Below are 56,721 nucleotides of genomic sequence, written 5' to 3'. Positions count from 1 at the left end.
ACCCATCGCCATCGTAATCGCCATACCCGCCACGCACTGGTGCGCCGTACCCGTCATAGGCATCGACATAACCGTCATCGCCAACGATGCGGCGGCCCGAGGTGACCTGCCGGCAACGGCGATCACGCCCCGTCCAACCCTCATCAAACACCGGGTCCACCCGAATCACCCGCGCCTGGTCGTAGTAACTCGTCGCGCCATCCGGCACGCGGTCGTCGTAGCGGCCATCGCTGCTGGCAGTCACGGCACTTCGACCGTCACCGGTCTGAGCTGCAGCGCATGTGGCGACAGACAACAGGGCAACAGCCAGCAGGGACATCATCGGGCGGTTCATATAAAACTCCGTTGCGAGGGAGTGGAAAACACGCACGCAACACCCTGCCGCGCTCCACTTGACGTCCACCTGAATACTGAAAGTGCCGTTCAATCTCGCGTCAGCCTGGGCAACTGACAACGCCATGCTGCAGCGCACGAACCGCTGCTGCCGTCCTGCGCTATGGTGCATCCAGCCATGACCGCCCTGCGTGCGCGTGTGCGAGTGCCGCAGGCAGCCATGACGCCACGTTCATCCACGCATTCAACAGGAGGTTCGGGCTCATGTCGCATTCCACCCAGCACATCCGAAACGTGGCCCTGGCAGGCCACCCGGGCACCGGCAAAACCACCCTGTTCGAAGCCCTGCTGCATGCCGGTGGTGCCATTCAGGCGGCAGGCTCGGTCGAACGCGGCAATACCGTGTCCGACTTCGACCCCATCGAGAAAGCGCGTGGGCATTCCATTGATGCCGCACTGGCCAGCGTGGATCGCCCAGGGCTGCACTTGAACCTGATCGACACCCCCGGCTATCCGGATTTTCGCGGCCCGGCGCTGGGCGCACTGGCCGCGGCCGATACCGTGGCGGTGGTGGTGGACGCCACCAGCGGCGTCGCCTACGGCACCCGTCGGATGATGGAGTACGCCCGCCAGCGCGGCCTGTGCCGAATGCTGGTGATCAACAAGATCGATCAGGCAGGCCACGACCACGCCGCACTGCTGGCCGCGCTGCGCGAGGCGTTCGGCCCCGAGGTGCTCCCGCTGAATCTGCCCGCTGAGGGCGGCCGCACCGTGGTGGACTGCTTTTCGCCGCTCATCGAAGGCACCCCTGTGCAGAGCGACCTTGGTGCAGTCGCTGACTGGCATCAGAAGATTCTCGATCAGGTGGTGGAGATCAACGAGACGGTGATGGACCACTACCTGTCCCTCGGCGAAGGCGGGCTGTCCGGGCAGGAGCTGCACGACGCCTTCGAGCAGTGTCTGCGCGAAGGCCATCTGGTGCCGGTGTGCTTCCTCTCTGCGCGCACCGGTGTCGGCGTGCGCGAATGGCTGGACATCGCCGAACGCCTGCTGCCGCATCCGGGCGAGGTCAATCCGCCCCCATTCGTCAAAGGCCATGGCGCACAGGCCCAGCCGGTGCAGGCTCGCCCCGATCCCAACGCCCACGTCATCGCCGACGTGTTCAAGATCGTCAACGACCCGTTCGTCGGCAAGCTGGGCATCTTCCGGGTTTATCAGGGCACGGTGCGCAAGGACAGCGCGCTGTTCATCGACGACGGCAGAAAACCGTTCAAGGTCGCCCACCTGTTCCGCGTGCAGGGCAAGGAGCACATCGAAATCGCCCAGGCGCTACCGGGCGATATTGCTGCGGTGGCCAAGGTGGATGAGCTGCACTTCGACGCCGTGCTGCATGACTCGCACGACGAAGATCACATTCACCTTGCGCCGCTTGAGTTTCCGCAGCCGATGTTTGGGCTGGCGGTATTGCCTGCAAGCAAAGGCCAGGAACAGAAGCTGGCGCTTGCCCTGCACCGGCTGGCCGAGGAGGACCCGGCATTTCTGGTCGAACACAATGCCGAGACCAATGAGACAGTGATTCGCGGGCTGTCCGACCTGCACCTGCGAGTGATGCTGCAGCGGCTGCACGACCGCTATGGGCTTGAGGTGCAGACCCGGCCGCCGCGGATCGCCTACCGGGAAACCATCAGCCAGCCTGCCGAAGGCCATCATCGCCACAAGAAACAAACCGGCGGTGCCGGCCAGTTTGGCGAAGTGTTCCTGCGGATCGAACCACTACCGCGCGGCGCCGGCTTCGAGTTCGTCGATGAGGTCAAAGGCGGCACCATCCCCGGCCAGTTCATCCCAGCGGTGGAGAAAGGCGTGCGTCAGGTCCTGGCCAGCGGCGCGATCGCCGGCTACCCGATCCAGGACGTTCGGGTGATCGTGTACGACGGCAAGCACCACCCGGTGGACAGCAAGGAAGTGGCCTTCGTCACCGCCGGCAAACGCGCCTTCCTGGACGCCATCAGCAAAGCCCAGCCGCAGGTGCTGGAACCGATCGTGGAGCTGGAAGTCAGCGCACCCGAGCACTGCATGGGCGATATCAGTGGCGGCCTGGCTGGCAAGCGCGCCCGCATCCACGGCACTGACGCCCGCAGCGGCGAGATCGTGGTGCGGGCACAGGTGCCGCTCTCAGAGCTGGAGGGCTATGCCGCCGAGCTGAAATCGATCACCGGTGGCCGTGGCCGCTACACCCTGGACTTCAGCCACTACGAACCGGTCCCCGCGCAGGTGCAGCGCAAGCTGACCGAAGCCTACCGGCCCAGCCAGGAAGAGGATTGAAGGGCTGTCAGCGCTTGGGCTTGAGCATGGTCCCGGTGCAGTTGGGCGCACCGCAACGGCAGGCCCAGATCTTTTTCAACCTCGGCGTGTGACGCACCGGCAGGGTGATCCCGTAGTCATAGGTGAGTTCCTCGCCAGGCTCGATATCGCGTAGCGCCTCAATGAACACCCGCGACTTCTTCGGGTCGGCCTCGTCTTCGACCAGCACTGCTTCGCAGTTGGGCGCACAGCTGTGGTTGATCCAGCGCGCGGCATTGCCTTCGAAATTTGCGTCAATCACCCAGTCCTCGTTGAGGGTGAACAGGAAGGTATGCCCGCTTTCGATGTCGCCGCTGTCGCCCGCATCCACCTCTGCGTGGGTGCGGCGGCGGCCACGGTATTCCAGGATGCGCTCGCCTTTGCGGATGGGCCAGACGGCGAACACGCCGTTGCCGTGGATGGCGGAGCGCCGGACGCGGATCTTGCTTGGCATGGAGAACAAACGCAGTGGCAGACCGGCATTGTGCCTCATCCTTGCCTCTGCTTGCCGCTTGCCTGTGTCAACCGCACGCTGTCCCCGTGCGTTGCTCGGGCAACCCAACCCAGGATCGCCACCATGCGCACCCTCACCGCGATCGCCGCTGTCATCACCACCCTGATCCTGCTCCCCAGCCCCGACAGCATGGCCGCGCCGCAACAGCGCCTGCGCGAGCGCCTGATCCAACGCATGGAGCAGCGCGCCGGGCAGAACGACGAGGCCGGCCGCGCCGAGCGCGCAACCCCGCCGCCCGGTGCACAGGTGGAACGCGACATCGCCTACGGCCCCGACCGCAAGCAGCGCTATGACGTCTATCTCCCGGCCCGGGTCACGCCCGGCGCGCCGATCCTGGTGATGGTGCACGGCGGCGGCTGGCGCACCGGCGACAAGGCGCTTGCCCGGGTGGTCAACAACAAGGCGACCTGGTGGCTGGCACGCGGTGGCGTGTTCGTTTCGGTGAACAACCGTCTGGTGCCGGATGCCGATCCGCTGGAGCAGGCGCGGGACGTGGCGGCAGCGGTGGCGTCGATCCAGCAGCACGCCCGGCAATGGCAGGCGAACCCGGCCAAGACGCTGCTGATGGGCCACTCGGCGGGCGCCCACCTGGTGGCCCTGCTGGGCAGCAACCCGGCCCTGTTGCGCCAGGCCGGCGCGCAGCCCCCGCTGGGCGTGGTCTCGCTGGACAGCGGCGCGCTGGACGTGCCGGCGGTGATGACGCAGAAACGGGTGCCGTCGCTGTACCGCGATGCGTTCGGCAGTGACCCCGCGTTCTGGGCGTCGGTCTCGCCGCAGCAGCAGTTGCAACGTGACGGCCTGCCGATGCTACTGGTGTGCTCCAGCACGCGCCGCATCCCGACCCCGCCCTGCGATGAAGCGCGCAAGCTCGCCGAACACGGGCGCACGCTGGGCGTGCCAATGCAGGTGCTGCCGGAAGCGCTTTCGCACGGCGAAATCAACGACCAGCTGGGCCTGCCGTCGGCCTATACCGACGCCGTCGCCAACTGGATCGATCAGCGGCTGCGCTGATCCCGCCTCACTGCCCGGCCAGCCGCTCCCGCGCGGCTGAACGCTGGAACACCGGGGCCGCGCGGCAAGCGCGGCCAAGCGCTTGGCCGGGACAGCGCGAAATCGTACAATTCCGGTACGTTTTCACGTCTTACCCGCCATGCTCCGGGTCACCAAGCTCACCGATTACGCCACCGTGGTTCTGACCGTGCTCGCGGCACGGCCAGACCTGGTGCTGAGCGCCTCCGAACTGGCCGAACAGGCCGGGCTGGAGGTGCCCACCGTGGCCAAGGTGCTCAAACCGCTGGCGCAGGCCGGGTTGGTGGCCAGCTTCCGCGGCGCCAACGGCGGCTATCGGCTGGCGCGACCGGCGACGGAGATCACCCTGATCGAGATCGTCGAAGCAATGGAAGGCCCGCTGGCGATGACCGAATGCAGCGTGCAGGACGGTCTGTGCGGCATCGAACACGCCTGCGGCATCCGCGCCAACTGGCGCCGGATCAACGATGTGGTCGCCGAGGCGCTGGCCAATGTCTCGCTGGCGCAGATGCTGCAGCCGCCCGCCCACACGCGCAGTCGCATCCCGGTGCGCCTGGCGCAGTCCTGAGGGATCCCCCATGAGCGAACCACACAACGCCGCCATCCACGCCCAGCTCGGGCGCAAGTATGAGGCTGGCTTCATCACCCCGATCGAAAGCGACACTCTGCCGCCAGGACTGAACGAGGACATCATCCGCGCACTGTCGGCCAAGAAAGAAGAGCCGGAATGGATGACCGAATGGCGGCTGATGGCCTACCGCCGTTTCCTCACCATGCGCCAGCCGGACTGGGCCAAGCTCAAGATCGGGCCGATCGACCTGCAAGCACTGTCCTACTACAGTGCCCCCAAGGGGCCCAAATACAAATCGCTGGACGAAGTCCCCAAGGAGTTGCTGGACACCTACGACAAACTGGGCGTGCCCTTGCATGAGCGCGCCCGGCTGGCCGGGGTGGCGGTGGACGCCGTGTTCGACTCGGTCAGCGTGGGCACCACCTTCCGCAAGGAACTGGCCGAGCGCGGCATCATTTTCTGCTCGATGAGCGAGGCCATCCGCGAGCATCCCGAGCTGGTTCGCCAATATCTGGGCAGCGTGGTGCCGGTGGGCGACAACTACTTTGCCGCCCTCAACTCGGCGGTGTTCTCCGATGGCAGTTTCGTCTACATCCCCAAGGGCGTGCGCTGCCCGATGGAGCTGTCCACCTATTTCCGCATCAATGCCGGTCACACCGGCCAGTTCGAGCGCACCCTGATCATTGCGGAAGCCGGCAGCTACGTTTCCTATCTGGAAGGCTGCACTGCGCCGATGCGCGATGAAAACCAGCTGCACGCGGCAGTGGTGGAGCTGGTGGCGCTGGACGATGCCGAGATCAAGTACAGCACCGTGCAGAACTGGTACCCCGGCGACGAGAACGGCGTCGGCGGCATCTACAACTTCGTCACCAAGCGTGCCGAATGCCGCGGCGCGCGCAGCAAGGTGACCTGGACCCAGGTAGAGACCGGTAGCGCGATCACCTGGAAATATCCATCCTGCGTGCTGACTGGCGACGATTCGGTGGGCGAGTTCCACTCGGTCGCACTGACCCACCACTATCAGCAAGCCGACACCGGCACCAAGATGATCCACATCGGCAAGCGGACGAAGTCGAAAATCGTCAGTAAAGGCATCAGCGCCGGGCATGGCCAGAACACCTACCGCGGGCTGGTGAAAGTGGCGGCCTCCGCCGAAGGTGCACGCAACCACACCCAGTGTGATTCCTTGCTGATCGGCAAGACCTGCGGCGCGCACACCTTCCCCTACATCGAGGTGAAGAACCCCACCGCCACCGTCGAGCACGAAGCCACCACCTCCAAGATCAGCGACGACCAACTGTTCTACTGCCGCAGCCGTGGCATCGGCGAAGAAGATGCGGTGTCGATGATCGTGGACGGCTTCTGCAAATCGGTGTTCCGTGAGCTGCCGATGGAGTTTGCGGTGGAGGCCAAGAAACTGCTGGACGTGTCGCTGGAAGGCGCGGTCGGCTGACGCCCTGCATGTGCGCGCCGACATTGGCCGCACGCCATCAACTGGATTGAAAAGACCATGCTGAAGATCGACAACCTACACGCCCGCGTCGCCGGCAAGGACATCCTCAAGGGCCTGTCGCTGGAGGTCAACCCTGGCGAAGTGCACGCCATCATGGGCCCCAACGGCGCTGGCAAATCCACGCTGGGCAACATCCTGGCCGGGCGCGACGGCTATGAAGTGACGGCCGGCAGCGTGACCTTCGAAGGTCGAAACCTGCTTGAACTGGAGCCGGAAGAACGCGCCGCCGCCGGTGTGTTCCTGGCCTTCCAGTACCCGGTGGAAATCCCCGGCGTCAACAACACGTACTTCCTGCGCGCTGCCCTCAATGCCCAGCGCAAGGCCCGCGGCGAGCCGGAACTGGATTCGATGCAGTTCCTCAAGAAAGTGCGTGAGAAGCTGGCGGTGCTGCATCTCAAAGACGAGCTGCTGCACCGCGGTGTCAACGAGGGCTTCAGTGGTGGCGAGAAGAAACGCAACGAAATCTTCCAGCTGGCGCTGCTGGAACCGAAGCTCGCAATCCTCGACGAAACCGACTCCGGCCTGGACATCGACGCGCTGAAATCGGTGGCCGACGGTGTCAACGCGCTGCGCTCCAACGACCGCGCCTTTCTGGTTATCACCCACTACCAGCGCCTGCTGGACTACATCAAGCCAGACGTGGTGCACGTGTTGGCCGATGGCCGCATCGTCGAAAGCGGTGGCCCGGAGCTGGCGTTGGAACTGGAAGCGCACGGCTACGACTGGATCCGGCAGCGGATCGGGCCGGAGGCGGCGTGATGAGCGCATTGCTCGACTCGCTGCACGCCTTCCCCTGTGACCCGCAGCAGCAGGAGGCACTGGACGCCATCCTCCGCGACGGGCTGCCGGCACGTGCGGAAGCGTGGAAATACACATCGCTGCGTGCCCTGGAACGGCGCCGCTTCGTGCCCGCCAGCGCCACTCGCATCGACCCGACCCTGCTGGCCGACATCCCGGCGCCGCGGATGGTGTTCGTCAATGGCCACTTCGATGCCACGTTGAGCGATCTGACCGGGCTGCCCGCCGGGCTTTCGGTGCAGCCACGCGCATCGCTGCGCGTCCGCGACGACACCGCAATCGCTGCCAGACCCGAAGATGACCAAACGCCTGTCTGGGAACCGTTTGCCCGGCTCAATGCCGTGCTGGCGCACGAAGGCGCGCTGATCCGCCTGGAGGCCGGCGTGCAGGTGGCCACCCCGCTGCATTTGGTCTGCGTCGGGGCTGCGCAAGATGGTGCAGAGGCGGCCTGGCACCTGCGTCATCGCATCGAACTGCAGCCCGGTGCGCAGCTGACACTAGTCGAACACGAACGCGCCGCCGGGGCCCACGCCCACCTCGGCAACAGCGTCCTGCTGGCCGACCTGGCCCAGGACGCCCGGCTCGTCCACCTGCGCGTGCAGCACGCCGCCACGCAAGCCACCCTGTTCGCCCACACCACAGCGACACTGGCGGACAGGGCTGCCTACACCCGCACCGATCTGGAACTGGGCGCGGCCCTGTCGCGCAATCTGCTGACGGTCCGCCTGGCCGGCGAAGAAGCCAGCCTCGACGCGCATGGAGTGCTGCTGGCCGATGGCCGCCGCCACGTCGATACCCGGTTGGGCATCGAACATATCGCCCGCAACACCCGCAGCCAGCTGGTCTGGCGCGGCCTGGCCGGGCAGCGCGGGCGCGCCGTGTTCCATGGCGGCATCCTCATCCATGCCGGCGCTGACGGCTCGGCGGCCGAGCTTGCCAACAAAAACCTGCTGCTATCGCCGGACGCGGAAATCGACACCCAGCCGGTGCTGGAAATCCATGCCGACGAAGTCAAGGCCGCGCACGGCGCCGCCGTCGGCCAGCTCGATCCGCAGGCGCTGTTCTACCTGCGCTCCCGCGGCCTGCCGCAGGCACAGGCGCGCACCTTGCTGACCGCCGCGTTCGCCCGCGACGTCCTGCGCCTGTTCCCTGACGAGGCCCTGCGCACACAGGCCGAGCAGGCGCTGGAACCGGCACTGGCACGTCTGGGAACCGCATGACGATCGACTGGACCAAAATTCGCGCTGACTTCCCGCTGCTGGCACGCCAAGTGCACGGCAAGCCGCTGATCTATCTGGACTCGGCCAACACCGCGCAGAAACCGGCGGCGGTGATCGCGGCGGTGGATGCGTTCTATCGGCAGCACAACGCCAACGTCAGCCGGGCGGTGCACCAGCTGGGCAGCGAAGCCACCGAGGCCTACGAGGGCGCGCGCCGCACACTGGCCGCCTTCCTACACGTGCGTGCCGACGAGCTGGTGCTGTGCAGCGGCACCACCTTCGCGCTCAACCTGGTGGCGTACTCCTGGGCGCTGCCGCGGCTGCAGCCGAGCGACGTCATCCTGGTCACGCGGATGGAGCACCACGCCAACATCGTGCCCTGGCAGCTGGTGGCGCAGCGCACCGGCGCGACGCTCCGCGTGGCCGAACTGCGGCCGGACGGCAGCCTGGACCTCGAGGCGCTGTGGGCCGCGATGACCCCGGACGTGAAGCTGCTGGCGGTGGCCCACGTCAGCAACGTCCTGGGCACCGTCAACCCGGTGGCGGCCATCTGCCGGGAAGCAGCGCGCCGCGGCATCGTCAGCGTGGTCGATGGCTCGCAGGCCGTTCCACACATGTCGGTGGACATCGCCGCGATCGGCTGCGACTTCTACGCGGCCACCGGCCACAAGCTGTGCGGGCCGACCGGCACCGGGCTGTTGTGGGCAAAGCGCGAACATCTGCAGGCGATGCCGCCATTCCTCGGCGGCGGCGAGATGATCAAGGAAGTGCGCTTCGACGGCACCGTGTTCAACGACCCGCCGCACAAGTTCGAGGCGGGCACGCCCAACATCGCCGGCTTTGTAGGGCTTGGAGCCGCCGTGGACTACCTGTCCGCGATCGGCATGGACGCCATCCAGCAACGCGAGGCCGAGCTGCTAGCGCACGCCACCGAAGCGCTGGCACAGATCGATGGCCTGCGCATCCACGGCACCGCGCCCGACAAGGCGGCGGTGATCAGCTTCTCGATCGACGGCATCCACTCGCACGACCTGGCCACGCTGCTTGATCTCGAAGGCGTAGCCGTGCGCTCGGGCCAGCACTGCGCGCATCCGCTGCTGCAGTGGTTAGGCGTGGGCACCACCTGCCGCGCATCGTTGGCGTTCTATAACACGCACGACGAAATCGATGCGTTCGTGGCGGCGCTGCACAAGGTCAAGCGCCTGCTGGCCTGACCGCCGCAGACATTGAACCGCCTCAGCGCAGCAGACGGAGACTGAACGGGTAGCGCCAACGCTGACCGTCCAGGGCCTTGACTGTGGCCATGATTCCGCACACCAGCCAGACCACCGCAGCAATCCCGGCCAACACCAGCAGCACAATCCCCACTGGCAGGGTAAGCACGGCGCCCAGACCAAGGGTGAGGACAGTGGCCCCAAGCAGCAGCAGGGCGGCCACCGCTAATCCTGCCGCGAACAGGAACAGGGTCAGGTTGAAGTTGAAGGCCTCGCGGGCATGTTCGGCCACGAAAGCCGATCTATCACGCATCAGCAGATAGACCACCAGCCCCGCGACCATCCCGGCAACCCCTGCCATCCAGCTGGTCAGAAAGGCCAGCAACAGCGCCCCCGCATGCGCGCTGGCGGCCCACCAGCGTTCGTCTTGGCGGACTTCGCCCGTCTGGGTCGGCTCCATCATCTCCATCTCAACGCTCCCATCCACAGACGTATGCATTACGTCGTTGCATGCATGATGACGGTATATGCAGCGGTGAATCAAATCAGACGACGCTGATCTTAGAGCGCACCGAGTCCGCAGATGCGCCAGGCGCACCCACTGCGGATCCGCAACAAACAAAACCCGCCGCTGCAGAGGCAACGACGGGTCAGGAATCGGCGCGCTGAGCCTTCAGGACAGCAGCCGCAACGCAAACGGATAGCGGTAGTTCTCGCCGCGGCTGGCCGCCATGCCGGCGATGATGCAGAACACCAGGTCGAGGATCCACACCAGCGGCGTCAGCAGCGCGCCAATCAGGATCACCGTCAGCACCATGCAGCCAATAAAGACAATGGCCATGGTGATCTGGAAGTTCAGCGCTTCCAGCGCCTGCGTGGTGAGCCAGCGCTTCTCCGGCTTGTCCTTGTTGGTCAGCCAGATGATCAGCGGCACGATGAACCCGAACAGGATGCCGGAGAGGTGGGTGAGCATGGCCAGGTTGCGATCGTCCTGACTGGCAGTGATGTCGTTCATTGGATTATTGCCCTGTGTGAGAAGCGGAGTTGGGTATCCCCATGAGCCCGAAACGCAAATCACCGGGCTTTCCGGTCACCCGGCCCGCACCAGGCCCGACATGGGTGCTACCGCGGCGCTATCCGGGAAGATCTGCCGGGCCAACACGTCCGGCGCCAGCCCCAGGTGACTGGCCAGCACACCCTTGAACAGGGCACGCAGGTCGGTGGTGGCGCGCAGGTCGCGGCCTTCGTTGAGCTGGGCGCGCGCAAGCCCCGGCCAGTCACCACCGACACGCCCACCCGCAACCGCCCCGCCCGCCAGGAATGCCACCCCGCCGGTGCCGTGATCGGTGCCGCCGGTGCCGTTGATGGCCGCCGTGCGGCCGAACTCGGTGACGATCGCCACCACCGTCCTGGGCCAGACCGGCTGGGCGCCGTCGTGAAACGCCTGCAGACCGGCATCCAGCTCAGCCAGCTTGCGATCCAGCACCGCCAACTGGCCGCTGTGGGTGTCCCAGCCGGTGTCCTCGACGAAACCGATGCGTGGGCCATGCGGGTCGGCCATGAAGCGGGCTGCCGCCGCCATCGCCTGCGGCAGGCGCAGACCGGCACCGCCGGGACTTGCACGCATGCCTGCCATATCAACGTCAATGGCGGCAAAGGTCGGTGCCAGGACCGGGTCGGCCGCATACAGCACCTGCAACTGCTGCCACAGAATCGGGTCGATCCGGTTGCCTAATGGCGGTGACCAGGTTTCGACCGGCGCTGGGCCGCGCATCGCCAGCGGCATCACCGCGGAAATCGAAACACCCCGGCCACCGGGCAGCGCCGCCACGCAGCGGTTGAGCCAGCCGGTGGTGCCGCCGCCACCGGTCGTACCATTCTCAACGCAGTCTTGCGCCTCGAAGTGCGAGCGCTGCCGGTACGGTGGCGCCACCGCCACGACGGGCAACAACTGCCCCCGGCCATACAGCGTGGCCAGGAAGCCAAGCTTGCCGTGCAACGCGAAATCGGCATTCAGTGGCCGCGCGGCCACCTGACCGGGGCTGGCTGCGAATGCGCCCCGCAATGCCGGGAATGCCGGGTCGCCCACTGGTTGCAGGGCATGCAGGCCATCCAGCCCTCCGCGCAGCAGCACCAGCAAAAACCGGGTGTCCTCGGCGCTGGTGGCGGCCAGAGCAAACTTCGGCAGTGCCGCCATGGCCAGCGCCGAGGCGCTCCATCCCAGAAACCCACGTCGATTGATCCGCATGGTCATGCCCTCCACTGAAACGCCGGGCTGGCCAGCAGCAACGCCACGCCCTGCTGGATGGATTCGGCCCGCCGCAATGCCGTGGCGGTCTGCCCGTCCAGGGCCTCCCCCAGCACCGCCTGACCGAGCGCCAGCGGGGTGATACCCGCTGGCTCTGACATCCGGTTGGCCAGCGCCTGGGCGGCCTGGACCCGCTTGAACAGGGCATCCGGCCCTCCCCAGTCGGCCGCCAGATCGCCAAACCCGGCCGGCGAGCGCGGCTGGAACACCGGTTGCCCAAGCTGCCCCTGCAAGCGCAGCGCCAGCCCCAGATCGTCGTCGGTGTGTAGTCCGCAGGCCCGCAGTGCGGCCAGGATGAAGTCGTCCGGGGTACGGAACTTGCGCGCCTGGGCCTGCCAGGCCGCCGGGTCTTCCAGCATCGTTCGGTACACGGTCGGCAGGTCGCCGCCGCTGTCCAACCAGGCCTTGCGCATACGCGCCACCAGCGCCGGCGGCGGAGTATCGGCGACGAAATGCCGGGCCAGTTTCAGGCTGACATGGCCAGCGGTGGCCGGATGCACCGCCAGGTCGTCGAGGATCGCAAGCCCTTGCTGCTCGCCCGCTTGCCGGTAGGTCTTGCCGAGCACCCGCCGCGCCCCCGGTTCATGCGCGGCAGCGCGGAACACGAACGCATCCCCTGCGCCGGGCGCCACGCTCCAGCCAGTGATCGCACGGGCAAACTCGGTGACATCCTGCTGGGTGTAGCCGGCGTCCACCCCGACGGTGTGCAGTTCCAGGATTTCCCGCGCCAGATTCTCGTTCAGCCCGCGCCGCCGCCCCGCTGCAGCACCCGCCATGCGCCGCCGCGCCCGCTGCGCTGCCGGCGAGTCATCGCCCACCGATTGCGCGTTGTCCAGATACAGCAGCATGCCGGGATGGCGCTCGACCGCACGTAGCAGATCGACAAAACGGCCGGTGACATGCGGACGGATCGCCTCGCGTTCCATCGGTGCGGCAAACAGCGCTGCCACCCGTTTATCCACGGAAATCGCGAAATGGTTGGACCAGAACCGCACCAGCCGTTCGCGGAACCCGTCCGCCGTGGTCACGGCCACCTGCTGGCGCAGCACCAGCTCGCGCAACACACCCTGACGCAGAAGGCGCGCCGCTTCCATGCGCGCTGCTTGCGCATCGCCGTCTGCGCCACGTTTCCGAACCTGCTGACGCAGCGTAAGCACCTGGCGGTACTGGCCCAGATAGTCGGCGCTGGACGGCAGGCCGGTCAGGGCCGCTGGAAGCGGCGTCGGGCGCAGCTGGGCCAACAGCCAGGCATGTGGATCGCGATCGATCTGCTCCAGATCGCCGGGCCTGGCGCCGACTCCAAACCGGTTGGCGGCACTGGTGGCCGACAGCATCGTCATGGCCTCACCTCTGGCTGCGGGGACGGCCTTGCAACGCACCACCGGCTGCTACGGTTGACAGCCGCGCCGGCAGGAATGACTCAGCGCCCGGCCACGGTCATCCGGCCTACCAAGATCGAGCCGGTGCGCACGTGCGAGCGCGGATCGACATCGCTGCCCACCGCCTCGATCGCGGCAAACATGTCCTTGAGGTTGCCGGCGATGGTGACTTCCTCCACCGGGTGCACGATCCGGCCTTGTTCGACCCAGAACCCGGCCGCACCGCGTGAGTAATCGCCGGTGATCGGGTTGACGCCCTGCCCCATCAGTTCGGTGACCAGCAGCCCGCGCGACAGACCGCCCACCAGCGCGGTCAGATCGCCCGCATTGGCGCGCACCTGCAGGTTGTGCACGCCACCGGCGTTGCCGGTGCTGGCCAGCCCAAGCTTGCGGGCGGCGTAACTGCCCAACACATAGCGCTGGACGATGCCGTCTTCGACCAGCATCGAACGGCGCGTGGCCACGCCCTCAGCATCGAAGCTGGCGGAACGGAACCCGCGCGGCAAAAACGGATCTTCCTCGATGGCAAACCACGCCGGAAACACCCGGGTGCCGACGCTATCGAGCAGGAAGCTGGCGCGCCGATACAAGGCGCCGCCGGAAATCGCACTGATGAAACTGCCGATCAGCGAGCGCGCCATCTCGGCAGAAAACAGCACCGGAACTTCCCCGGTCGGTAGCGGGCGTGGATCCAGGCGATCAAGCGCCCGCTGCGCTGCCTTGCGGCCGATCGCTTCCGGCGTTTCTAAATCCTCCGCCGCCAGCGCAACGCTGTACCAACCATCGCGCCGCATGGCCTCGCCACGCCCGGCGATCAGCACACAGCCCAGGTTGTAGGACGTGCAGCGCTCGCTACCGAGAAATCCATGCGAGTTGGCATACACGCTGAGTGATGCATTGGCATTCATCGAAGCGCCATCGGAGTTGTCGATGCGCGCATCCAGCGCCCGTCCGGCGGCCTCGCCGGCCAATGCCAGGTCGATGGCACGTGCGGCATCCAGCGGCGCCGGATGCCAGCGATCGAACTCGCGCAGGTCGGTCGCCATCAGTGCTGCATCGGCCAGCCCGGCGCAGGGGTCGGGCTCGGTGTGGCGGGCGATCGCGCAGGCCTGCGCCACCGTCGCCGCCAGACTGTCTTCGCGCAGATCGGCGGTGCTGGCACTGCCCTTGCGCTGCCCGAAATACACGGTGATGGCAAGGCCGCGATCGCGGGTGGCCTCCACCGTTTCCACCTCCCCCATGCGCACATTGACCGCAAGGCCAGTGTCTTCATGACAACTGACCTCGGCCTGGTCGGCGCCCGCAGCCCGGGCGCGGTCAAGCAACTGCCGGGCCGTCGCCGCCAGGGCCGCCAGCCGGGCATGACTGTCATCGGATACGGGGATCGAGGGATGCGTCTGGGTATTCATTCGAATGGCTTATCCTGTGCGAATGCGAGGACGTGACGAAACAACCGGTGAATACTTCAGCCCCAGCCGCAGCGCGCAACGTCGGGCGGCGCTGGACATACTGGCGCTGGGCGAGCAGCTGGCGGCGATGAGCGATGCGCAACTGGCGCGGCTGCCGGTGCCGGACACCCTGCTGCCGCACATCCACGACACCCGCCGCATCACCTCGCATATCGCACGCAAACGCCAGCTGGCTTATCTGGCCAAGCAGATGCGCAAGCTGGACGACACCGTGCTGGATGCGATCCGCGACGCCATGCACAAGGACGGTGAGACCGCCCGCCGCGAAGCCGCACTGCTGCATCGCGCCGAAGCCCTGCGCGAGGCGCTGCTGGGCGATGCGGGCGACGCCGCACTGACCGATCTGCTGGCCGCGTACCCGCAGGCCGACCGGCAGCAACTGCGTCAGCTGGTCCGCAATGCCCGCGAGGAACGGGCGAAGAACAAGCCGCCGCGCGCCTTCCGTGCGCTGTTCCGCAGCCTGCGTGCGCTGTTGGCGCAGGAGGGGACAGGCAGCGCTGATCCGGCCGATCAACCGGTCGAAGACGAAGGCGAGGACGACGAGGACACGCACGGCTGATCAGCCTGCCCGGGTTCCGCCCACGGTCAGCTCGGAAATCAGCAGCGACGGCTGGCCCACGCCGACCGGCACGCTCTGCCCGTCCTTGCCGCAGATCCCGACCCCATCATCCAGGGCCAAGTCATGGCCGATCATCGTCACCTTCTGCATGGTGTCGGGGCCGTTGCCGATCAGGGTGGCGCCCTTCACCGGCGCGGTGATGCGGCCGTCTTCGATCAGATATGCCTCGGTGGCGGAGAACACGTATTTGCCGCTGGTGATATCCACCTGACCGCCACCGAAGTTGACGGCATACAGGCCCTTTTTCACCGACCGGATCATCTCCTCCGGGTCGTGGCTGCCGGCACGCATGTAGGTGTTGGTCATGCGCGGCATCACCAGGTGTGCGAACGATTCACGCCGGCCGTTGCCGGTCGGCGCCATGCCCATCAGCCGCGCATTGAGCGTGTCCTGCATGTAGCCCACCAGAATGCCGTCCTCAATCAGGGTGGTGCAGGACGTCGGTGTGCCTTCGTCATCGATACTGAGCGACCCGCGCCTGCCGTCCAGGGTGCCGTCATCGACGATGGTGACGCCTTTTGCCGCCACCCGCTGACCGATGCGCCCGGCATAGGTGCTGGTGCCCTTGCGATTGAAGTCGCCTTCCAGACCGTGGCCGACCGCCTCGTGCAGCAGCACGCCCGGCCAGCCGTGCCCCAGCACCACCGGCATCGTGCCGGCCGGCGCATCAATGGCGTCGAGATTCACCAGCGCCTGCCGTAGCGCCTCGCGGGCGAATTTTTCCGGCTTGCCATCCGCGAGCAGCTCCGCATAGGAATAGCGTCCGCCGAATCCGGCATAGCCCGATTCGCGGCGGCCGTGCTGCTCGACGATCACCTGGATGTTCATCCGCACCAGCGGCCGCACGTCGCCGGCCAGCACGCCATCGCTGCGCGCCACCAGCACCGTATCGACACCGCCGGTCAGGCTTACCATCACCTGCCGCACGCGCGGATCCAGCGCCCGCAGCAGTGCATCCACCCGCCGCAGCGCCTCGACCTTGGCGGCGTTGTCCAGTGCATCGACCGGATCCAGTGCCGGATACAGGATGCGCGCCCCCTGCGCGGTCAAGGCCTGCGGCCGGGGCTTCCGCCCATCGCGGGCAATGGCGCGCGCCGTCTGCGCCGATGCCAGCAAGGCGGAAGGCTCCAATGCATCGGAATAGGCAAAGCCGGTCTTGTCGCCGGCGATCGCCCGCACCCCCACACCCTGCTCGATGCTGTGCGCACCGTCCTTGACGATGCCGTCTTCCATGCTCCAGCTCTCACGACGGCTGTGCTGGAAGTAGAAATCCCCGAAGTCGATCCCCGGCCCCAGCAGTGCGGCAAACGCGCGCTCCAGATCGGTGCTGTCCAGACCGGCGGGCGCCAGCAGGCGGGAATGGGCAAGGGCCAGTGCGTTATTCATGTCGGTACGTGGGCTGTCTCAGGGGCAGGTCAACATGGCCGGCGCGGGGGGCGCCGCGTTCATTATCGAGGTTCCGCCCACCAGGGATGAGCGGCCAGCGAAACACGTCCGTCTGCGCGCATGTTCGCGTCGCGCCCGGCCATGCGCCGGGCAGGACGTGTTCACACGCTGACGATGTGGGGACGATTGCGCCATCGTCAATCGCTGACGGTGGCCGGGGCGGGGCCGGGCTCGACGACGTCCTCGATCTTGGGGGCCTCCCAGGGGCCGGTGATGCGGTAATGCTTGGCGCCGATGTCGCGCATCGGCTTGTCGAGCACGGCATTGGCCACCGCCCCGACTGCCGCCCCGACCGGGCCGCCGGCCAGCGCCCCGACCGCGGTCAACAACCCGGCCGAGCGAGGCTGGACATCGACGCGCTGATCAAAGCGCTGATGGCGCAGATCGGTGTCACCGCGCACCAGGATATCCGCCGCCGGCCCACGGATCGCCAGATTGTCGGTGTGCAACATGCCCTGATCGACCCGGGCATTGCCCTGGATGCGATCGAAGGTGAACCCCTTACGGAAGAAATCGCTGAAGTCCAGCATCAGGCGCCGCCGCAGCTGACCGATGCCAAACAGGCCCAGCAACCGGCCAGCCCCCGGCTCCAGCTCGAGCAGACGCCCATCCTTCAGATCCAGCGTCAGACTGGCCTCCACGGTGCGCAGGTCGAGGTCTGCCGGGCCGCCCTGCCAGTTGGCGTTCAGCCCCAGCCGGCCATGCCCGCCGCCGATCTGCCCGGCAAACCCCAAGGCCGCCAGCAGCGTGCCGGCATCGTCGCTGTCGATCTCCATGTTCAGCCGGGTACGCTGCGCCGCACGCTGCCCCAGCCAACTGCCACTGGCGCGCACCCGCTGCGGACCGCCGGTGGTGGTGAACTCATCCAGACGCATCCCGCCCGTGACCGGGACGCTGCGGAACCGTGCCTTGCCAAACCGTGCCCCTCCGATCCGGAGATCGGCCACGTCCAGCGCCAACGGCGGGATGGCTGCCGGATCCAGCTGCGCCGCAGCCGGATCGGAAGGCACGTGCTCGCCACCTTCCGGCCATGTCCAGTACAGCCGGTCAAACTGGCCGGTGACCGCCGCTGTCTGCGCCTGCGGAACCCGCAGGGTGCCCTCCAACCCGTTGCCCTGCAGCTGCACGGTCAGGCCCTGGCCACCCGGCGTCAGTCGCAGCCGGGCATCGGCGAACCCAGCCCCGAGCAGCATGAGCCGGTCGGCCTGCACGTCCACACGAGGCAAGGGCACGCCATCGCTGCCGCGCCCAGCCCCGAGCACACCCAGCCAGCCCAGCGCATCCAGGGTCGGCATCGTCCCGTCGATCAGCACCCCGCTGGCAGGCGGGGGGCCCGCGGCATCGCCACCGAAGTGCAGGGACAGCCCGGTCTGGTCGCCCACACTGCGCCCGCGCAGGGCTAGCAGATCGCCCAGGCGGGCGCTGAACTGCTGACTACCAGACGCGAGGTTCACGTCGATGCGGGTGGGCAGGGCCTGCGCTGCCGGCTTGCGCAGCGGCGCAGGCAAGGCGAATGCGGTGCCGACCAGATTCGAGGCCAGTTGCAACTGGGCGCTGCCCGCCGGTGCCGGCGCACGTGGCAGCGCCAGACTCACCGTCCACGGCGCACTGCCCTGCAGCCAAGGCTTGAGCCAGGCCAGACGGTCGCCGGCGCGATCAAGCAGGCTGTCGATGTCCAGCGCTACCTGCAGTTGCGCCTCGAAAGCATGCGCCGGATCGCGCACATGCCCTGGCCCTGCGCGCACGGCCAGCACCCCGGGCGCGTCGGTCTGACGCAGCTGGATGGCATCGGCGGCAAAGCCGTTCTGATCGAACTGCAGCGGGCCACGCAACTGCTCGAAGGCCAGTGCGTACTGACGATCGCGCAGACGCACGCCGTCCAGATCGACGCGACCGGCGACCTGCACGCCCTGGCCGTCATGCGACAACGGGATGTTGAGCTGCAGCGTCGCCTGCGCCGGGCCGGCCAACTCCAGGCTGTCCATCGCCGCGGCATAGGTGGTGTGGAGCGGGCTTGCCCGCAGCAGACCCAGCCACTGGCGCGCATCCCCGCGACCTGCCGCCTGCACGTCCAGCACCGGCTGGTGGAAGCTGGGAATGCTGGCCTGCAGGGATGACACCGTAAGCCCAGCGAGCTGGGCCTTGCCATCCAGCCTGAAGCCATCGGCCACGAATGCCACCGCCGCATCGAGGTGCTCGGCGGCAGGCCAATCCGGACGAAACTTAACCACCCCGTCCTGCACCTGGGTCTCCACCCGGAACACCCCGGCACCGGCCAGGCCCGGCGCGTCGCGAAACGGCCAGTCGTCCAGATCGCCCGCCACCACCGCCCGCGTCGCGTGCAGGGTGCCGCCCCGCAAGGCGGCATCCAGCCAGTCCACAGTGGCGCGCGGCATCAGGTAGTGGATCCAGAACCCGCGTGCCTGGGTCACAGGCACGTCGCCGATGTCGGCGGCCAGATCCAGGTGCGGACGGCTGCCGTCACGCTGGAACCCGATCCCGCCGCGTACCTGCACCTGTACCGGCCCGATCTCAAGCGCCAGCCCCGGCGTCTGCACTACCCAACCGGCCGAGTCACGCCAGGCCACGGCCTCGCCACGCAGCCGGAGCGGATGCGCAACCCCGAATCCCGCCGGCCAGTCGAACACCGCCTGCGCCGCCGGATCGAACGCGAACACCACCCCGTCTTCGATGGCAGTGAGACGACCGGCCACACCACGCAGCCCGGGCGCATGACCGACCGGATCGAACTGAAGGCCTGACACCCGCATCGCCACGTGCAGCCGGTCATCGCCGACGCTGGTCAGCGTCACGTCATCCAGCGCCGCATCCGGACGCGCCTGATGCAGCCAGTCACGCAGCCGCGGCGGCACGATATCGCTGAGGGTGGCCAGTTGCAGCCAGGGGGCCAACTGCAGATGCCGGGCCCGCACCGCCCAGTGCCGGCCACCGGCCATCGCCAGTCCGTCCATCGCTGGCGTTGCCGCCCCCAGACGCAGCCGGTAGGCCCGTGCCCGCCAGTCGCGCAGGGTGCCGGCCCATTCGGCATCCAGCACCAGCGGCCCCAGCGTCAGGCGCGGTGCTGGCTGACCCGGTGCCCACGGCGTACCGGCCAGCACCACACTGTCGAGCTCGGTGATCGCCCGCACCCCCACGATCCGAAACCCGCGCAGGGTGGCCCAGACCTGCGCCTGGCCACGCCCCGCCTGCGGGGTGATGCCCGCCAGCGACACCCGCGCCGGGAACTCGGCCAGATCGAGCCGACGGCTGCCGGCGTACAAACGCCCGTCGCCGCTGCCGCGATCAAGCGTACCGGCGACATCCAGGGCCTGCCCGCCGGTACGCAGCCAGGCACGCGCCCCGGCCTCCACCCGGGTGCCATTGACGCGCAGGCGCAGGTCGATGCGCGGCACCTGCACATCCAGATGCAGGTCGGGCGCCAGCACCTGCAGACGCGCCTGCGCCAGCTGCAACTCACCCAGGCGCGACAACGTCTCGAGTGGATCGGCCCCGGTCTGCTGCCCCGGCAGGCCACGCACCTGCCACTGCCCGTCAGCGCCGCGCAGCAGGGTGAGAGCGAGCCCGCGCAGCCGCAGCTCGGTCAGCGAATGGCCCGGCAACCAGCCGGTGTAAGGCGCCACCAGCAGTTCGGCATCGCCCACGGCAAGCGCTTGCGCGCCCGCACCGATCCGCAGCCCATCTAGTTGCAGCAGCGGCCCGCGCCGAGTCCAGGCCGTCTTAAGGCGGTCGAACGCCACCGGGCGACCCGCCCGCTGGCTGAGCCAGGCAGCGACCTGCGCCGGATGCGCCTGCAAGACCGGGAGTAACTGGCTGACGACCGTGACCAGCAACGCCACCATCACCAAGGCCAGCGCCAGCGCGTACCACAGGCCGCGACGCAGCAGGCGCAAGCGGTGGCGCCACGGCATCTCCATGTCAACGCTCCTTTGCAAGGCCGAAACAACGCCCTCCTGGCGTTGTCAGCCCACGCCGGGCCTGACACCTATCTGGGCTGCAGGCGGCCTTGCCCGACCGCCGTGCTGGCGGCTCAAAGCAGCACCACATCGAACTGCTCCTGCAGGTACTGGCTATCGGCCTGGAAACGGATCGACTTGCCGATGAACTCCTCCAGCTCGGCCACCGCGTTGGATTCTTCCTCGGTGATCCGCGCCACCACCTTGGGCGAGGCGATCACCAGCAGCCGTGCCGCCTCGAACTGCCGCACCGCACGCACGATCTCGCGGAAGATTTCGTAGGTCACGGTTTCGGCGGTCTTGACCATGCCGCGTCCGCCGCACTCATGGCAGGGCTCGCACAGTTGCCGCTCCAGCGAGTCCACCGTGCGCTTGCGGGTCATCTCCACCAGACCCAGTGGCGAGAAGTCGTACACCGTGGTCTTGGCGTGGTCCTTGGTCAGCGACTTCTCCAGCGTGCGCAGCACCTGCCGGCGGTGCTCGGGGTCCTGCATGTCGATGAAGTCGATGATGATGATCCCGCCCAGATTGCGCAGGCGCAGCTGGCGCGCCACCGCCTGCGCCGCCTCCAAATTGGTGCGGAAGACGGTTTCTTCGAGATTGCGCTGCCCCAGGAAGCTGCCGGTGTTGACGTCCACCGTGGTCATCGCCTCGGTCTGGTCGATGACCAGATAGCCGCCGGATTTCAGCGGCACTTCCTTCTCCAGCGCACGCTGGATTTCATCTTCCACGCCGTACATGTCGAAGATCGGGCGGGCGCCGGTGTAGTGCTCGATCTTGTCGGCCAGCGCCGGCATGTAGCGCGCCGCGAACTCGCGCAGGCGGTCGCAGGTCTCGCGTGAGTCCACCCGCACGCGCTCGACATCACGCCGGATCAGGTCACGCACCGCACGCAGCGGCAGGCTCAGGTCCTCGTACAGGCAGCTGCCCACGGTCGCACTGGGGGCACGGCTTTCGACCTGCTCCCAGACCCGGCTGAGATAGGCAATGTCCTCGGCCAGGGCCTCGGCCGGCTGCCCCTCGGCATTGGTGCGAACGATGTAGCCGTAGCCGGGGCCACCGGCCGTCAGGGTCTGCATCAACCCTTTCAAGCGCGCACGCTCGACGTCATCCTCGATGCGGGCGGAAATGCCGATCACCTTCGAACGCGGCAGCAGCACCAGGTAGCGCGAGGGAATACTGATCTGGGTGGTGAGCCGCGCGCCTTTGCTGCCGATCGGATCCTTGACCACCTGCACGACGATCTCGGCACCATCGCGCAGCAGCTCGGTGACCGGCACCTGCACCTGTGGCAGCGCCAGCGCTGGCGTCTCGCCGTCCGCCGCATCCAGCGGTGCGCTGCGAAAAATATCGTTGGCGTGCAGGAACGCGGCGCGATCCAGGCCAATGTCCACGAACGCCGCCTGCATGCCGGGCATCACCCGCTGTACCTTGCCCTTGTAAATGTTGCCGACCACGCCGCGCTGACTGCCGCGCTCGATGTGCAGCTCCTGCAGCATGCCGTTTTCGACCACCGCCACGCGGGTTTCGCGCGGGGTGACGTTGACCAGCAGCTCTTCGCTCATACCGGCACCCCGAACTCGCGCAGCAAGCGTGCGGTTTCCCGCAGCGGCAGCCCCATCACGCCGGAGTAGCTCCCCTCCAGACGCGCCACATAGGCCTCGAAACGACCCTGGATGGCATACCCACCGGCCTTGCCCTGCCATTCGCCGGTCGCCAGGTAGCGGGCGATATCGGCGTCCTCCAGCGGATCCACGCTGACCCGGGTCGCCACCGCCGCCTGCGCCTCGCGCCCGGCCGAGGCCAGACATACCACGGTCAGCACTTCGTGGGTGCGGCCGGACAGGGCACGCAACATCGCCGCGGCCTCGGCGGCATCGGCAGGCTTGCCAAACACCCGGCCGTCCAGGATCACCTCGGTGTCCGCACCCAGCACCACCGCGCCGGGGCTGGCCAGCACCTTCAGCAACCCGGCACCGGCCTTTTCGCGCGCCACCCGGTGCACGTAATCGGCGGCCGGCTCGCCCGGCGCCTGGTGCTCGGGCACGTCAAGATCAAGCAAACCGAAGCGCACCCCGAGACGGGACAGCAGGTCGGCACGGCGAGGGGAACGCGAGGCGAGATACAGCATGGCCGAAGTCTAACCCGCAGCCGTCGCCTGCCAGCAGAGGCCATCCCGGAGTACGTCTGCCGGCTCACCCGGCGTTCACCCCGCAGTGGTACATGATGAGGGCGTCGTGTTCATCCCCATAGGTCATGTCCATGCTGCTGCGCACCGTTCTCCTCGCCCTGAGCCTGAGCACCCCGGTCCTTTCCGCCGCCGCCCAGACGCCGCCCGCCCCGACCCCGACTGCAAACACCACCGTGCTGTCCGTAGCCGCCACCGGCGAGGTCAGCCGCCGTCCCGATCTGGCCCTGCTCTCGGCCGGCGTGATCACCCAGGCTGCCGACGCCAACACCGCCATGCGCGACAACGCCGTGCGCATGGACAAGGTCATGACGGCGTTGCGTGCCGCCGGGATCGAGGGCCGCGATGTGCAAACCAGCGGGATCACGCTCAATCCCCAGTACCGCTACGGGGACAACCAGCCCCCGACCATCATCGGCTATCAGGCCAGCAACACGGTCAATGTGAAGGTGCGCGATCTGGCCCGGCTGGGCCGCGTGCTGGATACGCTGGTGGCGCAGGGTGCCAACCAGATCAATGGCCCCAGCTTCACCATCGAAAAGCCGGAAGCGGCCATGGCGGATGCACGGCGGGTGGCCGTACAAAAGGCGCAGGCCATGGCCCGCACCTATGCCGATGCCTTGGGCTTGAAGGTGCTGCGGGTGGTCAGCCTGAATGAAGGTGGCAGCAACCTGCCGCGCCCACTCCCCGGCATGGCCAAGCTGGCGTCCATGCCAGCAATGGCTGAGGCGGATACCGCTGTCGCGCCCGGCGAAAACACGGTCTCGGTCACGCTCGAAGCGGTGTTCGAGCTGGGCCACTGACACCTACGCCGTTGCTTCAGCGCACCTGCCAGCGTGGCGGCTCCGGCCAGTCGGGCGGTTGACTGCCTTCCAGCACGCGCCGCAGATCGCGCCGGTCGATCTGCGGTGCCAACGCATGCAGCAGCGCCAGCGCGTACTCGCGCAGGACACGATCGCGCGGCACCACCGCCCAGGTGATGCACTCCGGCAACTCCAGCGGAGCCGGCACGACCTGCAGATCAGCGTCTTCGCGGCCGGACACCGCCATTTCCGCCAGCAGGCCCACGCCCAGGCCGGTGCGGACATAGGCTTTGATGAGGTTGGCATCGCGCGCCGTCATGGCGATCTTGGGCGACACCCCGGCGGCGGCGAATGCCCGCTGCAGCGACGACTCCGGATGCGTCGAGGACTCGTATGAAATCAGCGGATACATCGCCAACTCGGCCAGCGCCGGTGGCGTAGTGCGCTGCGCCAGCGGGTGCGCCTTAGGCACCAACAGCACCCGTCGCCAGCGGTACAACGGCACCGCCACCCCCTGCGTTGCCGGCGGCGGGCCGGCGGTGCTGAGCAACCCAAAATCCGCCTCATCCAGCCGCGCCAGCACTTCCGCATCGCCAGCGGCAAACAGATCGACGCTGACCTGCGGGTATTGCCGGGTCAGCCCGGCAATCGCCGGCGGCAGCACATAGCGCGCCTGGGTGTGGGTGGTGGCCAGCAGCAACCGGCCGCGCTGCTCGCCGCGCTCGTTGGCGGCAAAGCTGCGGATATTGGCGACCTCGGCCAGGATCCGCCGCGCGCTCTCGATCACCCGCGCGCCCGCCGGCGAGACACCCTCCAGGCTGCGGCCCCGACGCCGGAAAATCTGGAAACCCAGCTCGTCTTCCAGCTGCTTGAGCTGCTTCGACAGCCCCGGCTGCGAGGCGTGCACGCGCTCGGCGGCCTGGGTGATATTGAAGCCGGCATCGGCAATGGCCACCAGATAGCGCAACTGGGTCAGGGTCATGACGACAGACTCTTGAATATCGCCGCATCCGGATGATGCGATTTGATTATAACCATGCCGCAAGCCTTATCTGGCAATGCTCATGCCTTCAGGGCATAAGAAAACAGCAAACTCGCACTTCCCTGTTCACAGGTGCCGGTCTAGCGTGGACGCCCCCCATGCGCGCCTCCGTGCGCACCCAGACCCCCCCATGGCGCTCTACGACAGCATTCTCGACACCATCGGCAACACCCCCATCGTGCGGCTGCACCGGCTGCCGCCCCGGCACGTCCACCTGTACGTGAAGGTGGAGGCGTTCAATCCAGGCGGCTCGGTCAAAGACCGCCTGGCGCTTGGGATCATCCTCGATGCCGAACGGCGCGGGCTGCTGAAACCGGGCGACACCATCGTCGAGGCCACGTCCGGCAACACTGGCGTGGCGTTGGCGATGATCGCCGCCGCCCGTGGCTACAAGTTCGTCGCGGTGATGACCGAGACTTTCTCGGTGGAGCGCCGCAAGCTGATGCGCGCCTATGGCGCCAAGGTCATCCTGACGCCAGCCGCCGAACGCGGCAGCGGCATGGTGCGCAAGGCCCGCGAACTGGCCGAACGCCATGGCTGGTTTCTGGCCAGCCAGTTCGCCAACCCGGCCAACCCGGCCTTCCACCGCAGCACCACCGCCGCCGAGATTCTGCGCGACTTTGCCGGCAAGCGGCTGGATTGGTTCGTCAGCGGCTGGGGCACTGGCGGCACCCTGACCGGCGTCGGCCAGATGCTCAAGCTGGCCCGCCCCGACGTACGCATCGCCGCCACGGAACCGGCCGGCGCCGCCCTGCTCAAGGGCGATACCTGGCAGCCGCATAAGATCCAGGGCTGGACGCCGGATTTCGTGCCCGACGTGCTCGACCGCAGCGTGGCGGACGCCCTGCATACCGTCAGCGACGAGCAGGCGATCGCCACCGCACGCCGGCTGGCGGCTGAAGAAGGCCTCTTCGTTGGCATCTCCGCCGGTGGCACGCTGGCCACCGCCCTTGCGATTGCCGACACCGCCCCGGCAGGCAGCGTGCTGCTGGCCATGCTGCCGGACACCGGCGAGCGCTATTTGAGCACCGCGCTGCTGGCGGATGTGCCGGAAGGCAGCGACGACGACTGGCTGGCCTCGTTGGGCTAAGCGTCACCGCCCCGCCGCGTCAGCTGCGCCCGTACACGTCCTCGTAACGCACGATGTCGTCTTCGCCAAGGTAGTCGCCGGATTGCACCTCGATCAGCTCCAGCGGCTCGTGGCCCGGGTTTTCCAGCCGGTGCTTGGCGCCGATCGGGATGTAGGTGCTCTGGTTGGGATAGAGATCGAACACGTCGTTGTCGCGGGTCACGCGGGCAATGCCGCGCACCACCACCCAGTGTTCGGCGCGGCGGGCGTGCGATTGCAGTGACAACCGGGCGCCGGGTTTCACCTTGATGCGCTTGACCTGAAAGCCGTCGCCCATGTCCACCGAGTCATAGCTGCCCCACGGGCGATGCACTTCCCGGTGCAGCACCGCTTGGGTGCGGGCATCGGCCTTCAGCCGCGCCACCACGTCCTTGACCTGCTGCACCTTGTCTTTGCGCGCCACCAGCACGGCGTCGTCGGTTTCCACCACCACCAGATCTTCGACGCCCACCAGCGCCACCAGCCGGCGCGCATAGGCATAGCTGTTGCGGCTGTCGATGGCGATCACATCGCCGTGATGGGCATTGCCATCGGTGTCCTGCTCGCTGACCTCCCACAGCGCCGCCCACGAGCCGACATCGTTCCAACCGATCTCCACCGGCAGCACGCCTGCGGCGTCGGTCTTTTCCATCACCGCGTAGTCGATCGAATCCGACGGACAGGCCGCAAACGCCGCCTTGTCCAGGCGGATGAAATCACCATCGCGGCTGGCCGCGGCAAACGCGGCACGAACAGTGGCAACGATGTCCGGGCGGAAGCGCTGCAGTTCGTCCAGATAGCGCGAGGCACGCAGCAGGAACATGCCGCTGTTCCAGTAATAGCCACCCGCCTGAAGATAGGCTTGGGCTGTTGCCGCATCGGGTTTCTCGACAAACCTCACGACCGGGCGCACCCCATCGCCGGGAGCGGCCTGGATGTACCCGAAGCCGGTTTCGGCCGCCGTCGGCACGATCCCGAACGTCACCAGCATGCCGTCGGCAGCGGCCGGCATGGCGGCGCGCACGGCCGTCTGGAAGGCGGCCTCGTCGCGCACCACGTGATCGGACGGCAGCACCAGCAACAGCGGGTCCTCGCCGTTGGCCATGGCCTGCAGCGCCGCCGCCGCGATCGCCGGGGCCGTGTTGCGGCCGACCGGTTCCAGCAGGATCGCCGGGGTCGGGGCGCCGATCTGGCGCAACTGCTCGGCCACCAGAAAGCGGTGGTCCTCGCCCGCGACCACGATCGGGGCGGCATCGGTCAACGCCGCCACCCGTTGCCAGGTGGCCTGCAGCATGGTGGCGTCGCCCACGAGCGGCAGGAACTGCTTGGGATAGGCCTCGCGCGACAGCGGCCACAGACGGGTGCCGGAACCCCCGGACAACAGGACGGGCTGTAATATCGCCACCGCTTAAGCCTCGCTTGCACTGCGCAATGACCGGCGCGCAGTTTACCCTGTGGCGATGACCGATCCTTTCGTCAACGACCGCAGCCAGCAGCGGCTGCACTGGGTCCGTGCCGTCCTCGGCACTCCCGATCTGCTGCTTGAACCCGCCTCCAGCGATGCCGGTTTCCGCAGCTATTGGCGCACGGCGGGGATCACCCCTTCGTACATCCTGATGGATTCGCCGCCGGGTCAGGACGACGTCCGACCCTGGCTGCGCGTGCGCGACATGCTGGAGACCGGCGGCGTGCGCGTGCCACAGGTGCTGGCACGCGATATCGACGCCGGCTTCCTGCTGCTGGAAGACCTGGGTGGGCCGACCGTGGCGCAGGTGATCGATGCTGACACCGCCGACACCCATATGGCAGGGGCCATCGCGCAGCTGGTGCGGCTGCAGTCGATGGCCCTGCCTGCCGACATGCCGGTGTTCGGCGAAGCCCTGCTGCAGCGGGATGCCGGCCTGTTTGAAGACTGGTTCGTGCGCCGTCACCTCGGCATCGCACTGGGCTGTGACGACGCCGAACGCCTGCAACTGGCCCAGCGCCGGTTGATGGACGCCATGCTGGCGCAGCCGCGCGTCCCCACCCACCGCGACTTCATGCTGCGCAACCTGATGCCAGTGGCGGACGGGCCGGCCGTGCTGGATTTCCAGGATCTGGTGCTGGGGCCCATCGCCTACGACCCGGTCAGCCTGCTGCGCGATGCCTTTCTCAGCTGGCCCGAGCCGCGCGTTGAACGTTGGCTGCGCGACTACCATGCCCGCGCCGTAGCCGCCGGCCTGCCAGTGCCCGCGCTCGACCTGTTCCTGCGCGATGCCGACTGGTGCGGCGTGCAGCGGCATCTGAAAATCTTGGGCATCTTCGCCCGCCTGCACCATCGCGACGGCAAACCACGCTACCTGCAGGATGCTCCGCGCTTCTTCGCCTACCTCGATGCGGTGGTGCCGAAATACCGCGAACTCGACCCGCTGCGCGAGCTGCTGGAGCGCACCCTCAAACCCGCCTTTGCCAGGGTGACAACATGAAGGCGCTCATCTTCGCCGCCGGACTGGGCGAGCGGATGCGTCCGCTGACCCTGCATACCCCCAAGCCGCTGCTGCCGGTCGGCGGCAAACCGTTGATCGAGTGGCATTTGGAAAAACTGGCGGCGCTGGGCATCACCGACGTGGTGATCAACACCGCCTGGCTGGCGGCGCAGTTCCCGGCCCGGCTGGGTGACGGCGCCCGCTGGGGCCTGCGTATCCGCTACGCCCACGAAGGCGACACGCCACTGGATACCGGCGGCGGCATGCTGCACGCCCGCCCGCTGCTGGGCGAGGCGCCGTTTTTGCTGGTCAATGGCGACGTCTGGACGGATTACGACTTCGCCCGCCTGCCGCACGCACCGCGCGGGCTGGCGCATCTGGTGCTGGTCGATCCCCCACCGCAGGCGCCGCAGGGAGATTTTGCACTGGCGGCAGACGGCAGCGTGCAGGCCGAGGGCAGCCGCAGACTCACCTATGCCGGCATCGGTGTGTACCGGCCACACCTGCTCGACGACTGGCAGGCGGTGATCACAGCGCCAGCATGGATCAACGGCCAGCCCGCCTTCCCACTGGCACCGCTCCTGCGCGCGCACATGGCCCACGGGGCGATCAGCGGCGAACACCACCGTGGCCGCTGGACCGACGTGGGCACCCCGGAGCGGCTGGCGCAGCTGGAGCAGCAACTGGGCGTGCGCTGATTCGCATCACCGGGCAGGCGGCGCAGGGGGCACGACGGATTTGATTGCCCCTGACGGCGTGGTGGCTCACACGTCGGCTCTATCGCCGCCCTGCCCGCCCAGCACCTGCCGCAGGAAGGGCACGGTCAACCGCCGCTGCGCCGCCAACGACGCCCGGTCGAGCCGGTCGAACAACGCGGTCAGGCTCCCCAGATCGCGGTTGACCCGACGCAACAGCCAGTCCAGTGCCGCCGCCTCCAGATCCAGGCCGCGCGCGGCGGCACGCCGGCGCAGCAACTCGGCACGACCGTCATCGTCCAGCACCGGCAGCGTCCAGCGCATGCAGTGGGCCAGGCGGGAACGCAGGTCGGGCAGGCTCAGCCCGAGCGCATCCGGCGCGTCGGCAGCGGCATACAGCAGGCTGCACCCGGCATCGCGCAAACGGTTGTGCAGATCGAACAGCGCCACCTCGTCGCTGCGTTCGCCGGCAATCACCTCGATATCGTCCAGCGCCACCAGCGCGGCCCCGTCCAGCCCGCCACTGGCATCACGCAGGCGGCCACGCAGACCACGCAACGACAGATACGCCACCCGCCGCCCCTGTGCCTGCGCCTGCATGCAGGTCGCCAGCAACAGATGGCTCTTGCCGGTGGCTTTACCACCGTGCAGGTACACACTGCCCGACTCGCCCGCTGCCAGCGCCTGCAACTGCGGACACAACCCCGGCGGCGGCTGCACGTAGCCGTCCAGGGTTTGATCCGGCGGCGCCCGCAGCGCCAGTGGCAACTGCGCAACCCAAGGTTCCATCGACGTCAACCCGCCTGTTCGTCGCTGGCCGGTGGCATCTGCTCGATATCCAGCAGAATCGCCGGCGTATCGCCGGCATACAGCCGGCTGTGCCGATACCGCTCGCCGAGATGGCGCAGCACGACGTTGGCCACCGCCGCCACCGGCAGCGCCAGCAGCATGCCGAGAAAGCCAAACAGGGTGCCACCGGCCATTACCGCAAAGATCACCGCCATCGGATGCAGGCCGATGCGATCGCCCACCAGCACCGGCGTCAGCAGAAAGCTCTCCACCAGCTGGCCGACGGTGAACACGATGCCCACCCCCAGCAGATGCTGCCAGTCACCAAACTGCACCAGCGCCGCCAGCCCGCCGAAGATCACGATCGAAGCCGGCCCCAGATACGGCACGAAGGTCAACAGCCCGGCCACCAGGCCGATCAGGATGCCCAGATCCAGCCCCACCAGCCACAACCCAAGGGCATACAGCACCCCAAGAATCAGCATGACCAGCATCTGGCCGCGCAGAAAGCCGCCCAGCACCTCGTCGGTCTGCTGCGCCAGCGCACGCACGGTGTCGTAATGATTGCGCGGCACCAGGGTGGCGATGCGCTCCACGATCAGATCCCAGTCGCGCAGAAAGAAAAAGGTCAGTACCGGCAGCAGGGCGAGATTGGCCAGCCAGGCCAGCAGGGCAATACCGGAGCGCGAGACATAGCCCAGCACCACCGCCGCGATACCCCCTGCACTCTGCCAGTGCGTGCGGATCAGCTCAAACAGGCGCTGCGGGTCAAACCAGGCCAGGATCTGCAACCCGGTGCGCCGTTCCAGCCAGGGCAGCGCGGTCTGCACCAACCAGTCGCGGTAGCCCGGCAGCGAATCGACCAGGGTCATCACCTGCGCCTCCAGCACCGGCAACAGCAGCACCAATACCAGCAGCATGAGCAGGACGATGCTGGAAAACACCAGCGTCACGGCCCAGTTGCGCGACATCCGCCGCTCCAGGCGATCCACCATCGGATCGCCCAGCCAGCCCAGCAGCGCGGCCAAGGCAAACGGGGTCAGGATCGGCGCCAGCAGCCACACCAGCCAGCCGATCCCCAGCAACAGCGCCGTCCACTGTACGCGCCGATAAAACGCGGCAATGGTGGCCAGATCCTCGTCACGCTGCATGCTCACTCTCCCCGCATCCTGAATTCGGCCGGCGAGCCCGCACGACCATCGTCGCTGGCCGGCACCGCCGCCAGCACGGTGCCGCGATCCACATACCGGGTGAACGTGCCCAGACCGCCGGCCAGTTCCACCTGAAGCTCCAGGTGATCGGGCATGGCCAGCACCGGCAGCAGGCGCCGCACGCCCGGCAGGTCATCCAGATAGCCCATCAGCCGCAGGTAATCATCGGCACTGCGCAGGCCGAGGATGCGCAGCCGGTAAGCCCCCGGCGTGGCGCCCGAGTTGCTGCGGGCATAGCGCTTGAACAGCGCATCGGCAGCCCCTTGCGCGCCGTCGGCCATGGCACGGCGCGGATCAGCATCCAGGCGCTGCCAGCTGGCCAGCACCTTGCCGTTGTCAACCAGCGTCCAGTCCGCCACCCAGCTGGAGGAATCGCGCCGTAGCCGGCCGATCAACTGGATCGGCGGGCTGTAGCGGCGAGAAAGCGCCGTGATCGCCGCCACGTCGCCCCGCCAGATCGCCCCCACCGCCGCCTGTTCGGCCGCGGTTCCCTGCGGCAGCCCCAAGGCATAACCGCGCGCCTTGGCCGCATCCAGAATCGCACGGGCGGCATTGACCTGACCCAGCCCGACCAGACGCGGGCCGCGGCCATCGTCGATGGCCAGCCACAGCACGGGTTTTGGACGCAGCTGCGGCCAGCGCGGCAGGCCGAGCAAATCGACCAGATCATCGATGTCGGCGGGCCGAAAGCGCACCACCAGCATGGTCTGGAAACTGGGTGCCCCGCTCGGGCCGACACCCTCATCCTGCCGATAGTCGTAACCCTCGACATAGTCCTCGGCCTGCGCCAGCACCCGGCGCGCATCGTCACGGTCGGCAACGTTGCGATCGCCGGTCAGATTGGCCAGCACCTGCGCCAGCGCACGGGCAAAGGCTTTGTCGCGCTCCGCCGCGGTCTGGTTGCGCACACTCACTTCGGTCTGGTACGGCCCTTCGGCGACCGCGCGATCCCCCTCGACCCGCTGTGCCCACACCACGCCCGGCAGCCACAAACCCAGCACCGCGGCCAGCAGCGCTGCCCGCAGCCAGCCCAGACCCGGTTGCATCGTCCATCGCGGCTTGGTTTGCATCGCCCTTCCTCGCCGGAGTTCCGGCCATTGCGTGGGGAAATGGTGCCGCAGGCGGACGGACACGTCCATGTCCGGGTTGCGCGGCTGCTAAAATCGCGGATTCACAATGCCCGCGCGAGCCTGCCGTGACGCCTTCCACGCCCTCCTCTTCCGGCCTGACCTACCGCGATGCCGGTGTTGACATTGATGCCGGCAATGCCGTGGTCGAGCGCATCAAGCCGCTGGTTCGCCGTACCCTGCGCCCCGAAGTCTTAGGCGGCGTAGGCCTGTTCGGCGGTCTGTTCGACCTGGCCGGCCGCTACCGGGAGCCGGTGCTGGTCTCCGGCACCGACGGTGTGGGCACCAAGCTGATCCTCGCCAAGCAACTGAATCGCCACGACACGATCGGCCAGGATCTGGTGGCGATGTGCGTCAACGACGTGCTGGTGCAGGGCGCCGAACCACTGTTCTTCCTGGACTACTTCGCCACCGGCAAGCTGGACGTGGACACCGCGGTCAACGTGGTCGCCGGCATTGCCAAGGGCTGCGAGATTGCCGGCTGTGCGCTGATCGGCGGCGAGACGGCGGAAATGCCGGACATGTACCCGCCCGGCGACTATGACCTCGCCGGCTTCGCCGTCGGCGCGGTGGAGAAGTCCAAGCTGATCGATTCCAGCGCCCTGCGCGCGGGCGACGTGCTGATCGGTCTGGCCTCCAGCGGCCCGCATTCCAACGGCTACTCGCTGATCCGCAAGATCCTGCAGCGCGCCGGCAACCCGCTCGACCTCGACCTGGGCGGCACCACCCTGGCCGACGCGCTGATGGCGCCCACCCGCATTTACGTCAAGCCAGTGCTGGAACTGCTGGCCAAGCACGACATCCACGCGATGGCGCACGTCACCGGCGGCGCGCTGGTGGAAAAGATCATCCGCGTGGTTCCGGCCCCGCTGGGGCTGGACATCGACGTGTCCAGCTGGCCGCGCCCGGCTGTGTTCGACTGGCTGCAGCGCGAAGGCGGCGTGGCCGAGCCGGAAATGTGGCGCACCTTCAACTGCGGTATCGGCTACGTCCTGATGGCCGACCCGGCCGACGTGGCCGCCATCGAGGCCGACCTCGACCGTCTGGGCCTGGCCCACTGGCGGATCGGCCAGGTCACCCCGCCGCGTGACGGCGACCGTCTGCGTATCGGCTGACCTGACGCCATGCCCATCCGCATCGCCGCCCTTGCCTCCGGCCGCGGCAGCAATCTGCAGGCCATCCTCGACGCCATCGCCGCCGGCACCCTGGACGCACAGGTGGTCGGCGTATTCTCGGACAACCCCGACGCCCCGGCTCTCCTCCGGGTGCCCGAAGCCCTGCGCTGGGCACGCACCCCCAAGTCCTACGGCAGCCGCGCCGCGTTCGACGCGGCGCTGGGCGATGCGATTGCCACCGCCGCACCGGACTGGATCGTCTGCGCCGGCTACATGCGCATTCTTGGCCCGGACTTCGTGCAGCGCTTCCAGGGCCGGCTGCTCAACATCCATCCCGCGCTGCTGCCCAAATACAAGGGCCTGCACACCCACCAGCGCGCACTGGACGCTGGCGACAGCGAGCACGGCGCCAGCGTGCACTTCGTGACCGCGGAGCTGGACGGTGGCCCGGTGATCGCCCAGGCCCGGGTGCCCGTACTGCCGGGCGACGATGCCGACCGGCTGGCCGCACGCGTGCTTGCGGTGGAGCATCCGCTGCTGGTCGGCGTGCTGCGGCTGGCCGCCGCCGGCCGGCTGGCCGAACGCGATGGCCGCGCCTGGGTGGATGGTCAGCCGCTGTTTACACCGCTGTCCCTAGAGTCCCTCTCACCCTGACCGCGCCGTGCGCGGCTGCCCGAGGATCGATCGATGCACGCACTGCGCCCGCTGACCCTGCTCCTGCTGCTGGCCACCGCGCCGGCCTGGGCAATCAAGCCGTTCGTCGCCGACTACGACGCCAACTGGAAAGGCGTCCCGGCCGATGCCCGCATCAGCCTGCAACCCCAGGACGGCAACCGCTGGCGCTACGAACTCAGCGTCCAGAACGCGGTGGGCAGCGCCCGCCAGGTCACCGTGTTCGAGGAGCGCAACGGCCAGCTGCGGCCGCTGTCGGGCAGCGACAGCGCCCAACTGCTGTTCAAGAAAAGCCAGAAAGACGCCCGCTACGACTGGACTGCGCGGGAAGCGCGCTGGAGCGGTGACGTCAAACCCGATCGCACCGGCCCGGTAGCGCTGCAGGACGGCGACATCGACGGCATGCTGGTCAACCTGGCCATCCAGCGCGACCTTGCCAGCGGCAAACCGCTGCGCTACCGGGTGGTGGACAACGGCACCGCCCATCAGCAGACCTACCAAGCCCAGGGCAAGGACACGCTGGACATCGGCGGCCAGAAAATCCAGGCCACCCGGGTCGTGCGCAGCGACGATGACCGGCAGATCCTGGTCTGGATCGCCCCGGATATCCCTGCCCCCGTCCGCATCGTGCAACGCAAGGCGGGCCAGACCGAACTGGAACTGACCCTGCGCACGCTGCGCTGAAGGGTGTTTGATTCAAAAAAACCGCCCTGCCATTGACCGCCGCCGCGCCCCGACGCGCGGCGCGGTTTTTTCACCAGCACCTTGAACGCCCTTGGCTGGTGAACCTTGCGCGCCAAAGGCACCGCGTCTGCGCATCAAGCCCCGCGATGCAACCAGCGACGGCCAGCAATATGCCGTCCGGAAGCAACCAACCGCGTGCCCGCGATCCAGTCGAAACGCACGATTCAACGCACGCTTTAAAAGCGCGGAATCCTGTATTCAAGGCAGTGTCCTGACCCTTGTAGGGGCGACGCATGCGTCGCCCCTACAGTCCAATCCCTTTGAAATCAGGGCATCGTTCTGGCCCAGGCCGGCGCAAGGCCGGTCCTGGCGCGCCTGCTGCGGGCCATACGCCAGCGCCTGTCAGCGCTTGGGCAGGTACTGCAACGGATCCACCGGCTTGCCGTTGTAGCGGATCTCGAAGTGCAGCATGTCGCGGTTGGTGCCGGTATGGCCCATCTCGGCGATCTGCTGCCCTGCTTTGACCAGGGCGCCTTCGTTGACCAGCCGCGCCCGGTTATGGCCGTAGGCCGACAGCCACTGGTCGTTGTGCTTGACGATGATCAGCTCGCCATAGCCCACCAGCCCATTGCCGGAATACACCACCACGCCATCGGCCGCGGCCCGAACCGGCTGGCCGGCCTTGCCGGCAATGTCCACGCCCTGGCGGGTGGGGTCGCCCGCCTGGAACGTGGCGACCACGCTGCCGTCTGCCGGCCACTGCCAGCGCAGGGTGCTGACGGGCGCTGCCGGCGCCGGGGCCGGCGCAGGTGCCGTCGGCGCGGAGGATGCGGCTGGCGGCCGGCTGCCGCCTTGCGCCTGACCGGGGGACGGTGCCGGGGCCTGACTGTCCCGGTCGTTCTTCGGATACAGCCGCAGGCGCTGCCCCGGATAGATGGTGTAGGGCGGGGGGATGTCATTCCACAACGCCAGATCCAGCGGCGTGATGCCGTTTTCGGTCGCGATGCGGTACACCGTCTGGCCACGCTGCACCACCACGGTGGCACCGTACTTGGGTTGCGACACCCGCGCCGGCGGCGGGGTGGCGCCGTGCGGGCCGGTCGCCGCCTCACGCGGCGGCTTGACCACCCGGGTGTGGCCACAGCCGGCCACTAGCAGCACCGCCAGCAGCAGGATGATCCGGTTTGCACGCATGGCGTTCATGATGCCCCATGTCCGCGCAGGAGCAACCATCCGATCAGTCCGGCCAGCGCCAGCAGCACGCCCCAGCCGATGTGCTCGATCCACCGGTGCAGGGCGCGCTCGGCGCGCTCGCCCCCGAGCCGGATCGCCAGCGCCAGCAGATAGACGCGTTTGCCGCGCCCGACCAGCATCGCCGCCAGAAACGGCAGCATCGGCACCCCGACGATGCCGCTGGCCCAGGTAAACATCTTCAGCGGGATCGGGGTGAACCCGGCCAGCACCAGCAACCAGAACGCCTGCCACGGCGAATGCGCCACGATCGCCTGCAGGCTGGTCACCTGGGCATCGATCCGCTCCAGCCAACCCAGCGTGCGCAGCAATGGGTGCACGGCCTCGTAGGCGTAATGCCCCAGCAGGTAGCCGACCACCGCCCCCACCAGCGACCCGGCCAGACTGATCCCGGCGAAGCGGAACCCATGCCGCGGCTGGGCCAGACACATCGGCGCCAGCATCACTTCTGGCATCACCGGAAACACGATCGCCTCGATCACGCTCAGCCCGGCCAGCAACGCGGGCGCGCGCGGGTGCCGCGACCAGGCCAGGGCTCGCTGGTAGAGCGGTCCAAACAGGCGCATCAGTCCTGCAATCCCGACAGCAAGGGGACGAAGCTCACCGGCCCCAAGTCGTCCTGGTGAACCTCACCCTGGGCGTCTTTGTGCAGACACAGCAGGGACTGCCCCGACGGTGGCCCCACCGGCGCCACCAGCACACCGCCTGGCGCCAGTTGCTCCAGCAGCGCCGACACCAATGCCGGCGCGGCGGCGGTGACCAGGATGGCATCGAAGGGGGCATGCTCCGGCCACCCGATCCGGCCATCGTCATGCCGGCTGCGCACGTGCAGGCCGAGGCTACGGAAGCGCTTGCGCGCAGTCCGCAACAGATCCCCGATGCGCTCGACGGTGAACACCTCCAGCCCCAGTGCCGCCAGAACTGCCGCCTGATAGCCGGAGCCGGTGCCGATCTCCAGCACTTTCGCCGGCTGCACGCGCAGCACCGCTTCGGTCATCCGGGCCACCACATACGGCTGCGAGATGGTCTGGCCATGACCAATCGGCAACGCGTTGTTCTCATACGCGCGGCTGGCCAGCGCCTCGTCCACGAACTGGTGCCGCGGCACGGTGCGGATGGCGTCGAGCACGCGCCCGTCGCAAATCCCGCACGCCCGCAGATCCTCGATCAGGCGGTCGCGCACGCGCTGGCCGGTCAAGCCCAGACCGAGATGGCTCGAATGCAGCCGCAGCCGGGCCGTCATGCCGCCACCTCCGCTGCGTCGGTCAGGGCTTCGACCCAGCCCGCCACCTGGTCGAGGGCCTGGTAGCGGGTGAGATCAACGTGCAGCGGCGTGATGGCGATCTGGCCACTGCGGACGGCGTGGAAATCCGTTCCCGGCCCGGCGTCCTGCTCATCCCCGGCGGCCCCGACCCACCACCACTGGCGGCCGCGCGCGTCCACCTGCGGGATGCACGGCTCGGCGCGATGACGATGCCCCAGCCGGCTGGTGGCAAAGCCGCGGATCTCGTCCCAGGGCCGGTCGGGGACGTTGACGTTGAGGATGGTGCTGGCCGGCAGCGGGTCACGCCGCAACCGTTCGACAATCGCCAACACCGCGCGCACGGCGCTTGAATAATGCCGGCCCAGGTGATCCTCGGTGACCAGCGACACCGCCACCGACGGCAGCCCCAGGAAGCGGCCCTCCATCGCCGCCGCCACCGTCCCGGAATAGATCACGTCATCGCCCAGGTTGGCGGTGTTGTTGATCCCCGACACCACCATGTCCGGCTGCAGCCCAAGCGCGTCCAACATGCCGCTCAAGGCCACATGCACGCAGTCGGTGGGCGTGCCGTACACCTTCCAGGTGGATGCATCCAGTCGCACCACCCGGATCGGCGCATCCAGCGTCAGCGAGTTGCTGGCACCGCTGCGGTCGCGGTCGGGCGCCACCACCATCACCTCGTGACCGGCATCGCGCAGCCCCTGGGCCAGGATCTGGATCCCGGGCGCATCGACACCGTCGTCATTGCTGACCAGGATCCGCATCAGGACAACCAGACGTAAGACATGCGGTGATGATACCGGATGCCCCCGCCGCTTCGGGGTACCCTTGTCACATGCGCAAAGCTCCGCCCGACGCCACGCCCCCCGAGGCCACCCCGGCCGACGATGCCGCGCTGTTCCGCGCTGCAATCGGGGCTGACCGCGGCAAGGTGCGGGTGCTTCCGCCAGCGCCGCCGCCGCCCACCCCACCCCGACCACGTCCGGCGGCACGCATGGCCCGACGCGACGAGGACGAGGCCCGCGCCGAGTTCCGGCAGGTGCTCACCCGCGCGCTGGACGCTGGGGATCCGCTCAGCTACCGACGCGATGACATTGCCCCGCGCATCCTGAAAAAACTGGCGCGCGGCGACTATGCCGCGCAGGAGGAGCTGGACCTGCACGGCCTGCCGGTACAGACCGCCGAAGCCCTGCTGCGCCAGTTCCTGCGTGATTGCCGCAGCCACCGGCTGTACTGCGTCCGCATCATTCACGGCAAGGGCCGGCACTCGGAAGACCGCCTGCCGGTACTGAAGAATCTGGTCGACCGTCTGCTGCGTCAGCGCGCCGACGTGCTGGCGTTTCATTCCCCGCCACCCGCGCAGGGCGGCACCGGGGCGGTTCTGGTGCTGCTGGACACCCGCTGAGGCAGGCCGCCGCCGCGACTCAGTCGGCCTCCGCCCCGGCGGCGGCCTGGGCATCCTCGATCTGCCCCAGCTCATCGAGCAGGGCGGTGGCATAGCCGCCGGGCGGCAGAACGAAGCGCAACACCAGGGTGTCGGCCTGCAGCCAGGTCCAGTCCAGCGCGACCGGACGCAGCCTGAGCGCACGCCGCTCCTGCCGCAGCCCGGCCTGCTCCAGCCCGGCACGCAGCCGCATGGCATCCGGGTCGGCCAGCGCCGCCAGTTCGAGCGCCCGCGCCGCCGCCACGCTGCGCAGGTCACCTGCGCCCCACAGCGGGCCGGTGGGGTGGATGTCGAAGGCGGCCAGCCGGGATTGCAGCGCCGGCGTGAGCGGCTCCGGGCCGAACACGCTGTGGCTGCCGTCCAGCATGAACACCTCGCCCTCCAGCGCCGTTGCCCAACTGCCTGCCGCCACCCGCGCCGCCAGCACCTGATTGAACAGCGCCGAGCGCGCCGCCGACAGCAGCAGCGTGCGCGTCTCCCGGCGCACCCGCTGGCCGGCAAACATCGCCAGCGCCGCGGCCACATTGCCGCCGTCGCGCCCAAACCGTTGCCGACCAAACGCATTGGGGACGCCCTGCGCGGCAATCGCCCGCAGCCGCGCCTCGATCGCCTCCGAGGCCCCCTGCACCCCGCGCAGCACCAGCACGAAGCGGTTACCGGCCAAGGCACCACGCGGCAGCTTGCGGCTGTGCCAGACGTGATCCAGCACGCGCAGGTCGTCGCTCTGCAGGGCCTCCAGCGGCGGCGCCACCCGCTTGGGCAGCCACACGCTGAACCGCTGCCGGGTCACCGCGTGGCGATCCTTCATCCCGGCAAAGCCGACCGCCGACACCGGCACGCCGGCCCAGCGAGCGATCCGCTGGGCGGCAAAGGGGGTGTTCATGCCACGCTTTTCCACGGTCAGCAGCAGGTGCTCACCCGCCCCGCTGGCCGCAAACGCGGGCAACTCTTCGACAAAAAAATCTTCCGCCACACTGCGGATGCGCGCCTGCAGCACCGGCGCCCCGTGTGCACGCACCGAGATCGGGTTCATGCACGAACCAGCAGGCACACCGCCTGTGCGGCAATGCCCTCGCCACGGCCAGTGAACCCAAGCCGTTCGCTGGTGGTGGCCTTGATGCTCACCGCATCGAGCGCAATACCGAGCTCCGCCGCAATCACCTCGCGCATCGCCAGCGCATGCGGCCCGACCTTGGGCGCCTCGCAGATCACGGTGATATCGCAGTTGCCCACCCGCCAGCCGCGTTCGCTGAGCAGCGCCTGGCAGTGGCGAAGAAAGACCCGGCTGTCGGCATCCTTCCAGCGTGGATCCGAGGGCGGGAAATGCCGGCCGATATCACCCAGTGCCAGCGCCCCGAGCATGGCATCACACAGGGCATGCAGCACCACGTCGCCATCGCTGTGCGCCTGCACACCCTGGGTGTGGGGAATGCGCACCCCGCCCAGCATCACGTGATCGCCCGCGCCGAAGGCGTGCACATCCAGGCCCTGACCGATGCGAATGTCCGTCATCACGGCGTCTCCAGCAGGAATGCGACCAGCGCCAGATCGGCCGGCGTGGTCACTTTCAGATTGTCCTCGCGGCCTTCCACCAGCTGCGGCCGCAACCCCAGCCGCTCCACCGCCATCGCCTCGTCGGTCACCATGACGCCCGCCTGCGCCGCCTCCGCCAGCGCCCGCTGCAGCAGGCCACGGCGAAACGCCTGCGGCGTCAGCGCCCGCCACAGCCGCTCGCGTGGCTCGGTGCCGAGGCTGCGCGCGGCGGCATCGGCGCGCTTGAGGGTATCGCGCACTGGCGCGGCCAGCAGCGCACCATCGGCACAGGCCGCGGCCGCCGCCAGCAGACGGTCGATATCGCTGTGCCGCAGATTGGGGCGGGCGGCGTCATGCACCAGCACCACCGTCTCGTCGGTCACGCTGTCCGGCAATGCCTGCAACGCCGCCGCCACCGAATCGGCACGTTCGGCACCGCCAATGCAGACGCGCACCGGCTTGCCCTGCCACTGCGACCAGCCCGGCCAGTAGGGATCGTTCTCAGCCAGCGCGATCACCGCACCCTCAATCTCAGGATGCGACAGCAGGGCCTGCAGGGTGTGGGCGATCAACGGCCGGCCGGCGATGTGCAGGTATTGCTTGGGAATGTCACCGCCGAAACGGCGACCGCGGCCGGCGGCCGGAACCAGCACCCAGCTCATGGCGCAGGCTGACCGGAATCAGCCGGGGCCGCCAGGGCAGAGGCGGGGCGCTCGATCACCCGGTAAAACGTCTCGCCGGGCTTGACCATGCCAAGCTCGGCGCGGGCGCGCTCCTCGACCGCCTCACCGCTGCTCTTGAGATCGGCCACTTCGGCGGCCAGCGCATCGTTGCGCGCCTGCAACCGCTGGTTCTCCTCGCGCTGGGCGGCGACCTGTGCCTGCAAGGCCGCCACTTCGCGCTGACCATGGCTGCCATACCAGAACGTGTACTGCAGCACGGCCAGCAGCAGCACCAGCGCCACCAGCAGCACACGCACCGGGTTCACTGCCGCCGCCACCGGTCCCGTCAACGCTGCATCGACACGAATGCCGCACGCCCGGCGTAGCGCGCCTCGGCGCCCAACTGCTCCTCGATCCGCAGCAGCTGGTTGTACTTGGCCACGCGGTCGCTGCGGCACAGCGAGCCGGTCTTGATTTGCGTGGCCGTCGTGGCCACCGCGATGTCGGCAATCGTGGTGTCCTCGGTTTCACCGGAACGGTGCGAAACGATTGCCGCATACTTCGCCGCATCCGCCATCGCGATGGCTTCCAGCGTCTCGCTGAGGGTGCCGATCTGGTTGACTTTGATCAGGATGGCATTGGCCACGCCACGCGCGATGCCGTCCTTGAAGATGCGCGGGTTGGTGACGAACAGGTCGTCGCCGACCAGCTGCACCTGACCGCCCAGGCGATCGGTGAGCAGCTTCCAGCCGTCCCAGTCGTCCTCGGCCATGCCGTCTTCGATGGTGACGATCGGGTACTGGGTGCACCAGTTGGCCAGGAAATCGACGAACTGCTCCGAGGTCAGGCGCTTGCCTTCGCCGGTCAGGTGGTATTTGCCGTTCTCGAAGAACTCGGTGGAGGCCACGTCCAGCCCCAGCAGCACGTCTTCGCCGGCCTTGTAGCCGGCCTTGCCGATGGCTTCCAGGATGGTTTCCAGCGCCTCTTCGTTGCTGCGCAGGTCGGGCGCAAAGCCACCTTCGTCACCAACCGCCGTGGACAGACCACGCCCCTTGAGCACCGACTTCAGCGCATGGAACACCTCGGCGCCGGCCCGCAGGGCCTCGGAGAACCGGTCGAAACCCACCGGCAGGATCATGAACTCCTGCAGATCCACATTGTTATCGGCATGCGCACCGCCGTTGATGATGTTCATCATCGGCACCGGCAGGGTCGGCGTGGCACCACTCAGACCGGCGAGGTACTGCCACAGCGCCTGCTTGCGCGACACTGCCACCGCGCGCGCGGCCGCCAGCGACACCCCCAGCAGCGCATTGGCGCCCAGCCGGCCCTTGTTCTCGGTGCCATCCAGATCGATCAGACGGCGGTCCAGCCCGGCCTGATCGCTGGCATCAACCCCACGCAGGGCCTCCGCGATCGGGCCATTGACGTTGGCCACCGCCCGCGTCACACCCTTGCCGAGATAGCGGGTCTTGTCGCCATCACGAAGCTCCACCGCCTCCTTGCTGCCGGTGGACGCGCCCGAGGGCACCGCGGCGCGGCCGAGGCTGCCATCGGCAAGCACGACATCGGCTTCGAGGGTGGGGTTGCCGCGGCTGTCGAGGATTTCGCGGGCGTGGATCTGACGGATCGTGGTCATGGTAACGAGTCGTCCTGAAAGAAACGGGGTCAGAGAGTCTGTTCGAGAAAGCCTTGGCGCTTGACCGCCGCATCCAGGGCAAGCAGCGTGTCCAGCAGCGCCTCCATTTTGTCCAGCGGCCAGGCGTTGGGGCCATCGGACAGGGCCCGATCGGGGTCAGGATGGGTTTCCATGAACAGACCCGCAACCCCGGCCGCGACCGCCGCCCGCGCCAACACCGGCACGAACTCGCGCTGACCGCCGGAACGGTTGCCCTGCCCGCCCGGCAACTGCACCGAGTGGGTGGCATCGAACACCACCGGGCAGCCGGTCTCACGCATGACCGCCAGGCTGCGCATGTCCGATACCAGATTGTTGTAGCCAAAGCTGACGCCGCGCTCGCAGACCATGATCTGGCGATTGCCGGTGGACATGGCCTTCTCGACCACCGGCTTCATGTCCCACGGCGACAGGAACTGGCCTTTCTTGATGTTGACCGGCTTGCCAGCCTCGCAGACCTTGCGGATGAAGTCGGTCTGGCGCACCAGGAAGGCGGGCGTCTGCAAGACATCGACGACCGCGGCCACTTCGTCCATCGGCGTGTATTCGTGCACGTCAGTGAGCACCGGCACGCCGATCTGGCGCTTGACCTCGGCCAGCACGCGCAAGCCCTCTTCCATGCCGGGGCCACGGAAGCTGTGCAGCGAGGTGCGGTTGGCCTTGTCGAAACTGGACTTGAAGATGAAGTTGATCCCGAGCTTGCCGGTGATTTCCTTCAACCGACCCGCCACATCGATCTGCAACTGCTCGCTTTCCACCACGCAGGGGCCGGCAATCAGAAACAGCGGCTGATCCAGCCCGACCTTGAAGCCACAAAGATCCATGGGTGCACTCACGTCTGCTGGGCCGCACGGCGTTCGCGGGCGGCGCGGATGAAGCCGATGAACAGCGGGTGCCCGCTGCGCGGCGTGGACAGGAACTCCGGATGGGCCTGACAGGCCAGAAACCACGGATGTTCGGATTGCGCCAGCTCGATCATCTCCACCAGCTGATCATCCATCGACTTAGCCGAGATCACTAGCCCTGCGGCTTCCAGCTGGGTGCGGTAGCGGTTGTTGAACTCGTAGCGGTGGCGGTGCCGCTCGGCCACCACCTCCTTGCCATACAGCCGATACGCCAGCGTGCCAGGCCGGATGCGCTGCTCCTGCAAGCCCAGACGCATGGTGCCGCCCAGGTCGGAGTCTTCGCTGCGCCGTTCCACCTGGCCGGTTTGGGTGCGCCATTCGGTGATCAGGCCGATCACCGGGTGCGGAGTATTGCGGTCGTTCTCGGTGCTGTTGGCACCGGCCAACCCGGCCTTGTGCCGGGCGATGTCCACCACCGCCGCCTGCATGCCGTAGCAGATACCGAAGTACGGCAACCCGGTCGCACGCGCATGCTGCGAGGTCAGCACCTTGCCCTCGAAACCACGATCACCGAAGCCACCCGGCACCAGCACGCCGTCCACGCCGGCCAGCAGCGCGGCAGCACCTTCGCGCTCGATGTCGCCGGCCTCGATCCAACGCAGGTTGACCCGGGTGCGCTGACGCAGACCACCGTGCTTTAGGGCTTCGGCCACCGATTTGTAGGCATCCTTGTGATCGACGTATTTGCCGACCACGGCGATGGTGACCTCATCCTCGGGATGCTCGGAGGCCTCCACCACCGCATCCCAGGCCGACAGATCGGCCGGGTGTGCCTTGTCGTGCAGGCGCAGCTGATCGACCACCAGCTGATCCAGCCCCTGGGCATGCAGCCAGCGCGGGATCTTGTAGATGTTGTCCAGGTCGATGGCCGAGATCACCGCTTTTTCCGGCACATTGGTGAACAGCGCGATCTTGCGCCGCTCGCCGTCCGGCAGCGGTTTCTCGCTGCGGCACATCAGCACATCCGGCTGGATGCCGATGCTGCGCAGCTCCTTCACCGAATGCTGGGTGGGCTTGGTCTTGAGTTCGCCGGCGGCGGCGATGTACGGCACCAGGGTCAGGTGCATGAACATGGCACGATCGGCGCCGCGTTCGATGCGCAACTGGCGGATGGCCTCCAGGAACGGCAGCGACTCGATATCGCCCACGGTGCCGCCGATCTCGACGATGCCCACATCGAAGCCGGCGGTGGCGGCGTCGATGCAGTGCTTGATCTGGTCGGTGACGTGCGGGATCACCTGCACGGTGCCGCCCAGGTAGTCGCCGCGACGCTCCTTGCGGATCACCGCCTCATAGATCTTGCCGGTGGTGATCGAGTTGCGCCCGGACAGGCGGGTGTTGACGAAGCGCTCGTAGTGGCCGAGATCGAGGTCGGTCTCGGCGCCGTCGTCAGTGACATAGACCTCGCCGTGCTGGAACGGGCTCATCGTGCCCGGATCGACGTTGAGGTAGGGGTCGAGCTTCATCATCGTGACCTTGAGGCCACGCGCTTCGAGGATGGCCGCAAGCGAGGCGGCGGCGATGCCCTTGCCGAGCGAGGACACCACGCCCCCGGTGACGAACAGCAGGGGCGTATGGGAATGGGGGGATGTCATGTTGGCAGCGTGTCGCTGGAAAGCCGCATTCTAGCGGCAAGGCACCCGCCCGTGCAGGCACACCCGCCCGGGCCGTGAAAAAACCCATTGAATGGAAAGGAAAATCTGCACGCAGCCGGACGCCCCGATCACCCCGGCCGGCGCGCCACATACCAGGCCGCCGCCCCGACCAGGGCCAGCGTGTCATCTTCGACCGTACACACCGGCACCTGACGCAGCGCTTCGGACAGCACCCCTTTGTCGGCAAACCGCTGCCGGAACCCGCCCTGACGCAGCGCGTCCCCCAGATGCACGGTCAGGCCACCGGCCAGGCAAACGGCACGGGCACGAAAGGTCAGCGCCAGATCGCCGGCCACCCCGCCCCACCACTGGCAGAACAGCGCCACGCACTCGCTGGCCAGTGCCTCCCCCTGATGGACGGCGGCGACCACGTCGGCCGGGGTTTTCGCCTGTGCCGCACATCCCCGCACCTCCGCCAACGCCTGATACAGGTTGACCAACCCAGGGCCGGACACCACCCGCTCGCAGGCCACATGCCCAAATCGGGCCTGCAACACCCGCAGCAGCTCGATTTCCAGTGCCGTGCCTGGCGCCAGCGCCGCCTGCCCGGCCTCGCTGGGGAGCACCCGCGGCGCGCCATCCACGTCCACCACCACCGCGGCACCCAGCCCCGTCCCCGGCCCCAGCACCAAGGCCGGCAGCGGCAGCGCCGCCGGGCTGTCAGTTCCGTCCAGCGTGCGCCGTTGCGCCGCGGCCAGCCCCGGCACGGCCCAGGCCAGCGCCTCGAAGTCGTTGATTAGGTACAGCGCAGACATGCCGGCATCGCGCCGGGTGGCGGTCAGCGACACCGGCCAGGGCAGGTTGCGGCTGAGCAGCTGATCGCCCTCCACCACCCCGGCAATCGCCAGCACAGCGACCGTTGCCGTCGCGGCACCTGACGCCGCCTCATCCGTCTGAAAGCGCCGCAGCAGGGCGGCCAGATCAGCGGCGTCGGCACAGGCATATCGACGCAATGCCAACAACCGACGGTCAGCGCCGGCGACGTCCATCACGCCCAGCCGGGCATGGGTGCCGCCGATGTCGCCCACCAGCAGCCGCACCGGCTGCGGCATGGCCTGCTGCTCCGCTCGTGCTGCCGGATCCCCCGCCATGGTGTCCTCGTCGTTCAGACGTTCCCCTGCGGGACGCGTTCAGGCCTGCGCAGGCATTCGCCTGCATTCTAGGCCATCCTCCGGCCAGCCCAGGCTGGCCGCCGCCAGGCATCCGGGCGGCTTGACCCCAACCGCCGCCGCGCCCATCCTGCTGGGCTCTTTGCTGACCCCTGCTTATGAACAGCCGTTACAACGCCGCCGACATCGAAGTCCTTTCCGGGCTGGACCCCGTCAAGCGCCGGCCCGGCATGTACACCGACACCAGCCGCCCCAACCATCTGGCGCAGGAAGTCATCGACAATGCCGTGGACGAGGCACTGGCCGGCTACGCGCGCCGGATCGACGTCACGCTGTATGCCGACGGCAGCTGCGAAGTCGCCGATGACGGCCGCGGCATGCCGGTGGACATCCACCCGGAGGAGAAAATCCCCGGCGTCGAGCTGATCCTCACCCGCCTGCACGCGGGCGGCAAGTTCAGCAACAAGAACTACACCTTCAGCGGCGGCCTGCATGGCGTCGGCGTCAGCGTGGTCAATGCGCTGTCGAAAAAGGTCGACGTCTATATCAAGCGCGACGGCAACGAGTACCACATGGCGTTTGCCGACGGCGCACCGGCCAGCCCGCTGCGCGTGGTGGGCAGTGTCGGCAAGAAAAACACCGGCACCCGGCTGCGGTTCTGGCCTGATCCGAAGTATTTCGACACCCCTAAGTTCAACCTGCGCGCGCTCAAGCACCTGCTGCGCGCCAAGGCCGTGCTGTGCCCGGGGCTGACGGTCACCCTGTACGACGAGGCCAGCGGCGAGCGCGTGCAGTGGTATTTCGAAGACGGCCTGCGCGACTACCTGCGCGGCGAGCTTGCCGACCGCGAGCTGCTGCCACCGGAGCTGTTCGTCGGGTCGCTGAAGAAAGACACCGAAGTGGTGGACTGGGCGGTGGCCTGGGTGCCCGAGGGCGAGCTGGTGCAGGAAAGCTACGTCAACCTGATCCCCACCCCCCAGCACGGCACCCACGTCAACGGGCTGCGCACCGGCTTCACCGAGGCGCTGCGCGAGTTCTGCGATTTCCGCAACCTGCTGCCGCGCGGGGTCAAGCTGGCGCCGGAGGACGTCTGGGATCGCATCAGCTTCGTGCTGTCGCTGAAGATGACCGACCCGCAGTTCTCCGGCCAGACCAAGGAGCGCCTGTCCTCGCGCCAGGCGGCCGGGTTCGTGGAAGGCGCCGCGCACGATGCCTTCAGCCTGTGGCTCAACGCCAACACCGAAGCCGGCGAGCGGATCGCCCAGCTGGCCATCGAGCGCGCCAGCGCACGGTTGAAGACGGAAAAGCAGATCGTCCGCAAAAAAGTCACCCAGGGCCCGGCCCTGCCCGGCAAGCTGGCCGACTGCATCAGCCAGGACCTGTCGCGCACCGAGCTGTTCCTGGTCGAAGGCGACTCCGCCGGCGGCAGCGCCAAGCAGGCGCGCGACAAGGAGTTCCAGGCCATCCTGCCGCTGCGCGGCAAGATCCTCAATACCTGGGAGGTGGCCTCCGGCCAGGTGCTGGCGTCGCAGGAAGTGCATGACCTGGCGGTGGCGATCGGCTGCGACCCCGGCAAGGACGACCTGACCGGCCTACGCTACGGCAAGATCATCATCCTGGCCGACGCCGATTCCGATGGGCTGCACATCGCCACCCTGCTGTCGGCCCTGTTTTTGCGCCACTTCCCGGCGCTGGTGCACGGCGGCCATGTGTTCGTGGCGATGCCGCCGCTGTTCCGCGTGGACGTGGGCAAGCAGGTGTTTTACGCGCTGGACGAGGAAGAAAAGCGCCTGCTGCTGGACAAGATCGCCCGCGAAAAACCCAAAGGGCAGGTCAGCGTCACCCGCTTCAAGGGGCTGGGCGAGATGAACCCGCAACAGCTGCGCGAATCGACCATGCACGTGGACACGCGCCGGCTGGTGCAGCTCACCATCGACGATGCCGAGGAAACCCACCGGCTGATGGATCTGCTGCTGGCCAAGAGACGCGCCTCCGACCGCAAGGCCTGGCTGGAACAAAAGGGCGACATGGCCACGCTGGAGGTATGACCTGCTCGCGCCCCGTCTGCGCAACCCGACGGGGCCCAGACTGACGCGCCCCGCGTGTGGGCGCGGGTGTTTAAGCAAACCGCGCCGGGTCGAACGGCGTCGGGTCGAGTGCAGGCGGACGGCCGGTGATCAGATCAGCCAGCAGCTGGCCGCCGCCGGCACTCATGCCCACGCCCATCATGCCGTGCCCGAGGTTGAGCCAGAGCCGGTCACGGCCGGGGACACGGCCAATCAGGGGCACGTCATCGCGGCTCATCGGCCGCCAGCCACACCATTTCTCCTGCACTTCGGGCCCGAACGGTTGCTGCAGGAACGCCTGCGCACCACGCTCCAGCGCCGCCAGCCGACGCTCGTTGAGGCTGTCGTCGTGGCCGGAAAACTCCATGGTGCTGCCCAGCCGGTAGCCACCGCGCCAGGACGTGACACAGACCGAAGGTTCGATCAGCACCAGTGGCCGCTGCGGACGCAGGGCCGGCGGGGTGTAGGTAATCGAATACCCCTTGCCCGGCTCGATGGCGCGGCGCAGCCAACGCAGGCCCAGATCGGCCGCCTGCAGCGGCGCCCAGGCGCCGGTCGCCAGCACCACGTCGCGGGCACGAATGCGGCCGCGACTGGTGTCGGCCACCAGCCCGTCACGACTGCGCGCCAACGCCCGCAACTGGCAGCGCTCGAACAGATGACAGCCGTGCGTGCGCGCCACCCGGGCAAGCTCGGCCACGTAGCGGTCCGGCCGCAGCGCGGCATCGCCACGGAACCGGATCGCCCCTGCCACTCCGGGCTTGACCGCCGGCTCCTGCGCCTCGTACGCCGCCCCTTCGATGACCTCGACCTCGATCCCTAACGCCCGCAGCAGCGGCAGGTCGGTCAGTTCGTCCTCAAACGCCCGCGCGGTGCGGAAAACGTAATCCTCACCGCTTTCAGTGAAATCGCAGTCCAGCCGATACCGGTCGATCCAGTCGGCAATGCGCGCCCGCGAATCCGCCAGCAGGGCGTACTTGGCACGGGCACTGGCGGCATAGTCGCGGGCATTGCAGCGGCGGGCAAAACCGAGGAACCAGCGCCACCGCCGCACGGCATGCAGCGGCCGGACATACAGCGGCGCATCCGGGGTCAACATCCAGCGCAGCACCTTCGCCAGCGTGCCCGGCCCCGCCAGCGGTGGCGCATGGCTCGGCGTGAGCGTGCCGCAGTTGCCGTGCGAGGCGCCGCAGCCGGGCACACCGGCGTCGATCACGGTCACCTCGCGGCCGGCTTCGGTCAACGCAAACGCGGTGGCCAGCCCGGACACACCGGCCCCGACCACCAGGCAATCGACGGACGCTTCTCCCTGCATGCACGCCCCCTGCCCCGGCTCGCACGCCGGCTAAAACCCCGCATCAGTGCTGGTGACCACCCTCACCGTGGACATGGCCGTGCGCCAGTTCTTCCTCGCTGGCCTCACGCACCTCCACGATCTCGATGTCGAACTCCAGGTCCTTGCCCGCCATCGGATGGTTCAGGTCGATATCGACGGTGGTCAGGCCCACCTTGTCGACGGTGACTGCACGCGGGCCGAAGTTGGTGTTGACCACCACCTGCATGCCCGGCTCCAGCCGCATCTCACCGAAATGCTTTTTCGGCACACGCTGGATCATCCCCTCGCGCCGCTCGCCGTAGGCCTCTGCCGCCGGCACCGACGCCTTGAAGCTGTCACCCGCTTCATGGCCTTCCATCGCCTTCTCCAGCCCCGGAATGATCTGGCCGCGACCAAACAGGATCGCCAGCGGCTCGCCGCCGTCCTTGGAGCTTTCGACAGGGGCCTGGCCGGCCTCGGCCACGGCATAGTGGAAACGGACGACGCGATCTTTCTCGATTTTCATAGGTGCCTGCCTTCGGTTGGGTGCTTGCCGTGTCCGCCAGATGCGGCAACACTGCGCGTTGATGAGACCAGCCGACTGCAATCAGCGACCGGGCCTGCATTATCGTTGCTTCGCCCCGCTTGCGCCATGCCTGGGGCTGCTGCTGGCGTTGCTGCTGCCCGGCTGCGGCAGCGCCCCGCCTCGCCCGGCCGCACCCGCCACCGCACGTCTGCAGGCCTGGCCCGTGCTACCGCCCGCCGACCCGGTGCGAGCCAATGCCGTGCTGATGCGGGCGATCAGCCTGGTCGGCACCCCCTACCGCTACGGCGGCAATACCCCGGAAGGAGGATTCGATTGCAGCGGCCTGGTCGGCTATGTGTACCGCGACATGCTCGACCTGCGGCTGCCGCGCACCACCCGAGAACTGGCCGCGCTGGCTGGCCCGCCGATTCCACCGTCGCAGCTGGCCGGCGGCGATCTGGTGTTCTTTGGCACCGGCCGCGACGTCACCCACGTTGGCATCTATGTCGGTGAAGGCCGCTTCGTGCATGCCCCCAGCAGCGGCGGCACGGTACGGCTAGACCATCTGGACGGCCCCTGGTGGCGCGACCACTACCGCGGCGCCCGGCGCCTGCTCTTCGAAAAGTGACTCCGATCACATTTTCAGACATTTCCGACCCAAAACAGGCCATTTGGCCTATTCAGGTTGTCGCCGGCTAACGTTTTCTGAACCCTTCACCGGCCATCCCCGGGCATAGTCACCCCCCGTTTCCGGCACCGTGATGACCGCGCGATGACAGTGACCCTGCCCCACGGCCATATCCCCCCACGTTCCCGCCGTCTGTTTTCCCTGATTGCCGTCCTGGCTGGCTGCCTGACCGCCCTGCCGGCCTTGGCCGCTCCTCCGGCCGAAGCGACCGCCCCCACCGAGGCGGCCGCAGCACTTCCGACCACGACCGCGACCACGAGCGCGGCAGCGATCTCGACCCCCGCATCGGCGCCAGAGGCTGCGGTCTTGCCGGCATTGCCCAAGACCGCTCCGATCGCCACCCCAGACACCGCCCCGTCCGTTCCTGCGGCGACCGCAGGGGGCACCATCAAGACCGTGCTGCAACGCGCGTTCACCCTGCTCGGCACGCCCTATCGCTATGGCGGCAGCTCGCCCGAACGCGGCTTTGACTGCAGCGGGCTGGTCAGCTACGTGTTTCGTACCATCGGCATCGACCTGCCGCGCATGTCCCGGGCGATGGCACAGGAAGGCACCCGCATCGTCGGCCGCGAGGCACTGAGCGAAGGTGATCTGGTGTTCTTCGGCCGGCGCGGCCATGTCGATCATGTCGGCATCTACATCGGCAATGGCCAGTTCCTGCACGCCCCGCGCACCGGCCGCGACGTCACCGTGTCCAGCCTCAGCGAAGGCTACTGGGCCAACAAATTCATCGAAGCGCGCCGGCTGATGGGCAGCGGCGACTGACCGCCTCACACCCCAACCAGGACGCCGTCTGCGGGCGGCGTTGCTGTATTTGCGCCTAGCCTGAAACCGGTCGCACGGCCGTGAACTGCGGCTCTGCAACCCACTGCATACTCAATGCTTCCGCTTGGGCCAGCACCGTCTGTACCGCCGCATCCTGTAAATCGGGCGGGTAGCCATACTTGCGCAGGATGCGCTTGACCAGCACGCGCATGCGAGCGCGTGCCGATTCACGGTGCGCCCAGTCCACGGTAACGTTCTCGCGCAGACTCGTCAGCAGTTCGTGAGCGATGACCTTGAGCTTGTCGTCGCCCATGACCTGCACCGCGCTCTCATTCTCGGCCAGGGCGTCGTAGAAGGCGATCTCCTCGTCCGTGAGGCCCTGCTCTTCGCCCCGTTGGCGCGCCGCGCGGATGTCGCGGGCCAGTTCAATCAGTTCTTGCAGCACCTCGGCGGTGGTGATGGCATTGGCGTGGTAGCGTGCCACCGCGTCCTCCAGCCGCTGCGAGAATGCGCGGGTTTCCACCACGTTGGCCTTGGCTCGGGAGCGAATCCCGTCGTTGAGGAGCTTTTTCAAGGCTTCCAGCGCCAGGTTCTTCTTCTCCATCTGCTGCACTTCGGCGAGGAATTCGTCCGACAGGATGGAGATGTCCGGGCTCTTGATCCCGCTTGCGGCCAGAATGTCCACGATCTCGGTCGAGACCACCGCACGGCTGACGATTTGCTGGATGGCCAGATCACGCGCTTGCGGGGTCACGCCCGAGCCGGTGCCGCTCTTGACCAGCGCAGCACGGATCGCCTGGAAGAAACCGACTTCCTCCCGAATCTCACGCGCTTCGTCAGAGGCGGACGCCAGCGCGAACGCCTTGGACAAGGCCAGCACCGCGTCCTGAAAGCGCCGATGGGCCGCTTTCTTGCCCTCCGGGGTGTGCTCCTTCGCCGCCCACTGCTGTTGCTGGTCGAGAATCCACTCAATGGCACTTGCCATCATCGCCAGCCGCTGCTGCGGGGTGCCATCCAAGGCGGCGCGGTAGTCGAAGCCGTGGAACATGTCGCGCACGACCTCGTACTTCTCCATCATCACCGCGACGGCTTGCGCCTCATCCACGCCCGTCTGCTCGCGGTCGCGCGGCGAATACTGCGCCAGCGCCGACTTCAGGTTGTGCGCAATGCCGATGTAGTCCACGACGAGCCCCGCAGGCTTGTCGCGGAACACGCGGTTCACCCGCGCAATGGCCTGCATCAGGCCGTGGCCGCGCATCGGCTTGTCCACGTACATCGTGTGCATGCAGGGCGCGTCAAAGCCGGTCAGCCACATGTCCCGCACGATGACGAGCTTGAGCGGGTCTTTCGGATCGCGGGCGCGCTTGGCCAGCAGATCGCGCCGCGCTTTGTTGCCGATGTGCGGCTGCCACTCGGGCGGGTCGCTCGCCGAGCCGGTCATCACGATCTTGACCGCGCCCGCGTTGTCGTCGGCACTGTGCCAGTCGGGCCGCAGCTTGACGATCTCGTCATAGAGCTTCACGCAGATGCGGCGGCTCATGCACACCACCATCGCCTTGCCGTCCAGCGCCGCCACGCGGTCTTCGAAGTGCTGAACGATGTCCGCCGCCACCAGAGCCAGGCGCTTGTCGCTGCCCACCAGGGCTTCCACCGTGGCCCATTTCTGCTTGACGCGCTCGCGGATCGGTTCCTCCTCGTCTTCGAGCAGCTCCTCGATCTCGGCATCGATCTTGGGCTTTTCGTCCTCGTCCAGCTCAATCCGCGCCAGCCGCGACTCGTAGTAGATCGGCACGGTCGCGCCATCCTCGACCGCACGGCTGATGTCGTAGATATCGATGTAATGGCCGAACACCGCAGGCGTGTTGATGTCATCCGCCTCGATGGGCGTGCCGGTGAAGCCGATGAAGGAGGCATTCGGCAGGGCATCGCGCAGGTACTTGGCAAAGCCGTAGGAAATCTCGCCCGTTTTGGCGTCCACCTTGGCCTTGAAGCCGTATTGACTGCGGTGCGCCTCATCCGCAATGACGACGACGTTGCGGCGGGTGGTGAGCGGCTCCGCGATCTCGCCGAACTTCTGCAAGGTCGTGAAAATCACCCCGCCCGAGGCGCGGCTCAACAACGCCTGCAAATGCTCGCGGCTCTCAGCCTGCACCGGCGTCTGCCGGATCAGATCGCGGCACATCGAAAAGGTGGCAAAGAGCTGGTCGTCCAAATCGTTGCGGTCGGTCAGCACCACCAGCGTCGGATTTTCCATCGCCGGGTGCTTGACCAGCAGCCCGGCATAAAAGGCCATCAGCAGGCTTTTGCCAGAGCCTTGCGTGTGCCAGATCACGCCTGCGCGGCGGTCGCCTGTGGCCTGCGTTTGGGCACTGGGCAAACCGTAACGCGCCGGATCTTCGGCCACGCCTTGTGCGGACGCGCGCAGCGTCTGCTCCACCGCCTTTTGCACCGCGTGAAACTGGTGGTAGCCCGCGATGATCTTGACCAGCCCCGTGCCCGTTTCACCAAACACGGTGAAATCGCGCAGCAGCGCAAGCAGGCGGCGCGGCTCGAACACGCCCTCGATGAGGGTGGCGAGTTCCGGCGCACCTTTCGGTGCCACGGCCGTGCCATCGGTGGTGCGCCACGGCATGAAGCGCTCCAAGTCTGCGGACAGCGAACCGACCCGCGCCGCAATGCCGTCCGAGGTGACCAGCAGCGCGTTGGTGTGGAACAACTGCGGGATCTGCTGCTTGTAGGTCTGCAACTGGTTGAAGGCAGCCAGCAGATGGGCGTTTTCACTGCCCGGCGCCTTCAGCTCGATCACGGCCAGCGGCAAGCCGTTGACGAACACCACCACATCCGGCCGCCGCTTGTTCTGGCCGCGGATCACCACGAACTGGCTCACCGCCAACCAGTCGTTCTGCTCCGGGTGCTCAAAGTCGATGAGCGCAACCTTGCCCGCCCTCAGCGTACCGTCGTCAGCGTAATACTCGACGTCCACGCCTTCCGTCATCAGCTTGTGCAGGCGGCGGTTTTCTTCGAGCAGCGAAGGCAGCTCGGACTGCATCACCCGCCGCACCGCCTCCTGCCGCGCTTCCAAGGGCAGGCCAGGGTTCAGGCGTGCCACCGCCGCCTCGAAGCGCTTTTTCAGCACCACCTCGTCGTGGCTGTCGCGCTCCGGTCGATGCCCATCGGGGCCGATGTCCTCCTCGCGCTCGATGCGATACCCAAGCCCTTGCAACTGGGCGAGCAGCGCGCTTTCGACCTCGGCCTCCGAAAGAAACGCCATTACGGTTTCCCCCTTTTCCAATTCTCCGGGTGCTCCCGATCCAGCGCCCACTGCAACGGATTGTTGACGATGTACGCGCGGATGCCGTCGAGCGAAGCCTCGTTGCGGATGATGTGTTCGTAGTAGTTGCGTTGCCAGCCAAAGTTCGCCATGCCATGTTGGCGAATGCGCCGCGTCGTCACCGCCTTGAACGCCCGCACGATATCCCCCACCGTAGGGGCGCGATTCATCGCGCCCGTATCGTAATCCGCCACACCCGTTTGGATGGACGACACGAATTCGGGCGCGATGAATTCGGGCGCGATAAATCGCGCCCCTACGTGAATGATACCGTGCACATGATTGGGCATGACGACGAACGCATCGGTCTGAACCCCTGGAAACCGGCGCGGCAGGCCATGCCATTCTGCATCGACCACGGCCCCCGCCGCATTCAACCGCATCTCCCCATCCACCACCTCGCCGAACAAACATACCCGCCCCTGGGTGCAGATCGTCACGAAATAGGCTCCAGCCTGGGCGTAGTCGTAGCCTTTCAGGCGCAGGCTGCGGCGGTTGGGATGCTGGCCGGCCCTCATGCAGCCCTCACGAGTTCACGCCTTCGGGCACGGCCAGCATGTTTTCGATCAGCCGGATCATCACGTCCTTGTTCTTGGCATCCGATTCGGCCACCAAAAGCGCCAGTGCGGCCAGCCCCACGTCGTTGATGACCGGCTCGCCACCCCGCAGCAGCCGCCCGTTGCGCGCCAGAAAATCCACGAACAACAACGCACCGCTGCGCTTGTTGCCGTCGGTGAAGGGGTGGTTTTTGATGACGAAATACAGCAAGTGCGCGGCCTTGGTTTCCACCGTGGGATAGGCCGGCTCGCCAAACACCGTCTGCGCCAGGTTGCCCAGGAGCGCGGCAAAGGCATCGCCGCGCTCGCGCCCGAACAGGTCGGTGGCCTCGCCGCGCGCCATCAGGTCGGCCTTGAGGCGGGCGATGGCGGCGCGGGCCTCCTCCAGCGTGGGCAGCGCCCCACCCGGGCTGCCTGCCGGGGCGGTGAGCAAGCCTTCGTCGTAACGTTGCAGCCATAGGAAGGTTTGGGTGTAGCGGGCGATCACGTCCACCAGCCCGCGCCCCTGCTCGGCGGTCAGCGCCTCACCGGCAGCGGCTTTTTTCACCAGCGCTAGCGCCGCTTCCAGCTCGGCGGCGTTTTGCTCGAAGCGCTGCCGGTCCAGGCTGTAGCCCTGGGTCAGATGCTCGCGCAGCACCCGCGTGGCCCATTGGCGGAAGCGCGTGGCGCGGCTGGAGTTGACCCGGTAACCCACCGAGATGATGGCGTCGAGGTTGTAGTGCTTGAGGCGACGCTGCACCTGCCGACGCCCCTCGGTTTGAACTGCTAAGAAATCCTTAGTGGTTGCCGCTTCCTCCAGCTCGCCATCTCGGAAGATGTTCTTCAGGTGCATGAGCACGTTTTCCGGCGTGGTGGCAAAGACCTCGGCCATCTGGCGCTGCGTCAGCCAGATGGATTCGCCCTCCAGCCGAACCTGCACCGGCTGTCCGCTCGACTCGAAGATGACGAGTTGGTTGGGCGTGGTCATGGTTTTCTCTCCCTGAAAAACGATACGGCATCCTTCACCCAAGGTTTGCCGGAAATGGGCCAAGCGTCGGAGAGGTGGATCATGCCAAAACCAAGCCAGGTTTCAGACCGAGCCGCTCGCGAAACTCCGGTGGAATATCGCCCCAGTGTTCGATCAACAGATCGACGAGCTGGCGCCCGTTGATCAGGCCGATGCGCGGGAAGCCGGGCTCCAGCGCCACGTCGGCAGCGGCATTCTGGAAGTCGGCGGTGGTGATGAAAGCGCCCTGTCCACCGAAAGGAATGGCCTGCCGAAGCTGCCGCACCGTGTTCGCACTGACCTTGGCGCCGAGCCTGTAGCGTTTGGCCTGCACAAAGACCTTGACCTTGGCGAGGTTGGC

Annotated in this window: 53 protein-coding genes (2 of these 53 running past the window's edge); 19 read left to right on the top strand and 34 right to left on the bottom strand. The window is 67.6% G+C overall.

Annotated features, from left to right (window positions below):
• Positions 1-244: the start of a glycine zipper 2TM domain-containing protein gene (locus tag BUA29_RS00405; protein ID WP_245770466.1), read on the bottom strand. It extends 395 nt beyond the left edge of the window; 244 of the gene's 639 nt are visible here — the first part of the coding sequence; its start codon is at positions 242-244; the stop codon falls past the left edge of the window.
• Positions 245-597: 353 nt separating this feature from the next.
• Between BUA29_RS00405 and fusA the strand changes: the two genes are divergently transcribed.
• Positions 598-2,655 carry an elongation factor G gene (gene fusA, locus BUA29_RS00400; protein ID WP_072754655.1) on the top strand — a complete coding sequence of 686 codons (2,058 nt, stop codon included), beginning with the start codon at positions 598-600 and terminating at the stop codon, positions 2,653-2,655.
• A gap of 7 nt (positions 2,656-2,662) precedes the next feature.
• On the opposite strand, the gene BUA29_RS00395 is transcribed toward fusA, so the two are convergent.
• Positions 2,663-3,127 (bottom strand): SET domain-containing protein, encoded by a 465-nt coding sequence (locus tag BUA29_RS00395; protein ID WP_072754705.1) that lies wholly within the window; start codon positions 3,125-3,127, stop codon positions 2,663-2,665.
• A 123-nt stretch (positions 3,128-3,250) separates the two neighbouring features.
• Here BUA29_RS00395 and BUA29_RS00390 point away from each other — a divergent pair, with 123 nt between their 5' ends.
• The 6 genes from BUA29_RS00390 to BUA29_RS00365 all read left to right on the top strand — a co-directional run bounded on the left by BUA29_RS00390 (position 3,251) and on the right by BUA29_RS00365 (position 9,532).
• Entirely contained in the window at positions 3,251-4,198 is a 948-nt protein-coding gene (locus BUA29_RS00390; RefSeq protein ID WP_072754654.1) for an alpha/beta hydrolase, read from the top strand.
• A 139-nt stretch (positions 4,199-4,337) separates the two neighbouring features.
• Positions 4,338-4,784 (top strand): SUF system Fe-S cluster assembly regulator, encoded by a 447-nt coding sequence (locus BUA29_RS00385; protein ID WP_072754653.1) that lies wholly within the window; start codon positions 4,338-4,340, stop codon positions 4,782-4,784.
• 10 nt (positions 4,785-4,794) lie between these two features.
• Positions 4,795-6,240 carry a Fe-S cluster assembly protein SufB gene (gene sufB / locus BUA29_RS00380; RefSeq protein ID WP_072754652.1) on the top strand — a complete coding sequence of 482 codons (1,446 nt, stop codon included), beginning with the start codon at positions 4,795-4,797 and terminating at the stop codon, positions 6,238-6,240.
• Positions 6,241-6,297: 57 nt separating this feature from the next.
• Entirely contained in the window at positions 6,298-7,059 is a 762-nt protein-coding gene (sufC, locus tag BUA29_RS00375; protein WP_072754651.1) for a Fe-S cluster assembly ATPase SufC, read from the top strand.
• Positions 7,059-8,318 carry a Fe-S cluster assembly protein SufD gene (sufD, locus tag BUA29_RS00370; protein WP_072754650.1) on the top strand — a complete coding sequence of 420 codons (1,260 nt, stop codon included), beginning with the start codon at positions 7,059-7,061 and terminating at the stop codon, positions 8,316-8,318. The genes sufC and sufD overlap by 1 nt, the downstream gene beginning before the upstream one ends.
• Positions 8,315-9,532, top strand: coding sequence for a cysteine desulfurase (locus BUA29_RS00365; protein WP_072754649.1), 1,218 nt, complete (start codon positions 8,315-8,317; stop codon positions 9,530-9,532). Before sufD ends, BUA29_RS00365 begins: the two co-directional genes overlap by 4 nt.
• Positions 9,533-9,554: 22 nt before the next feature.
• On the opposite strand, the gene BUA29_RS00360 is transcribed toward BUA29_RS00365, so the two are convergent.
• The 5 genes from BUA29_RS00360 to pmbA all read right to left on the bottom strand — a co-directional run bounded on the left by BUA29_RS00360 (position 9,555) and on the right by pmbA (position 14,628).
• Positions 9,555-9,995, bottom strand: coding sequence for a DUF4870 domain-containing protein (locus BUA29_RS00360; protein WP_072754704.1), 441 nt, complete (start codon positions 9,993-9,995; stop codon positions 9,555-9,557).
• 210 nt (positions 9,996-10,205) lie between these two features.
• Complete coding sequence (locus tag BUA29_RS00355; RefSeq protein WP_072754648.1) at positions 10,206-10,547, bottom strand: DUF4870 domain-containing protein; 342 nt, start codon at positions 10,545-10,547, stop codon at positions 10,206-10,208.
• Positions 10,548-10,622: 75 nt separating this feature from the next.
• Positions 10,623-11,780: a DUF1501 domain-containing protein gene (locus BUA29_RS00350; protein ID WP_072754703.1), complete on the bottom strand. Its 1,158-nt coding sequence runs from the start codon at positions 11,778-11,780 to the stop codon at positions 10,623-10,625.
• A 2-nt stretch (positions 11,781-11,782) separates the two neighbouring features.
• The gene (locus BUA29_RS00345; protein WP_072754647.1) at positions 11,783-13,180 is read right to left on the bottom strand and encodes a DUF1800 domain-containing protein; all 1,398 of its coding nucleotides are present in this window, start codon (positions 13,178-13,180) and stop codon (positions 11,783-11,785) included.
• Between the two features lie 80 nt (positions 13,181-13,260).
• Positions 13,261-14,628 (bottom strand): metalloprotease PmbA, encoded by a 1,368-nt coding sequence (pmbA, locus tag BUA29_RS00340; protein ID WP_072754646.1) that lies wholly within the window; start codon positions 14,626-14,628, stop codon positions 13,261-13,263.
• A 22-nt stretch (positions 14,629-14,650) separates the two neighbouring features.
• Here pmbA and yjgA point away from each other — a divergent pair, with 22 nt between their 5' ends.
• Positions 14,651-15,247: a ribosome biogenesis factor YjgA gene (gene yjgA, locus BUA29_RS00335; RefSeq protein WP_072754645.1), complete on the top strand. Its 597-nt coding sequence runs from the start codon at positions 14,651-14,653 to the stop codon at positions 15,245-15,247.
• Here yjgA and tldD read toward each other — a convergent pair whose 3' ends face one another.
• From tldD to BUA29_RS00315, 4 genes are all read right to left on the bottom strand, one after another.
• Entirely contained in the window at positions 15,248-16,693 is a 1,446-nt protein-coding gene (tldD, locus tag BUA29_RS00330) for a metalloprotease TldD (protein WP_072754644.1), read from the bottom strand.
• A gap of 197 nt (positions 16,694-16,890) precedes the next feature.
• Complete coding sequence (locus tag BUA29_RS00325; protein ID WP_072754643.1) at positions 16,891-20,688, bottom strand: YhdP family protein; 3,798 nt, start codon at positions 20,686-20,688, stop codon at positions 16,891-16,893.
• Between the two features lie 113 nt (positions 20,689-20,801).
• A complete protein-coding gene (gene rng, locus BUA29_RS00320; RefSeq protein WP_072754642.1) occupies positions 20,802-22,292 on the bottom strand; it encodes a ribonuclease G in 1,491 nt (496 codons plus the stop codon).
• Positions 22,289-22,858 carry a Maf family protein gene (locus tag BUA29_RS00315; RefSeq protein WP_072754641.1) on the bottom strand — a complete coding sequence of 190 codons (570 nt, stop codon included), beginning with the start codon at positions 22,856-22,858 and terminating at the stop codon, positions 22,289-22,291. The genes rng and BUA29_RS00315 overlap by 4 nt, the downstream gene beginning before the upstream one ends.
• Before the next feature lie 125 nt (positions 22,859-22,983).
• Between BUA29_RS00315 and BUA29_RS00310 the strand changes: the two genes are divergently transcribed.
• On the top strand, positions 22,984-23,718 hold the full coding sequence (locus BUA29_RS00310; protein ID WP_072754640.1) for an SIMPL domain-containing protein: 735 nt from the start codon (positions 22,984-22,986) through the stop codon (positions 23,716-23,718).
• Positions 23,719-23,734: 16 nt separating this feature from the next.
• On the opposite strand, the gene BUA29_RS00305 is transcribed toward BUA29_RS00310, so the two are convergent.
• Positions 23,735-24,700: a LysR family transcriptional regulator gene (locus BUA29_RS00305; protein WP_072754639.1), complete on the bottom strand. Its 966-nt coding sequence runs from the start codon at positions 24,698-24,700 to the stop codon at positions 23,735-23,737.
• A 190-nt stretch (positions 24,701-24,890) separates the two neighbouring features.
• Between BUA29_RS00305 and cysK the strand changes: the two genes are divergently transcribed.
• Positions 24,891-25,850, top strand: a complete 960-nt coding sequence (gene cysK / locus BUA29_RS00300) for a cysteine synthase A (protein WP_072754638.1) — start codon at positions 24,891-24,893, stop codon at positions 25,848-25,850.
• A gap of 19 nt (positions 25,851-25,869) precedes the next feature.
• On the opposite strand, the gene BUA29_RS00295 is transcribed toward cysK, so the two are convergent.
• Positions 25,870-27,273, bottom strand: a complete 1,404-nt coding sequence (locus tag BUA29_RS00295) for a mannose-1-phosphate guanylyltransferase/mannose-6-phosphate isomerase (protein ID WP_072754637.1) — start codon at positions 27,271-27,273, stop codon at positions 25,870-25,872.
• 55 nt (positions 27,274-27,328) lie between these two features.
• On the opposite strand from BUA29_RS00295, the gene BUA29_RS00290 reads away from it, so the two are divergent.
• Entirely contained in the window at positions 27,329-28,333 is a 1,005-nt protein-coding gene (locus tag BUA29_RS00290) for an aminoglycoside phosphotransferase family protein (RefSeq protein WP_072754636.1), read from the top strand.
• Positions 28,330-29,031, top strand: coding sequence for an N-acetylmuramate alpha-1-phosphate uridylyltransferase MurU (gene murU, locus BUA29_RS00285; RefSeq protein ID WP_072754635.1), 702 nt, complete (start codon positions 28,330-28,332; stop codon positions 29,029-29,031). Before BUA29_RS00290 ends, murU begins: the two co-directional genes overlap by 4 nt.
• Before the next feature lie 66 nt (positions 29,032-29,097).
• On the opposite strand, the gene hda is transcribed toward murU, so the two are convergent.
• The 3 genes from hda to BUA29_RS00270 are packed head-to-tail and all read right to left on the bottom strand — an operon-like array spanning position 29,098 to position 32,074.
• Positions 29,098-29,817, bottom strand: a complete 720-nt coding sequence (gene hda / locus BUA29_RS00280) for a DnaA regulatory inactivator Hda (RefSeq protein WP_072754634.1) — start codon at positions 29,815-29,817, stop codon at positions 29,098-29,100.
• Between the two features lie 5 nt (positions 29,818-29,822).
• A complete protein-coding gene (locus tag BUA29_RS00275) occupies positions 29,823-30,968 on the bottom strand; it encodes an AI-2E family transporter (protein ID WP_072754633.1) in 1,146 nt (381 codons plus the stop codon).
• Positions 30,969-30,970: 2 nt separating this feature from the next.
• Positions 30,971-32,074, bottom strand: coding sequence for a DUF2066 domain-containing protein (locus BUA29_RS00270; RefSeq protein WP_072754632.1), 1,104 nt, complete (start codon positions 32,072-32,074; stop codon positions 30,971-30,973).
• 149 nt (positions 32,075-32,223) lie between these two features.
• Between BUA29_RS00270 and purM the strand changes: the two genes are divergently transcribed.
• Genes purM through BUA29_RS00255 form a run of 3 tightly spaced genes read left to right on the top strand, consistent with a single transcriptional unit; the run spans position 32,224 to position 34,626 of the window.
• The gene (gene purM / locus BUA29_RS00265; protein ID WP_245770465.1) at positions 32,224-33,270 is read left to right on the top strand and encodes a phosphoribosylformylglycinamidine cyclo-ligase; all 1,047 of its coding nucleotides are present in this window, start codon (positions 32,224-32,226) and stop codon (positions 33,268-33,270) included.
• A 9-nt stretch (positions 33,271-33,279) separates the two neighbouring features.
• Positions 33,280-33,924: a phosphoribosylglycinamide formyltransferase gene (gene purN, locus BUA29_RS00260; RefSeq protein ID WP_072754631.1), complete on the top strand. Its 645-nt coding sequence runs from the start codon at positions 33,280-33,282 to the stop codon at positions 33,922-33,924.
• Between the two features lie 33 nt (positions 33,925-33,957).
• Positions 33,958-34,626, top strand: a complete 669-nt coding sequence (locus tag BUA29_RS00255; protein ID WP_072754630.1) for a DUF3108 domain-containing protein — start codon at positions 33,958-33,960, stop codon at positions 34,624-34,626.
• A 402-nt stretch (positions 34,627-35,028) separates the two neighbouring features.
• Here BUA29_RS00255 and BUA29_RS00250 read toward each other — a convergent pair whose 3' ends face one another.
• Genes BUA29_RS00250 through surE form a run of 4 tightly spaced genes read right to left on the bottom strand, consistent with a single transcriptional unit; the run spans position 35,029 to position 37,905 of the window.
• On the bottom strand, positions 35,029-35,829 hold the full coding sequence (locus tag BUA29_RS00250; protein ID WP_072754629.1) for a peptidoglycan DD-metalloendopeptidase family protein: 801 nt from the start codon (positions 35,827-35,829) through the stop codon (positions 35,029-35,031).
• Positions 35,826-36,443 carry a YqaA family protein gene (locus BUA29_RS00245; protein WP_072754628.1) on the bottom strand — a complete coding sequence of 206 codons (618 nt, stop codon included), beginning with the start codon at positions 36,441-36,443 and terminating at the stop codon, positions 35,826-35,828. Before BUA29_RS00245 ends, BUA29_RS00250 begins: the two co-directional genes overlap by 4 nt.
• Entirely contained in the window at positions 36,443-37,120 is a 678-nt protein-coding gene (locus BUA29_RS00240) for a protein-L-isoaspartate(D-aspartate) O-methyltransferase (RefSeq protein ID WP_072754627.1), read from the bottom strand. Before BUA29_RS00240 ends, BUA29_RS00245 begins: the two co-directional genes overlap by 1 nt.
• Positions 37,117-37,905, bottom strand: a complete 789-nt coding sequence (surE, locus tag BUA29_RS00235; RefSeq protein WP_072754626.1) for a 5'/3'-nucleotidase SurE — start codon at positions 37,903-37,905, stop codon at positions 37,117-37,119. The genes BUA29_RS00240 and surE overlap by 4 nt, the downstream gene beginning before the upstream one ends.
• 71 nt (positions 37,906-37,976) lie before the next feature.
• Between surE and BUA29_RS00230 the strand changes: the two genes are divergently transcribed.
• Positions 37,977-38,546: a Smr/MutS family protein gene (locus tag BUA29_RS00230; RefSeq protein WP_072754625.1), complete on the top strand. Its 570-nt coding sequence runs from the start codon at positions 37,977-37,979 to the stop codon at positions 38,544-38,546.
• A gap of 19 nt (positions 38,547-38,565) precedes the next feature.
• Here BUA29_RS00230 and truD read toward each other — a convergent pair whose 3' ends face one another.
• The 8 genes from truD to BUA29_RS00190 form a co-directional block, all read right to left on the bottom strand.
• On the bottom strand, positions 38,566-39,618 hold the full coding sequence (gene truD, locus BUA29_RS00225; RefSeq protein WP_072754624.1) for a tRNA pseudouridine(13) synthase TruD: 1,053 nt from the start codon (positions 39,616-39,618) through the stop codon (positions 38,566-38,568).
• A complete protein-coding gene (ispF, locus tag BUA29_RS00220; protein ID WP_072754623.1) occupies positions 39,615-40,097 on the bottom strand; it encodes a 2-C-methyl-D-erythritol 2,4-cyclodiphosphate synthase in 483 nt (160 codons plus the stop codon). Before ispF ends, truD begins: the two co-directional genes overlap by 4 nt.
• Complete coding sequence (ispD, locus tag BUA29_RS00215; RefSeq protein ID WP_072754622.1) at positions 40,097-40,780, bottom strand: 2-C-methyl-D-erythritol 4-phosphate cytidylyltransferase; 684 nt, start codon at positions 40,778-40,780, stop codon at positions 40,097-40,099. Before ispD ends, ispF begins: the two co-directional genes overlap by 1 nt.
• A complete protein-coding gene (gene ftsB, locus BUA29_RS00210) occupies positions 40,777-41,106 on the bottom strand; it encodes a cell division protein FtsB (protein WP_072754701.1) in 330 nt (109 codons plus the stop codon). The genes ispD and ftsB overlap by 4 nt, the downstream gene beginning before the upstream one ends.
• 20 nt (positions 41,107-41,126) lie before the next feature.
• Complete coding sequence (gene eno / locus BUA29_RS00205; protein ID WP_072754621.1) at positions 41,127-42,419, bottom strand: phosphopyruvate hydratase; 1,293 nt, start codon at positions 42,417-42,419, stop codon at positions 41,127-41,129.
• A gap of 29 nt (positions 42,420-42,448) precedes the next feature.
• Complete coding sequence (gene kdsA / locus BUA29_RS00200; RefSeq protein WP_072754700.1) at positions 42,449-43,282, bottom strand: 3-deoxy-8-phosphooctulonate synthase; 834 nt, start codon at positions 43,280-43,282, stop codon at positions 42,449-42,451.
• Between the two features lie 8 nt (positions 43,283-43,290).
• On the bottom strand, positions 43,291-44,958 hold the full coding sequence (locus BUA29_RS00195; RefSeq protein WP_072754620.1) for a CTP synthase: 1,668 nt from the start codon (positions 44,956-44,958) through the stop codon (positions 43,291-43,293).
• 128 nt (positions 44,959-45,086) lie between these two features.
• Positions 45,087-46,109 carry a glucokinase gene (locus BUA29_RS00190; protein ID WP_072754619.1) on the bottom strand — a complete coding sequence of 341 codons (1,023 nt, stop codon included), beginning with the start codon at positions 46,107-46,109 and terminating at the stop codon, positions 45,087-45,089.
• 176 nt (positions 46,110-46,285) lie between these two features.
• On the opposite strand from BUA29_RS00190, the gene parE reads away from it, so the two are divergent.
• Positions 46,286-48,175 carry a DNA topoisomerase IV subunit B gene (gene parE / locus BUA29_RS00185; protein ID WP_072754618.1) on the top strand — a complete coding sequence of 630 codons (1,890 nt, stop codon included), beginning with the start codon at positions 46,286-46,288 and terminating at the stop codon, positions 48,173-48,175.
• A 70-nt stretch (positions 48,176-48,245) separates the two neighbouring features.
• Here parE and BUA29_RS00180 read toward each other — a convergent pair whose 3' ends face one another.
• Positions 48,246-49,508 (bottom strand): NAD(P)/FAD-dependent oxidoreductase, encoded by a 1,263-nt coding sequence (locus BUA29_RS00180; RefSeq protein ID WP_072754617.1) that lies wholly within the window; start codon positions 49,506-49,508, stop codon positions 48,246-48,248.
• Between the two features lie 43 nt (positions 49,509-49,551).
• On the bottom strand, positions 49,552-50,034 hold the full coding sequence (locus BUA29_RS00175; protein ID WP_072754616.1) for an FKBP-type peptidyl-prolyl cis-trans isomerase: 483 nt from the start codon (positions 50,032-50,034) through the stop codon (positions 49,552-49,554).
• A gap of 61 nt (positions 50,035-50,095) precedes the next feature.
• Between BUA29_RS00175 and BUA29_RS00170 the strand changes: the two genes are divergently transcribed.
• Together BUA29_RS00170 and BUA29_RS12520 are read left to right on the top strand one after the other, a co-directional pair.
• A complete protein-coding gene (locus BUA29_RS00170; protein ID WP_084602270.1) occupies positions 50,096-50,662 on the top strand; it encodes a C40 family peptidase in 567 nt (188 codons plus the stop codon).
• Positions 50,663-50,806: 144 nt separating this feature from the next.
• The gene (locus tag BUA29_RS12520) at positions 50,807-51,487 is read left to right on the top strand and encodes a C40 family peptidase (protein WP_084602269.1); all 681 of its coding nucleotides are present in this window, start codon (positions 50,807-50,809) and stop codon (positions 51,485-51,487) included.
• A 55-nt stretch (positions 51,488-51,542) separates the two neighbouring features.
• Here BUA29_RS12520 and BUA29_RS00160 read toward each other — a convergent pair whose 3' ends face one another.
• The 4 genes from BUA29_RS00160 to BUA29_RS00145 all read right to left on the bottom strand — a co-directional run.
• Entirely contained in the window at positions 51,543-54,758 is a 3,216-nt protein-coding gene (locus BUA29_RS00160; protein WP_072754615.1) for a type I restriction endonuclease subunit R, read from the bottom strand.
• Entirely contained in the window at positions 54,758-55,336 is a 579-nt protein-coding gene (locus BUA29_RS00155) for a transposase (RefSeq protein WP_072754614.1), read from the bottom strand. The genes BUA29_RS00160 and BUA29_RS00155 overlap by 1 nt, the downstream gene beginning before the upstream one ends.
• 7 nt (positions 55,337-55,343) lie before the next feature.
• Positions 55,344-56,342: a virulence RhuM family protein/type II toxin-antitoxin system death-on-curing family toxin gene (locus BUA29_RS00150; protein WP_072754613.1), complete on the bottom strand. Its 999-nt coding sequence runs from the start codon at positions 56,340-56,342 to the stop codon at positions 55,344-55,346.
• Positions 56,343-56,421: 79 nt separating this feature from the next.
• A protein-coding gene (locus BUA29_RS00145) for a restriction endonuclease (RefSeq protein WP_072754612.1) crosses the window boundary here: on the bottom strand, positions 56,422-56,721 show its final stretch. The gene runs 672 nt beyond the window's last position; the window shows 300 of its 972 coding nt (coding positions 673-972); the start codon falls outside the window, past its right edge; its stop codon occupies positions 56,422-56,424.

It is taken from the genome of Thermomonas hydrothermalis (assembly GCF_900129205.1).
Lineage (GTDB): Bacteria > Pseudomonadota > Gammaproteobacteria > Xanthomonadales > Xanthomonadaceae > Thermomonas > Thermomonas hydrothermalis.
The sequence above is the reverse complement of the archived record's forward strand: the minus strand, read 5'-3'. Positions and strand labels throughout refer to the sequence as shown.

Coding starts and splice junctions, on each gene's coding strand:
- fusA (WP_072754655.1), top strand. CDS start 598: ATGTCGCATTCCACCCAGCACATCCGAAACGTGGCCCTGGCAGGCCAC.
- BUA29_RS00395 (WP_072754705.1), bottom strand. CDS start 3,127: ATGCCAAGCAAGATCCGCGTCCGGCGCTCCGCCATCCACGGCAACGGC.
- BUA29_RS00390 (WP_072754654.1), top strand. CDS start 3,251: ATGCGCACCCTCACCGCGATCGCCGCTGTCATCACCACCCTGATCCTG.
- BUA29_RS00385 (WP_072754653.1), top strand. CDS start 4,338: ATGCTCCGGGTCACCAAGCTCACCGATTACGCCACCGTGGTTCTGACC.
- sufB (WP_072754652.1), top strand. CDS start 4,795: ATGAGCGAACCACACAACGCCGCCATCCACGCCCAGCTCGGGCGCAAG.
- sufC (WP_072754651.1), top strand. CDS start 6,298: ATGCTGAAGATCGACAACCTACACGCCCGCGTCGCCGGCAAGGACATC.
- sufD (WP_072754650.1), top strand. CDS start 7,059: ATGAGCGCATTGCTCGACTCGCTGCACGCCTTCCCCTGTGACCCGCAG.
- BUA29_RS00365 (WP_072754649.1), top strand. CDS start 8,315: ATGACGATCGACTGGACCAAAATTCGCGCTGACTTCCCGCTGCTGGCA.
- BUA29_RS00360 (WP_072754704.1), bottom strand. CDS start 9,995: ATGATGGAGCCGACCCAGACGGGCGAAGTCCGCCAAGACGAACGCTGG.
- BUA29_RS00355 (WP_072754648.1), bottom strand. CDS start 10,547: ATGAACGACATCACTGCCAGTCAGGACGATCGCAACCTGGCCATGCTC.
- BUA29_RS00350 (WP_072754703.1), bottom strand. CDS start 11,780: ATGCGGATCAATCGACGTGGGTTTCTGGGATGGAGCGCCTCGGCGCTG.
- BUA29_RS00345 (WP_072754647.1), bottom strand. CDS start 13,180: ATGACGATGCTGTCGGCCACCAGTGCCGCCAACCGGTTTGGAGTCGGC.
- pmbA (WP_072754646.1), bottom strand. CDS start 14,628: ATGAATACCCAGACGCATCCCTCGATCCCCGTATCCGATGACAGTCAT.
- yjgA (WP_072754645.1), top strand. CDS start 14,651: ATGCGAGGACGTGACGAAACAACCGGTGAATACTTCAGCCCCAGCCGC.
- tldD (WP_072754644.1), bottom strand. CDS start 16,693: ATGAATAACGCACTGGCCCTTGCCCATTCCCGCCTGCTGGCGCCCGCC.
- BUA29_RS00325 (WP_072754643.1), bottom strand. CDS start 20,688: ATGGAGATGCCGTGGCGCCACCGCTTGCGCCTGCTGCGTCGCGGCCTG.
- rng (WP_072754642.1), bottom strand. CDS start 22,292: ATGAGCGAAGAGCTGCTGGTCAACGTCACCCCGCGCGAAACCCGCGTG.
- BUA29_RS00315 (WP_072754641.1), bottom strand. CDS start 22,858: ATGCTGTATCTCGCCTCGCGTTCCCCTCGCCGTGCCGACCTGCTGTCC.
- BUA29_RS00310 (WP_072754640.1), top strand. CDS start 22,984: ATGTCCATGCTGCTGCGCACCGTTCTCCTCGCCCTGAGCCTGAGCACC.
- BUA29_RS00305 (WP_072754639.1), bottom strand. CDS start 24,700: ATGACCCTGACCCAGTTGCGCTATCTGGTGGCCATTGCCGATGCCGGC.
- cysK (WP_072754638.1), top strand. CDS start 24,891: ATGGCGCTCTACGACAGCATTCTCGACACCATCGGCAACACCCCCATC.
- BUA29_RS00290 (WP_072754636.1), top strand. CDS start 27,329: ATGACCGATCCTTTCGTCAACGACCGCAGCCAGCAGCGGCTGCACTGG.
- murU (WP_072754635.1), top strand. CDS start 28,330: ATGAAGGCGCTCATCTTCGCCGCCGGACTGGGCGAGCGGATGCGTCCG.
- hda (WP_072754634.1), bottom strand. CDS start 29,817: ATGGAACCTTGGGTTGCGCAGTTGCCACTGGCGCTGCGGGCGCCGCCG.
- BUA29_RS00275 (WP_072754633.1), bottom strand. CDS start 30,968: ATGCAGCGTGACGAGGATCTGGCCACCATTGCCGCGTTTTATCGGCGC.
- BUA29_RS00270 (WP_072754632.1), bottom strand. CDS start 32,074: ATGCAACCGGGTCTGGGCTGGCTGCGGGCAGCGCTGCTGGCCGCGGTG.
- purN (WP_072754631.1), top strand. CDS start 33,280: ATGCCCATCCGCATCGCCGCCCTTGCCTCCGGCCGCGGCAGCAATCTG.
- BUA29_RS00255 (WP_072754630.1), top strand. CDS start 33,958: ATGCACGCACTGCGCCCGCTGACCCTGCTCCTGCTGCTGGCCACCGCG.
- BUA29_RS00250 (WP_072754629.1), bottom strand. CDS start 35,829: ATGAACGCCATGCGTGCAAACCGGATCATCCTGCTGCTGGCGGTGCTG.
- BUA29_RS00245 (WP_072754628.1), bottom strand. CDS start 36,443: ATGCGCCTGTTTGGACCGCTCTACCAGCGAGCCCTGGCCTGGTCGCGG.
- BUA29_RS00240 (WP_072754627.1), bottom strand. CDS start 37,120: ATGACGGCCCGGCTGCGGCTGCATTCGAGCCATCTCGGTCTGGGCTTG.
- surE (WP_072754626.1), bottom strand. CDS start 37,905: ATGCGGATCCTGGTCAGCAATGACGACGGTGTCGATGCGCCCGGGATC.
- BUA29_RS00230 (WP_072754625.1), top strand. CDS start 37,977: ATGCGCAAAGCTCCGCCCGACGCCACGCCCCCCGAGGCCACCCCGGCC.
- truD (WP_072754624.1), bottom strand. CDS start 39,618: ATGAACCCGATCTCGGTGCGTGCACACGGGGCGCCGGTGCTGCAGGCG.
- ispF (WP_072754623.1), bottom strand. CDS start 40,097: ATGACGGACATTCGCATCGGTCAGGGCCTGGATGTGCACGCCTTCGGC.
- ispD (WP_072754622.1), bottom strand. CDS start 40,780: ATGAGCTGGGTGCTGGTTCCGGCCGCCGGCCGCGGTCGCCGTTTCGGC.
- eno (WP_072754621.1), bottom strand. CDS start 42,419: ATGACCACGATCCGTCAGATCCACGCCCGCGAAATCCTCGACAGCCGC.
- kdsA (WP_072754700.1), bottom strand. CDS start 43,282: ATGGATCTTTGTGGCTTCAAGGTCGGGCTGGATCAGCCGCTGTTTCTG.
- BUA29_RS00195 (WP_072754620.1), bottom strand. CDS start 44,958: ATGACATCCCCCCATTCCCATACGCCCCTGCTGTTCGTCACCGGGGGC.
- BUA29_RS00190 (WP_072754619.1), bottom strand. CDS start 46,109: ATGGCGGGGGATCCGGCAGCACGAGCGGAGCAGCAGGCCATGCCGCAG.
- parE (WP_072754618.1), top strand. CDS start 46,286: ATGAACAGCCGTTACAACGCCGCCGACATCGAAGTCCTTTCCGGGCTG.
- BUA29_RS00180 (WP_072754617.1), bottom strand. CDS start 49,508: ATGCAGGGAGAAGCGTCCGTCGATTGCCTGGTGGTCGGGGCCGGTGTG.
- BUA29_RS00175 (WP_072754616.1), bottom strand. CDS start 50,034: ATGAAAATCGAGAAAGATCGCGTCGTCCGTTTCCACTATGCCGTGGCC.
- BUA29_RS00170 (WP_084602270.1), top strand. CDS start 50,096: ATGAGACCAGCCGACTGCAATCAGCGACCGGGCCTGCATTATCGTTGC.
- BUA29_RS12520 (WP_084602269.1), top strand. CDS start 50,807: ATGACAGTGACCCTGCCCCACGGCCATATCCCCCCACGTTCCCGCCGT.
- BUA29_RS00160 (WP_072754615.1), bottom strand. CDS start 54,758: ATGGCGTTTCTTTCGGAGGCCGAGGTCGAAAGCGCGCTGCTCGCCCAG.
- BUA29_RS00155 (WP_072754614.1), bottom strand. CDS start 55,336: ATGAGGGCCGGCCAGCATCCCAACCGCCGCAGCCTGCGCCTGAAAGGC.
- BUA29_RS00150 (WP_072754613.1), bottom strand. CDS start 56,342: ATGACCACGCCCAACCAACTCGTCATCTTCGAGTCGAGCGGACAGCCG.